This is a genomic window from Pseudomonas sp. Pseusp11, assembly GCF_047304405.1.
GTDB lineage: Bacteria > Pseudomonadota > Gammaproteobacteria > Pseudomonadales > Pseudomonadaceae > Aquipseudomonas.
The window spans coordinates 1-56,130 of the sequence record NZ_JBGLZF010000033.1; the positions used below are offsets into that span (position 1 = coordinate 1).

Genomic DNA, 56,130 nt, shown 5'->3' on the forward strand with positions numbered 1-56,130 from the left:
CTGACTTCCAGACACCGAAGTATGGAAGAGGACAGGAACGGACAACCTATATCGAGAGGCCGAGTGGAGGTTCTGCGCAGTGGGCAACCCGGCATGGATGCCGGGTTAGCCGCCCCCGGCCATGGATGGCCGATGGCGGCGGGCCCACGGAGCAGGACCGGAGCGAGGGCATGCCGAGCCAAGGCGAGGCACCGAACGAAAGGGGCAAGAGCGCTTTGGTTACTTTCGCGCTTTTCGAAAGTGACTCGCTGTAAGAGCGAAACCATAAGCCGCCGTTACCGAAGAAATGGATATATACACAACCAAAGAGCACAAACAAAAACGGCCTCTATCTACATAGAGGCCGTTCTCGGTGCAACTTAAGACGTTATCGCAAGACAGGTCTTATTTGCGGTCTTCAAGCGGGGTGATGTCACGCGACTCGTAACCGGTGTACAGCTGGCGCGGACGGCCGATCTTGTACGGGCTGGAGAGCATTTCTTTCCAGTGGGAGATCCAGCCGACGGTCCGCGCCAGGGCGAAGATCACGGTGAACATACTGGTTGGAATGCCGATCGCCTTGAGGATGATCCCCGAGTAGAAGTCGACGTTCGGGTACAGCGAGCGTTCGATGAAGTACGGGTCGGTCAGGGCGATCTCTTCCAGGCGCATGGCCAGTTCGAGTTGCGGATCGTTGGTGATGCCCAGTTCCTTCAACACTTCGTCGCAGGTCTGCTTCATGACGGTAGCGCGTGGGTCGCGGTTTTTGTAAACCCGGTGACCGAAGCCCATCAGTTTGAACGGATCGTTCTTGTCTTTGGCCTTGGCGATGTACTTGTCGATGTTCGAGACATCGCCAATTTCATCGAGCATGGTCAACACGGCTTCGTTCGCACCGCCGTGGGCAGGGCCCCACAGTGCAGCGATACCGGCGGCGATACAGGCGAACGGGTTGGCACCCGAGGAACCTGCCAGGCGTACGGTGGAGGTCGATGCGTTCTGCTCGTGGTCGGCATGGAGGATGAAGATCCGGTCCATGGCCTTGGCGAGTACCGGGCTGATCGGTTTGATCTCGCACGGGGTGTTGAACATCATGTGCAGGAAGTTTTCCGCGTACGACAGGTCGTTGCGCGGGTACATCATGGGTTGGCCCATGGAGTACTTGTAAACCATTGCAGCCAGGGTCGGCATCTTGGCAACCAGGCGGATCGCGGAGATTTCGCGATGCTGCGGGTTATTGATGTCGAGGGAGTCGTGGTAGAACGCCGAGAGGGCGCCAACTACACCGCACATGACGGCCATCGGGTGGGCGTCGCGACGGAAGCCGTTGAAGAAGGTCTTCAACTGCTCGTGGACCATGGTGTGGTTCTTCACGGTGCCGACGAACTGGGCCTTCTGTTCTGCGGTCGGCAGCTCGCCGTTGAGCAGCAGGTAGCAGGTTTCCAGGTAGTCCGACTTTTCAGCCAGCTGTTCGATCGGGTAGCCGCGGTGCAGCAGAATACCGTTGTCGCCGTCGATGTAGGTGATCTTCGACTCGCAGGAGGCGGTCGACATGAAACCAGGGTCAAAGGTGAAACGGCCCGTGGCCGTCAGGCCCCGAACGTCGATAACATCGGGACCAACGGTGCCGGTTAAAATGGGCAGCTCGACGGGGGCTGCGCCCTCGATGATCAACTGCGCTTTTTTGTCAGCCATGTGGCCTCCTATTTATGCTTGAAATCATCAGACAGACCCCCCACGCAGGGCCCGCACCACTATAGTGAGATAAATTCGAATGTCAATTTGCCTAAAGTCTTGCTCCAGAAGGCTTTAACCGGACTTTTTTCTCGAAATTGCCTGCCGTTTACGCCTTTTATATCACTTGTGCAATCCGCTATTAGGGGAAGGTGAACGCGTTGTCATTAGTAGCCTAACTGTCTATACTCGGCCACCGACCGCCAGGGGCTTTTGGGCCTGCTTTATTGGGGGTCGCATCCCTGGGTGGTGGTTACCTGACCAGTGCACTCCCCAACAACTTTGCCCTGATTGTTAGGGGCTCTTCAGTGTGAAAAAAAAGCCGTGAAAAGCCAACGACCTGTAAACCTAGACCTAAGGACCATCAAACTCCCCATCACCGGCGTTACGTCGTTTCTTCACCGTGTTTCCGGCATCATCCTCTTCCTGGGCCTTGGCTTCATGCTTTATGCATTGGGCAAGTCTCTGGGTTCCGAGGAAGGTTTTGCCGAGGTGAAGGCATGCTTGACCAGCCCGCTGGCCAAGTTCGTAGCATGGGGCCTCCTGTCCGCTCTTCTGTATCACCTGGTAGCCGGTGTGCGCCACTTGATCATGGACATGGGCATCGGTGAGACGCTGGAAGGCGGCCGCCTGGGCTCGAAAATTATCATCGCCGTTTCCGTGGTGTTGATCGTTCTGGCAGGAGTTTGGATATGGTAACCAGCGTTACGAACCTTTCGCGTTCGGGCCTCTATGACTGGATGGCGCAACGTGTGTCTGCGGTTGTTCTCGCGGCTTATTTTATTTTCCTGATCGGATACCTCGCTGCGAATCCTGGCATTGGCTACGCCCAATGGCATGGCCTGTTCGCCCACAACGGAATGCGTATCTTCAGTCTGCTGGCCCTTGTGGCCCTGGGCGCTCACGCCTGGGTCGGCATGTGGACCATCGCGACCGACTACCTGACGCCGATGGCGCTGGGCAAGTCCGCGACTGCAGTACGTTTCCTTTTCCAGGCAGTATGCGGCGTTGCGATGTTCGCTTACTTCGTCTGGGGTGTGCAGATTCTCTGGGGTATCTGATCCATGGCTAACATTCCAACGATTTCTTTCGACGCCATCATTATTGGTGGTGGCGGTGCCGGCATGCGCGCTGCGCTGCAATTGGCACAAGGCGGTCACAAGACTGCCGTGATCACCAAGGTTTTCCCGACTCGTTCGCACACCGTATCGGCCCAGGGTGGCATCACCTGCGCCATCGCGTCTGCCGACCCGAACGATGACTGGCGCTGGCACATGTACGATACCGTCAAGGGTTCCGACTACATCGGTGACCAGGACGCTATCGAATATATGTGTCAGGAAGGCCCGGCTGCCGTTTACGAGCTGGACCACATGGGTATGCCGTTCTCGCGTACCGAGCAAGGTCGTATCTACCAGCGTCCGTTCGGCGGTCAGTCGAAGGATTACGGTAAAGGCGGGCAGGCTGCCCGTACTTGCGCCGCTTCCGACCGTACCGGTCACGCGCTGCTGCACACCCTTTATCAGGGCAACCTGAAAGCCGGTACCGTGTTCCTTAACGAGTACTACGCTGTCGATCTGGTGAAGAACGGCGAAGGCGAGTTCGTCGGTGTGATTGCCATCTGCATCGAAACCGGTGAAACCACCTACATCCGCGCCAAGGCCACCGTACTGGCCACCGGCGGTGCAGGTCGTATCTACGCTTCGACCACCAACGCCCTGATCAACACCGGTGACGGCGTTGGCATGGCGCTGCGTGCCGGCGTACCGGTACAAGACATCGAAATGTGGCAGTTCCACCCGACCGGCATCGCCGGCGCCGGTGTACTGGTTACCGAAGGTTGCCGTGGTGAAGGTGGTTACCTGATCAACAAGCACGGCGAGCGTTTCATGGAACGTTATGCTCCGAACGCCAAAGACCTTGCCGGTCGTGACGTGGTTGCCCGTTCGATGGTTAAAGAAATCATCGCCGGCAACGGTTGCGGTCCGAATGGCGACCACGTAATGCTCAAGCTCGACCACTTGGGCGAGGAAGTGCTGCACAGCCGTCTGCCAGGCATCTGCGAACTGTCGAAGACTTTCGCGCACGTTGACCCGGTCGTCGCTCCGGTTCCGGTTGTTCCGACCTGCCACTATATGATGGGCGGCGTTGCCACCAACATTCATGGCCAGGCGATCACTCAGGACGCCGACGGCAAAGACACCATCATTCCGGGCCTGTTCGCGGTCGGTGAAGTGGCTTGCGTATCGGTTCACGGTGCCAACCGTCTGGGCGGCAACTCGTTGCTCGACCTGGTGGTCTTCGGTCGTGCGGCCGGTCTGCACCTGGAAAAAGCGCTGACCGACGGTATCGAATACGACGACGCCACCGACGCCGACATCAATGCGGCCCTTTCGCGTCTGTCCGCTCTGAACGAGCGTACCGATGGTGAAGACGTGGCAACCCTGCGTCGCGAGCTGCAAAGCTGCATGCAGAACTACTTCGGTGTATTCCGTACTGGCGAATACATGCAGAAGGGTATTGCTCAACTGGCTGATCTGCGTGGCCGTATCGCCAACGTCAAGATCAACGACAAGAGCCAGGCGTTCAACACCGCGCGTATCGAAGCGCTGGAACTGCAGAACCTGCTGGAAGTGGCCGAAGCTACTGCCATCGCTGCAGAAGTGCGTAAAGAGTCCCGCGGTGCTCACGCCCGTGAAGACTTCGAAGATCGTGACGATGAAAACTGGCTGTGCCACACCCTGTACTTCCCGGGTGAGAAGCGCGTTGCCAAGCGTGCAGTGAACTTCTCGCCGAAGACTGTTCCGACTTTTGAACCTAAGATTCGGACTTATTAAGGGTGGCCGCCATGTTGAAAGTCAGTGTTTATCGTTACAACCCTGATCAGGACGCTGCGCCGTTCATGCAGGAATTCCAGGTTGATACCGGTGGTAAAGACCTGATGGTGCTGGACGTGCTGGCCCTGATCAAAGAGCAGGACGAAGGTTTCTCCTATCGTCGCTCTTGCCGTGAAGGTGTTTGCGGTTCCGACGGCATGAACATCAACGGCAAAAACGGTCTGGCGTGCATCACGCCGCTGTCTGCCGTCGTAAAAGGTAACAAGCTGATCGTTCGTCCTCTGCCAGGTTTGCCGGTTATCCGTGACCTGGTCGTCGATATGAGCATCTTCTACAAGCAATACGAAAAGGTTAAGCCATACCTGCAGAACGACACGCCGGCTCCGGCCATCGAGCGTCTGCAGTCCCCTGAAGAGCGTGAAAAGCTCGACGGTCTGTACGAGTGCATCCTGTGCGCTTGCTGCTCGACTTCGTGCCCGTCCTTCTGGTGGAACCCGGACAAGTTCCTGGGCCCGGCTGCCCTGCTGCAAGCGTACCGCTTCCTGGCAGACAGCCGCGACACCAAGACGTCCGAGCGTCTGGCTTCGCTGGATGACCCGTTCAGCGTATTCCGCTGCCGGGGCATCATGAACTGCGTCAACGTTTGTCCGAAAGGCCTGAACCCGACTAAGGCCATCGGTCACATCCGTAACATGCTGCTGCAAAGCGGCGTGTGATTCAGCTGCTGTACCCGTAGAACCGCTGTACCCGTAGATGCTGCGGCGCAGGCTTCAACCGGCGCCGTAGTTTTAACCTGAGCAGCAGCCCATAAGGCTGCGGCTCTTATTTTGAAGAAATGAGACAAGCAGGGGCATCCGGGCTGGTACCCGGACTATCAGCGTGATCCTAAGTGGCTTGTTTTAGTCGCTGCATTCGGACTTCTGCAAGTTTGCTCGGTGTCGACGCCGGTGGTGTTCCCCTAACCGAGGGTGACCAAGCATGCAAGAAAGCGTGATGCAGCGCATGTGGAACAGCGCCTACCTTTCCGGTAGTAACGCTGCCTATGTGGAAGAGCTCTACGAGCTCTACCTGCACGACCCTAACGCTGTGCCAGAAGAGTGGCGCACCTACTTCCAGAAGTTGCCTGCTGATGGCAACACTGCCACCGATGTTTCGCACTCCACAATTCGCGATCATTTCGTCTTGCTGGCAAAGAACCAGCGCCGCGCCCAACCGGTTTCCGCCGGTAGCGTGAGCAGTGAGCACGAGAAGAAGCAAGTTGAAGTGCTGCGATTGATCCAGGCCTACCGTATGCGTGGCCACCAGGCAGCCCAGCTTGACCCGCTGGGGCTGTGGCAGCGTCCTGCACCTGCAGACCTGTCAATCAATCATTACGGCTTGACCAATGCCGATCTTGATACGACCTTCCGTGCCGGCGACCTGTTCATCGGCAAAGAGGAGGCGAGCCTACGCGAAATTCACGAAGCGTTGCAGCAGACATATTGCCGCACCATCGGCGCTGAATTTACGCACATCACCGATTCCGAGCAGCGCCAGTGGTTCCAGCAGCGTCTGGAAAGCGTGCGCGGCCGTCCGACGTACTCCGCCGACATCAAGAGTCACCTGCTCGAGCGCGTCACTGCCGGCGAGGGTCTTGAAAAATACCTCGGGACCAAGTATCCGGGTACCAAGCGTTTCGGTCTGGAAGGCGGCGAGAGCCTGATTCCGATGCTCGATGAACTGATCCAGCGTTCCGGCTCCTACGGCACCAAGGAAATCGTCATCGGCATGGCCCACCGTGGTCGTCTGAACGTGCTGGTCAACACCTTTGGCAAGAACCCGCGCGAGTTGTTCGACGAGTTCGAAGGCAAGAAGAAGGTCGAGCTGGGTTCCGGTGACGTTAAATATCACCAGGGCTTCTCGTCCAACGTCATGACCACCGGCGGTGAAGTTCACCTGGCCATGGCTTTCAACCCGTCTCACCTGGAAATCGTTTCTCCAGTGGTCGAGGGTTCGGTCCGTGCCCGTCAGGATCGTCGTAACGATCCTACCGGTGAAAAGGTTCTGCCGATCTCCATCCACGGTGACGCGGCATTCGCCGGTCAAGGTGTGGTCATGGAAACCTTCCAGATGTCGCAGACCCGCGGTTTCAAGACCGGCGGCACCGTGCACATCGTGATCAACAACCAGGTCGGCTTCACCATCAGCAACCCGCTGGACTCGCGCTCCACCGAGTACGCGACCGACGTTGCGAAGATGATCCAGGCGCCGATCCTCCATGTGAATGGTGATGATCCGGAAGCCGTGTTGTTCGTGACCCAGTTGGCCATCGACTACCGCATGCAGTTCAAGCGTGACGTGGTGATCGATCTGGTCTGCTACCGTCGTCGCGGCCACAACGAGGCTGACGAGCCAAGCGGTACCCAGCCTCTGATGTATCAGCAGATCACCAAGCAGCGCACCACCCGTGAGCTGTATGCCGATCGTCTGACCCAGAGTGGTGTACTGGACGCAGAGCGTGTTCAGGCGAAAGTCGACGAATACCGCAATGCGCTGGACAACGGTCTGCATGTTGTAAAAAGCCTGGTCAAAGAGCCGAACAAAGAGTTGTTCGTGGACTGGCGTCCGTATCTGGGCCACGCCTGGACCGCGCGTCACGACACTCGCTTCGATCTGAAAACCTTGCAGGAACTGTCTGCCAAGCTGCTGGAAATTCCGGAAGGCTTCGTGGTGCAGCGCCAGGTCTCGAAAATCTACGAAGACCGTCAGAAGATGCAAGCCGGCGGCCTGCCGATCAACTGGGGTTACGCCGAAACCATGGCGTACGCGACCCTGGCGTTCGAAGGTCACCCGATTCGCATGACGGGTCAGGACATCGGTCGCGGTACGTTCTCGCACCGTCACGCTGTCTTGCACAACCAGAAAGACGCGGGTACCTATATCCCGTTGCAAAACCTCTACAAGGGGCAGCCACGTTTCGACCTGTACGATTCGTTCCTGTCTGAAGAGGCGGTTCTGGCGTTCGAATACGGTTATTCGACCACCGAGCCAAACGCTCTGGTTATCTGGGAAGCCCAGTTCGGCGACTTCGCCAACGGTGCCCAAGTGGTTATCGACCAGTTCATCACCAGTGGCGAGCACAAGTGGGGCCGTCTCTGCGGTCTGACCATGCTGCTGCCGCACGGTTATGAAGGTCAGGGTCCTGAGCACTCCTCGGCTCGTCTGGAGCGTTACCTGCAGCTGTGCGCCGAGCACAACATTCAGGTAGCCGTGCCGACTACGCCGGCCCAGATCTACCACTTGCTGCGTCGTCAGGTGATTCGCCCGCTGCGCAAACCATTGGTAGTCCTGACTCCGAAGTCGTTGCTGCGTCACAAGCTGGCCATCTCGACCCTGGAAGATCTGGCCGAAGGTTCGTTCCAGACCGTGATCCCGGAAATCGATGCGCTTGATCCGAAAAAGGTCACTCGCATGATCCTGTGCAGCGGCAAGGTCTACTATGACCTGCTGGAAAAACGCCGTGCCGAAGGTCGTGAAGACATCGCCATCGTGCGTATCGAGCAGCTGTATCCGTTCCCTGAGGACGACCTGATGGAGGCGCTCGCCCCTTACACCAACCTCGAAAACGTGGTTTGGTGCCAGGAAGAGCCGATGAACCAGGGCGCCTGGTACAGCAGCCAGCATCACATGCGTCGCAGCCTGACCAACCATAAACAAGGCCTGGTCCTGGAATACGCTGGTCGTGAGGCGTCTGCCGCACCTGCTTGCGGTTACGCTTCGATGCACGCCGAGCAGCAGGAACAACTGCTGCAAGATGCTTTCACTGTTTAACGCCTTCGCGCACCTGAAACCGAATTTAAGGACCCACAGATAATGGCTATCGAAATCAAAGCCCCCACTTTCCCGGAATCGGTTGCCGATGGCACCGTTGCCACCTGGCATAAAAAACCGGGCGACGCCGTCAAGCGTGACGAACTGATCGTCGACATCGAAACCGACAAAGTCGTACTGGAAGTTCTGGCCACCGCTGATGGCGTGCTGGGCGCGATCGTCAAGAACGAAGGCGACACCGTTCTGTCCGACGAAGTTCTGGGCTCGATCGGTGAGGGCGGTGCTGCCGCCGCTCCAGCCGCCGCTGCTGCACCTGCCGCTGCTGCCGCTGCTCCTGCCGAAGCGGGCGAAGACGATCCTGTAGCTGCACCGGCTGCTCGCAAGCTGGCTGAAGAAAACGGCATCAACATCGCTTCCGTTGCCGGCACCGGCAAAGGCGGTCGTGTGACCAAGGAAGACGTGGTAGCCGCTGTTGCCGCCAAGAAAGCCGCTCCGGCTGCCGCGCCTGCCAAGGCTGCCGCACCTGCTGCCGCTGCTCCGGTATTCGCTGCTGGCGACCGCGTAGAAAAACGCGTTCCGATGACCCGTCTGCGCGCCAAGGTTGCCGAGCGTCTGGTTGAAGCTCAATCGAACATGGCGATGTTGACCACTTTCAACGAAGTCGACATGACCGAAGTCATGGCCCTGCGTTCGAAGTACAAGGACCTGTTCGAGAAGTCCCACAACGGTGTACGCCTGGGCTTCATGTCGTTCTTCGTGAAAGCGGCCACCGAAGCGCTGAAACGCTTCCCGGCTGTCAACGCGTCGATCGACGGTGCCGACATCGTTTACCACGGCTACGCCGACGTTGGTGTGGCTGTTTCCAGCGACCGCGGTCTGGTTGTACCGGTTCTGCGTAACGCCGAACTGATGAGCCTGGCTGAAATCGAAGGCGGCATCGCTACCTTCGGCAAGAAAGCCCGTGACGGCAAACTGTCGATGGAAGAAATGACCGGCGGCACGTTCACCATCACCAACGGCGGTACTTTCGGTTCGATGATGTCGACTCCGATCGTCAACCCGCCACAGGCTGCGATTCTGGGTATGCACAACATCATCCAGCGTCCTATGGCGATCAACGGTCAGGTAGTTATCCGTCCGATGATGTACCTGGCGCTGTCCTACGATCACCGTCTGATCGATGGCAAAGAAGCTGTGACTTTCCTGGTGACCATCAAGAACCTGCTGGAAGACCCGGCTCGTTTGCTGCTGGATATCTGATTTCGTTGCACGGGCCGTTCAATGATGGACGGCCCTTCTGTAATGACCAGCTTCGTCCCACGACGGTCCTCAAAAGGGGCCGTCCGGTTTGATTCGAGAAGGAATGACACATGACTCAGAAATTCGACGTGGTAGTGATTGGTGCGGGCCCTGGCGGCTACGTGGCTGCCATTAAAGCAGCGCAACTGGGCCTCACCACTGCCTGCATCGAGAAATACACCGACAAGGAAGGCAAACTGGCCCTCGGCGGTACTTGCCTGAACGTCGGCTGCATTCCATCCAAGGCGCTGCTGGACAGCTCCTGGAAGTTTCACGAAGCGCAAGACGGCTTCGCGATCCACGGTATCAACCACGCTGGCGTGACCATGGACGTGCCAGCAATGGTCGGCCGTAAAGCCAACATCGTCAAAGGCCTGACCTCCGGCGTTGCAACGCTGTTCAAGGCTAACGGCGTCACTTCGATCCAGGGCCACGGCAAACTGCTGGCTGGCAAGAAAGTCGAAGTCACCAAGCCTGACGGTTCGGTTGAAGTCATCGAAGCCGAAAACGTCATCCTGGCTCCGGGCTCGCGTCCGATCGACATTCCACCGGCTCCGGTCGACCAGAATGTGATCGTCGATTCGACTGGCGCTCTGGAATTCCAATCCGTACCAAAACGCCTGGGTGTAATCGGCGCTGGTGTTATCGGTCTGGAACTGGGTTCGGTATGGTCCCGTCTGGGCGCTGAAGTCACCGTTCTCGAAGCACTGGATACCTTCCTGATGGCAGCGGACACCGCTGTTTCCAAGGAAGCGCTGAAAACCCTGACCAAACAGGGTCTGGACATCAAGCTGGGCGCTCGCGTGACCGGTTCCAAAGTGAACGGCGACGAAGTCGTTGTGAACTACACCGATGCCAACGGCGAACAGAACATCACTTTCGACAAGCTGATCGTAGCCGTTGGTCGCCGTCCGGTGACCACTGATCTGCTGGCTGCCGATTGCGGCGTGACCCTGGACGAGCGCGGTTTCGTGCACGTTGACGATCACTGCGCCACCACCGTACCGGGCGTTTACGCCATCGGTGACGTGGTTCGCGGCATGATGCTGGCTCACAAAGCCTCGGAAGAGGGCATCATGGTTGTCGAGCGCATCAAGGGCCATAAAGCCCAGATGAACTATGACCTGATCCCTTCGGTTATTTATACTCACCCGGAAATCGCGTGGGTCGGTAAAACCGAGCAGGCCTTGAAAGCTGAAGGCGTAGAAGTTAACGTCGGCACCTTCCCGTTCGCAGCCTCTGGCCGTGCCATGGCCGCCAACGATACCGGTGGTTTCGTCAAGGTCATCGCTGATGCCAAGACTGACCGCGTATTGGGCGTCCACGTGATTGGCCCGAGCGCCGCAGAACTGGTTCAGCAGGGCGCGATCGGCATGGAATTCGGCACCAGCGCTGAAGACCTGGGCATGATGGTTTTCTCCCATCCGACCCTGTCTGAAGCCTTGCACGAAGCAGCGTTGGCAGTGAATGGCGGCGCCATCCACATCGCCAACCGCAAGAAACGCTAAGCGGATAATAAGAAACCACGGCGGTACGGCCCGTCGTGAGCCTTGCGAGCAAGACTCACCGCGGAATGTCCGCTGGACGCAGTCTTGCGTAGCTGCACCGGGTACCCGGAAAGGTTACGCAAGCAGCAGTCACAGGTGGTGCGGCACTTGAATGAGTGCAGCACCGAATGCGCAGTACCTAACGAAGACGGTAATAAGCATGAATCTTCACGAGTATCAGGGTAAGCAGCTGTTCGCTGAGTACGGCCTGCCAGTATCCACCGGTTACGCGGTAGACACCCCGGAAGCAGCAGCAGAAGCTTGCGACAAAATCGGCGGCAGCGAATGGGTTGTCAAAGCCCAGGTTCACGCCGGTGGTCGCGGTAAAGCGGGCGGCGTAAAGCTGGTTCGCAGCAAAGAAGACGCTAAGGCATTCGCACAGCAGTGGCTGGGCAAGCGTCTGGTGACTTACCAGACTGACGCCAATGGTCAGCCAGTCACCAAGATCCTGGTTGAATCGTGCACTGATATCGCTAAAGAGCTGTACCTGGGCGCTGTCGTTGACCGTTCGAGCCGTCGCATCGTGTTCATGGCTTCCACCGAAGGTGGCGTGGACATCGAGAAAATCGCTCACGACACTCCAGAAAAAATTCTGAAAGCCACTATCGATCCACTGGTTGGCGCTCAGCCATTCCAGGGTCGCGAGCTGGCATTCCAGCTGGGTCTGGAAGGCAAGCAAGTTGCTCAGTTCGCCAAGATCTTCGTAGGTCTGGCCAAGCTGTTCAAGGATCACGACCTGGCTCTGCTGGAAGTGAACCCGCTGGTGATCAAGGCTGACGGCGATCTGCACTGCCTCGATGCCAAGATCAACATCGACGCCAACGCCATGTACCGTCAGCCTAAGCTGAAGACTTTCCACGATCCGTCGCAAGACGATCCGCGCGAAGCGCACGCTGCCAAGTTCGAACTGAACTACGTAGCACTGGAAGGCAACATCGGTTGCATGGTCAACGGTGCTGGCCTGGCCATGGGTACCATGGACATCGTCAACCTGCATGGCGGCAAACCAGCCAACTTCCTCGACGTGGGCGGCGGTGCTACCAAAGAACGCGTTACCGAAGCGTTCAAGATCATCCTGTCCGACACTAACGTCGCTGCAGTACTGGTCAACATCTTCGGCGGCATCGTTCGTTGCGACATGATTGCCGAAGGCATCATCGGCGCTGTGAAAGAAGTCGGCGTGAAAATCCCGGTTGTTGTTCGCCTTGAAGGCAACAACGCTGAGCTGGGCGCTAAAGTACTGGCAGAAAGCGGTTTGAACATCATCGCTGCTACCAGCCTGACCGACGCTGCTCAACAAGTTGTCAAAGCTGCGGAGGGCAAATAATGAGCGTCCTGATCAATAAAGACACCAAAGTTATCTGCCAGGGCATTACCGGTTCGCAAGGTAGTTTCCACACCCAGCAAGCCATCGAATACGGCACCAAGATGGTTGGCGGCGTAACTCCGGGCAAAGGCGGCACCGAGCACCTGGGTCTGCCAGTGTTCAACACCGTGAAAGACGCTGTAGCTGCCACTGGCGCCACCGCCAGCGTGATCTACGTTCCAGCTCCTTTCTGCAAAGACTCCATCCTGGAAGCAGCCTTCGGCGGCATCAAGCTGATCGTTTGCATCACTGAAGGCATTCCTACCCTGGACATGCTGGATGCCAAGGTCAAGTGCGACGAGCTGGGCGTAGTCCTGATCGGTCCTAACTGCCCAGGCGTGATCACTCCAGGCGAATGCAAGATCGGCATCATGCCAGGTCACATTCACTTGCCAGGCAAGGTCGGTATCGTTTCCCGTTCCGGCACCCTGACCTACGAAGCTGTGAAGCAGACTACTGACGCCGGTTTCGGTCAGTCGACTTGCGTCGGCATCGGTGGTGACCCGATCCCGGGTTCGAACTTCATCGACATCCTGAAGCTGTTCCAGGAAGACCCGAAGACCGAAGCGATCGTGATGATCGGCGAGATCGGCGGTTCGGCTGAAGAAGAAGCGGCTGCCTACATCAAGGCACACGTGACCAAGCCGGTTGTTTCCTACATCGCTGGTGTGACTGCTCCTCCGGGCAAGCGCATGGGCCATGCTGGCGCAATCATCTCTGGCGGCAAAGGCACTGCAGACGAGAAATTCGCTGCTCTGCAAGACGCAGGCGTTAAAACCGTGCGTTCGCTGGCAGACATCGGCAAGGCCCTGGCCGAGCTGACCGGTTGGGCCGTCAAGTAAGCCTCGCGCTTAACTGACGCTCCACCAAACAAAGGCCACCTTCGGGTGGCCTTTGTCATTTCCGGGGTTTGAGATATTCGTAGCGCTTTTTGTGGCGAGGGAGGTTGTGAAAATTAGATATGTAAACACGACACTGAAATGTCGCGTATCGGATAGTTCGCCCTGTAATAGTGCGTTTGGCGGGCAAATTCGGTAGGCTAGCCGCCATTTTTGCGTTTGCGGCCCACAAGGCTGCCGCGCGCTAAACGGGTCAGTCCTATACGGATCGACAGCATTTCCCTCACCCATAAGGGAAATCCCTCTCTAAATTCCGATTCAGTAGTGTGGTATTTCCTTAATGAAAGTGTTGAAAGGCCAGGACATCCTGGCACTGGGCTTCATGACATTTGCCCTGTTCGTCGGGGCTGGCAACATCATCTTCCCGCCTATCGTCGGTTTGCAGTCCGGGCCTAATGTCTGGATGGCGGCGCTGGGCTTTCTGATCACCGCAGTCGGTCTGCCGGTGATCACCGTGGTCGCCCTGGCCAAGGTCGGTGGTGCAATGGATGCCTTGAGCAGCCCGATCGGTAAAATCGCCGGGGGGCTGCTGGCAGCCGCGTGCTACCTCGCTGTCGGCCCATTGTTCGCGACACCGCGCACCGCGACCGTGTCGTTCGAAGTGGGTCTGGCGCCGCTGACCGGCGAGAGCCCGCTGGCGCTGTTTCTCTATAGCTCGGTGTACTTCCTGCTGGTGTTCTTCATCTCGCTCTATCCGGGCCGTCTGCTGGACACCGTAGGACGGTTCCTCGCACCGCTGAAGATCATCGCCCTGGCCGTTCTCGGCATCGCAGCGTTCGCGTTGCCGGCCGGTAACATTGGCGTGGCTACCCCTGAATATGTGGCGGCACCGTTCTCCCAGGGCTTCATCAATGGTTACCTGACCATGGATACCCTGGGTGCGCTGGTATTCGGCATTGTCATCGTCAATGCGATCCGCTCCCGTGGCGTGGAATCGCCGGTGTTGATCACCCGTTACGCGATCATCGCCGGGCTGATTGCCGGTGTAGGTCTGGCGCTGGTTTACGTCAGCCTGTTCCGTCTCGGCTCGGGCAGCCATGAAGTGGCCGCCGGTGCCACCAACGGCGCGGCGGTATTGCACGCCTACGTGCAGCACACCTTCGGTTCGCTCGGCAGCGGTTTCCTCGCGGTGCTGATCTCCCTGGCCTGCCTGGTGACTGCGGTCGGTCTGACCTGCGCCTGTGCCGAATACTTCAGCCGTGTGCTGCCACTGTCCTACAAGACGCTGGTGATTATCCTGGCCGCGTTCTCCCTGCTGGTGTCCAACCTGGGCCTCACCAAGCTGATTGCGTTCTCGATTCCGGTACTGACCGCCATCTACCCGCCGTGCATCGCCCTGGTGGCCCTGAGCTTCTGCAAGGACTTCTGGCATGAGCAGGGTCGCATCGTCGGTCCGGTGATGCTGGTGTCGTTCATCTTCGGCATGATCGACGCGCTCAAAGGCGCCGGCCTGGCCGACTGGATGCCGGCTCAACTGGCTCACCTGCCGCTGAGCGAGCAGGGCCTGGCTTGGCTGGTGCCGTCGGTCATGACCCTGGCGGTTGCCGTGGTTTGCGACCGTCTGCTGGGCAAGCGCGAAGAAGCGCTGGCTTAAGTTGCTTCATGGCCCGCCACAAGCGGGTTTGAGCTACAAATGGAAATGCCCCGTATCAATCGATACGGGGCATTTTTTATGGATGCGGTGCAGTGTCTTTTTCCTTGGGCTAACGTCGAAGCACTATCCGAAGGTTTCATCATTGTCTACACATCACAAGGAACTGCATGTCGTTCATCCACGCCAATCTGATCCACATCCTCGCCGCGCTCTGGTTTGTCGTCTGCTGGGGTGGCTACACCCGTTACGCGACATGGAAGGGCCGTGACACCGCATGCCTGGCCAGTGTTCTGCACCTGTACCGCGAAGACTGGATGCGCCGCATGCTGTTACGCGACAACCGCATCGCCGATGCCAGCGTGATCGGTAACCTGGAGCGCAACGCCTCGTTCTTCGCTTCCAGCACGTTGATTATCCTGGCCGGTATTCTCACGGTGTTGGGGGCGTCCGAAAGAGCCGTGTCGTTGCTTGCGGATATCCCGATGGTGCAACAGGCTTCCCAAGGCATGTCGGAGATCAAGTTGTTGTGCCTGGCGCTGGTGTTTGTCTATGCGTTCTTTACGTTCAGCTGGTGCATGCGTCAGTACAATTTTGCGGCCATTCTCGTGGGTTCGGCACCGATGATCGGTGAGCGGCATGTGTCCGAACAAGAGCGTAACGCCTTTGCTTCCCGAGCCGCCCGTGTCATCTCCCTGGCGGCCAACCAGTTCAACTTCGGTCTGCGTTCCTATTACTTCGGCATGAGCATGCTGGCGTGGTTTGTCAGCCCCTGGTTGTTCATGTTGATGAGCGCCGGTGTCGTGTTTGTGTTGTATCGCCGCGAGTTTCACTCCGACGTTCTTGACGTGATGGTCTATACACCTACAGAGGCGCCATTGCCTGAGCTGAACAAAGAGGCGGCTTGATGAGTATTTGCCTGGCAGCGCAGTCTGGTGTGGTTTCTGGATTTAGTGTGTTCGTTGTTGCTGATGATTAGTCCGACTTTTAGAACCGTTTTGCTCTAATGCACCAAGTAACAGGCAAAAGAAAACCCGCACATGGCGGGTTTTCTTTTATCACGCTAAAAACTGTTTTAGTTTTTAGGTGCTTCTGTAGGCGCTGCCGGAGCGGCTGCGTTCGATTCGGCCTGAGCTTTGGCAGCATCAGCGTTTTCTTTTGCTGCTTCGTTCACTTTATCCTGAGCTTCGCTCATTTTTTCCTGAACTTGCTCGGTTTGTTTGGTGGCATCTTGAGCTTTGTCCTCGGGTTTTTTACCGCAGGCGGCGAGACCGAGGGAAGCGGTCAACATCAAGGCAATAGCTAAAGTCTTACGCATGGGGTGTTTCTCCTGATGGAAAATATCTACTGGCCTTTCGAGCACCGTTATCAGGGTTAAGTTCCTCAATTCACACAGATATATATGTTTGTTTTGCAACGGAACTTTTGCCCGCTAGCCTGCTACTTTGTCCGGACACTAAGAAGAGTTTTATCAGATGGCCGAAAACCCCGTTTTTGAGCGTGCGACGCGATTCCTGTCGGCGTTGCGCCATTGTCAGGTACTCGGCATGCGCGTTCACAGCGCCAGCAGCGAAGGGCTGACGGTGATTCTGCCGTACAGCCCGCGGATCGTCGGTAACCCGCAAACGGGGGTGATTCATGGCGGTGCGCTGACCTCGCTGATGGACACTGCCTGCGGCATGGCCACCCTCTGCGTGCTGCCTGAGTTCGAAGTCTGCCCGACGCTCGATCTGCGCATCGACTACATGCATGCCGCCGAGCCACACAAGGACGTTTACGGCTTCGCCCAATGCTACCGAGTGACTACCGATGTGATTTTTGCGCGCGGTTTTGCCTATCAGGATGACCCCGAACAGCCCATCGCCCACGTGGTGGGCACCTTCATGCGCATGGGTAAGGGCATCAAAGGTACTAAAAACTTTGGCGGTGTCATTGCCGGTGCCATTGTTGGAGTTGCGAAATGACCGACACGTTCAAGGAACAGCTTCAACAGGCCCATGCTCAGGGGGACTACGCCGCGCTGCTGCAGCTGATTCCTTACGCCGAGCTGATCGGCGTCGAATGTTCGCGGGTAGGGGATGAGCTGCTGTTTCGTCTGCCGGCCAACAAGGACAACATTGGTAACCCTTTGCTGCCGGCGATTCATGGTGGGGTGATTGCCGGGTTCATGGAGCTCTCGGCAGCGCTGCACCTGTTGATTTTCACCGGCTCGCCCGGTGTGCCGAAGATTATCGACTTTTCCCTCGACTACCTGCGCGCAGGGCAGTTTCGCGATACCTGGGCCCGATGCCAGGTTTGTCGCCAGGGGCGGCGGGTAGCAAATGTGGCGATTACCGCCTGGCAAAGCACTGAAGCCGAGCCCATTGCCACGGCCCGGGCCCACTTCAAAATCGAAGAGCCCTTGAAATCCTGATCTCAGCCCCCAACTCTGAGGACAACCCGCCGCCGACCCTCAAGGTCGCGGCCACTGCCATCTGATTGGAGTTTGATGACCATGAGTGTGGAAACTCAAAAGGAAACCCTGGGCTTCCAGACCGAGGTGAAGCAGCTGCTGCACCTCATGATCCATTCGCTGTATTCCAACAAGGAAATCTTCCTTCGCGAATTGATCTCGAACGCCTCTGACGCTGTCGATAAATTACGTTTTGAAGCGCTGGCCAAGCCTGAATTGCTGGAAGGCGGCGCTGAACTGAAAATCCGTGTGAGCTTCGACAAGGACGCTAAAACCGTCACCCTCGAAGACAACGGCATCGGCATGAGCCGTGAAGATGCGATCACCCACCTGGGTACCATCGCCAAATCCGGCACTGCCGATTTCATGAAACATCTCTCCGGCGATCAGAAAAAAGACTCGCACCTGATCGGTCAATTCGGCGTGGGTTTCTACTCTGCATTCATCGTCGCCGATAAAGTTGACGTATTCAGCCGTCGTGCCGGTGCTGCTGCCAGCGAAGGCGTGCACTGGTCGTCCAAGGGCGAAGGCGATTTTGAAGTTGCCACCGTTGATAAAGCCGAGCGCGGCACTCGCATCGTTCTGCACCTGAAGTCCGGTGAAGACGAGTTCGCCGATGGCTGGCGCCTGCGCAACATCATCAAGAAGTACTCCGACCACATCGCTCTGCCGATCGAGTTGCCGAAAGAAGTGGCAGCCGTTGAAGGCGAAGAGAAGCCTGCCGTTGAGTGGGAAACCGTCAACCGTGCCAGCGCCCTGTGGACTCGCCCTCGCACTGAAGTGAAGGACGAGGAATACCAGGAGTTCTACAAGCACGTCGCTCACGATTTCGAAAACCCGCTGAGCTGGAGCCACAACAAGGTCGAAGGCAAGCTCGAGTACACCTCGCTGCTTTATGTGCCGACCCGTGCTCCGTTCGATCTGTACCAGCGTGAAGCGCCGAAAGGCCTGAAGCTGTACGTGCAGCGCGTGTTCGTCATGGATCAGGCCGAGTCGTTCCTGCCGCTGTACCTGCGCTTCATCAAAGGCGTGGTCGACTCCAACGACCTGTCGCTGAACGTGTCGCGGGAAATCCTGCAGAAAGACCCGATCATCGACTCCATGAAGTCGGCGCTGACCAAGCGCGTTCTGGACATGCTGGAAAAACTGGCGAAGAACGAGCCTGAGCAATACAAAGGTTTCTGGAAGAACTTCGGTCAGGTCATGAAAGAAGGCCCGGCAGAAGACTTCGCCAATAAAGAAAAAATTGCCGGTCTGCTGCGTTTCGCGTCCACTCAGGGCGACGACGGCGAGCAGGTTGTAGGTCTGGCCGACTACCTGGCCCGTGCCAAGGAAGGTCAGGACAAGATCTACTACCTGACCGGCGAAACCTACGCGCAAGTCAAAAACAGCCCGCACCTGGAAGTCTTCCGCAAGAAAGGCATCGAAGTGCTGCTGCTGACCGACCGTATCGACGAGTGGCTGATGAGCTACCTCAACGACTTCGACGGCAAGAGCTTTGTCGACGTGGCGCGCGGTGACCTGGACCTCGGCAACCTGGATTCGGAAGAAGACAAGAAAGCCGCGGAAGAAGTCGCCAAGTCCAAAGAAGGTCTGGTTGAGCGTCTCAAGACCGCTTTGGGTGAGTCCGTTGCTGAAGTACGGGTTTCCCACCGCCTGACCGATTCCCCGGCGATTCTGGCCATCGGCGAGCAGGACCTGGGCCTGCAAATGCGTCAGATCCTGGAAGCCAGCGGTCAGAAGGTTCCGGATTCGAAACCGATCTTCGAATTCAACCCGGCTCACCCGCTGATCGAGAAACTCGACAACGAGCAGAGCGACGAGCGCTTCGGCGACCTGTCGCACATTCTGTTCGATCAGGCGGCCCTGGCGGCCGGCGACAGCTTGAAAGACCCGGCCGCTTATGTGCGTCGTCTGAACAAGCTGCTGGTTGAACTGTCGGTTTAACCACGTTGTATAAAAACCCGCTTCGGCGGGTTTTTTCATTCTGGTGCTTTTTTACTGGGAGTCAGTCATGAGCCAAATCACTGTTCGATCCGTCGCCTATCAGATCGACGGCCAATCGTATGAAAGCCGTCTGGCCTTCGATGCCGACCATAAAGGCCCGCGTCCGGGTCTGTTGATGGCGCCGAACTGGATGGGCGTCAGCGCCGGCGCCGAGGAGATTGCCAAATCGGTGGCGTCCAAGGGTTATGTGGTGCTGATCGCGGATCTGTACGGGCAATCGGTTCGTCCGCAGAACGGCGACGAGGCGGGCGCGGCGATGATGCCGTTGAAGAATGATCGCGCCTTACTGCGCAAACGCATGCAGGCAGCCTTCGAACAACTGCAAGGGCAGGGCGAGGCGGCGGTCGATACCTCGAAACTGGCGACCTTTGGTTTCTGCTTCGGTGGTTGCTGCGCGCTGGAATTGGCGCGTAGCGGTGCGCCGGTGAGAGCGGCGGTGTCGTTCCACGGCACACTGGATACGCCGAACGTGAACGATGCGAAAAGCATCAAGGGTTCGGTGCTGGTGCTGCATGGCGCTGCCGATCCGTTGGTGCCGAAAGAGCAACTGCCAGCGTTTGAAGCTGAGATGAATGCCGCCGGTGTGGATTGGCAATTGCTGAGCTATGGTGGCGCGGTGCATTCGTTCACCGACCCGCATGCCAACGTGCCGGGCACGATGATGTATGACGCGAAAACCGCGGCTCGCGCGTTCACGTCGATGCATAACTTGCTGGATGAAGTGTTCAAGGGCTGATTGCCCCTCGGATCAAAAGATCGCAGCCTCGTTTCACTCGACAGCTCCTACAGGGGGCGCGTACCTCTGTAGGAGCTGCCGAAGGCTGCGATCTTTTGATGTTTACGCGCTACGGCAACTCAATCCGCTCACTTTCCCCCGGCACCGTCGGCCAATCCCCGGCCGCCCAGCGCCGACGTGCTTCATCAATCAATGCCGGATCGCTGGCCACGAAGTTCCAGTTGATCCGTCGTGGCCCGTCCAGTGGCGCTCCGCCAAACAGCACGGCATGGCAGTCACTCTCGGCGAACAGCGTCATCTCTTCCCCGGCCGGCAGCACTACTAGCGTGTAGGGCTCCAGCAGCTCGCCATCAAGCTGCGCCTCGCCGCTCAACACATACAGCGCCCGTTCTTCATGCTCGGTGGGAATCAGCAGCGTGGTTGCCGTTTGCAGGTTCAATTCGGCATATAGCGTAGGCGAAAGCACCGGGACCGGCGATTCGAGGCAAAAGCCCGTCCCGGCGATCATCCGTATCTTCACTCCAAGGTTTTCGCTGACGGGCAGCGTGGCTGCTGGATGGTGGCTGTAGTGTCCTGGGCCGTGTTCACGGTCCTTGGGCGACGCCAGCCAGATCTGTAAGCCGTGCATCGTCCCGCCGCTGTCCCTCAATGCTTCGGGCGTGCGTTCGACGTGGGCAATCCCACTGCCGGCGGTCATCCAGCTGACATCGCCGGCATTCACCACCTGATCGGAACCGAGGCTGTCCTTGTGCTGGATTTGCCCTTCGAACAGGTAGGTGAGGGTGGACAGGCCGATGTGCGGGTGCTGACGGATGTTCATGCCTTTGCCCGGTGGATAACGGGTTTCGAGCATGTGGTCGAAAAACACGAAAGGCCCGACGTTGCGGCATTTGGCTGACGGCAAAGGGCGAAGGATCGGCTGGCCTTCGACATCTTCGGCGCGGGGACGGATCACGAGCGGAGTGTTCATGGTGCATTCCAGGCTGAGCGGGTGACGCAGGGAGCATAACCCGCTTGCGCAGCCGTTGCCGCTATTGGCTGAAGGCGCCTTCGGACAGATGAGTCTCGATGCTGACTTCAGAGGTGGTCATCAGCTTGTGTACCGGGCAGCGGTCGGCCACGCGGTGCAGTTCGTCGCGCTGGGCGTCGGTGAGTACGCCCTTGAGCGTGAGTTTGACGTGCAGGGCATATTTGCCTTTCAGCTCTTCACTGTTGTCGCGCTTGACCTCGACCCCGACGCCGGTCAGTGGAATGCCCTTCTTCTTAGCATACAGTTTCAAGGTCAGGGCCTTGCAGGCACCGAGGGCCGCGTCGAAATAGTCATGGGGTTCAGGCGCCGTGCCTTCGCCCCCGCTGGATTTGGGGACATCGGCAAACAGTTCATGGTCATCGATCTGGACGCTGTGACGAAAGCCTTCGGCGGAGACAGTATTGACGGTAACGGTCATGGGAAACCTCGCAGGGATCAGGAAAAGTCATTCGATCAAAAAAGACCCTGAATTTATAGAGTATTCCTTCACGTTCGCGTTCCTATTTTTTGCCGGACGATTTGGCCACAGCTCAAAGTTGTCATTGTCCTGTCCCCCCCCCCCGCTTAACGCCAGACGAAAAAAAGCCCCGCGTTTGCGGGGCTTTCATGTCGGTCCGGATCAGCTGCCTTTGACCGTCTTGCCGTTGACCGTACCGTCGAGGAGCATGATGTTGTACTCCTTGCCGTCGGTTTCGACCTGTTGCAGACGGACCAGCAGGTAATCCCAATCCTTGGCGAACCACAGCACGGTGATGCGCTTGCTTTGTGTCGGATCGCGCACGCGCTCGACCTTGACCGCATCGATCTGGCCTGCCTTGGTGTCGACTTTCTCCGAGCCCAGCACGCGGAAGTCATAGGTATCGACTTCGCCGGCATCGACGACCTGATAGCTCATGCTTTTCTTGCCGGAGGCCACGTCATGCTGCAGCGCCAGCTGATAGGTGGACTTGTCGACCATGCCGCGGTTGAGCGGGAGCTTGACGGCGTCACCGCGATCGGTGCCGGTGACCATCTTGTTGGTCCAGTCGAAATCCAGATCAGCCTTCTTGGCTTTGCCCAGGCCACCGCGTTCGAAGTGGTAGGACTGCGGCAGCAGCGTGTCCTTGTCCAGGGTCAGGGTGCTTTCTTCGGTCAGGCTGGCGATCATCATCGACGCCTTGAAGCTGAGTTTCCAGACGCCGTTGGCTTCCTTGGTCAGGCTGCGTTCGGCGGTGCCGCTCATGGGCAGTTGCTTCCAGTCGGCGGTGTAGCTGGCGGAGAAGGGTTGAAGGTCCGCGGCCTGCGCAAACGGCAGGGCGAGCAGAGCGCAAGCGAAGAGCAGGGCACGACGCATAAAATCTCCTAGGTTCGAATCAAGTGGCCGCTGGCCGCGAGTAACTGTCCGTCCAGTAAAGCACCTTGTTCGCCGAGTGATAAACGGCCTTCGGCAAACCAGCGTACGGCCAACGGGTAGATCAGGTGTTCCTGGGTATGGACTCGCTGCGCCAGACTCTGCGGCGAATCGTGCAACTCTACCGGTATTACTGCCTGTACGACCAGTGGTCCGCCATCGAGTTCCTCGGTGACGAAGTGCACGGAGCAGCCGTGTTCCGTATCGCCGGCCTCCAGCGCGCGCTGATGAGTGTGTAACCCTTTGTATTTGGGCAGCAGCGAGGGATGGATATTGAGCAGGCGACCCTGGTAATGGCGCACGAAGCCAGCGCTGAGAATGCGCATGAAGCCGGCCAGTACCACGAGTTTGGGGTTGAAGGCGTCGATCAGTTCGATCAGCGCGGCATCGAAGGCCTCGCGGCCTTCGAAAGCCTTGTGATCCAGGGTGCGGGTGTCGATACCCGCGTCCCTGGCGCGTTGCAGGCCGTAGGCGTCGGCGCGGTTGGAAATCACCGCAGCAATGCGGGCCGGGCTGTCGCCGGTCCGCGTGCTGTCGATCAAGGCCTGCAAGTTACTGCCGGTGCCGGACAGCAGCACCACCACATCACAGGTCTGGGACATTAATGAGCCTTGAGGTTCTTCAGTTCGACCTGGGCCGCGCCTTCGGCAGCGGTGGCGATCTGACCGATGACCCATGGCTGCTCGCCAGCTTCACGCAGGACATTCAGCGCGGTTTCAACGTGTTCTTGAGCCACGCAGATAACCATGCCGACGCCGCAGTTCAGCACGCGGTGCATTTCGGTTTCGTCAACGTTGCCTTTCTCTTGCAGCCAGTCGAACACCGCAGGGCGGGTCCAGCTCGCGACGTCGACCACCGCTTGAGCGCCTTTTGGCAGTACGCGCGGGATGTTGTCCAGCAGGCCGCCGCCGGTGATGTGGGCCATGGCCTTGACGGCGCCGGTGTCCTTGATCAGCTTGAGCAGCGGCTTCACGTAGATACGGGTCGGAGCCATCAGCAGGTCGGTCAGCGGTTTGCCGTCGAGCTGGATGTTCTCGATGTCGGAACCCGACACTTCGATGATCTTGCGGATCAGCGAGTAGCCGTTGGAGTGCGGGCCGGAAGACGGCAGGGCGAGCAGGGCATCGCCGGCAGCGACTTTCGAACCGTCGATGATTTCGGATTTTTCCACGACGCCGACGCAGAAGCCGGCCAGGTCGTAGTCTTCGCCTTCATACATGCCAGGCATTTCAGCGGTTTCGCCGCCGACCAGGGAGCAGCCGGACAGTTCACAGCCGGCGCCGATGCCGGTTACAACCTGAGCAGCGGTGTCGACGTTCAGTTTGCCAGTGGCGTAGTAGTCGAGGAAGAACAGCGGCTCAGCGCCGCAGACCACCAGGTCGTTCACGCACATGGCCACCAGGTCGATGCCGATGCTGTCGTGCTTGTTCAGGTTCAGCGCCAGGCGCAGCTTGGTGCCGACGCCGTCAGTGCCCGATACCAGCACCGGTTGTTTGTAACCGGCCGGGATTTCGCAGAGGGCGCCGAAACCGCCCAGGCCGCCCATGACTTCCGGGCGCGCAGTGCGCTTGGCGACGCTCTTGATGCGTTCGACCAATGCTTCACCGGCGTCGATGTCTACACCGGCGTCCTTGTAGCTCAGGGAGGGTTGCTTGCTCATGATCCAGGCCTTTAGGGGGGATTCAGGGGTAACGACCGAGTCCAGCGGGCCTGTCGAAATTGATGAGGCAATTGCCTCACGCGCTATTTCGACACTACCCGGCTGTAGCCGGTCTGCGAAGGCGCGCGATTTTATCAGGCTTGAGGGGCAGCGGCCATCCTCGTGCCGACGGGCAGGGGCATATCGCGTTAAAAAAACTGATATTGCCCGTGTTGGCGGCGTCCCACATGGCTGTATAAGGTACGACGTTAACCGTCTATCGTTATGACAGTGCGAAAACTTACCGCGATCGTGTGAATGTTTTGCTTGGGCGTGTGGTCACAGCCCTGGCTCAATCGTCTTCATGCGGTCTGTTCCAGCCGCTCTTGTCGTCAGGAATCTTTCATGCGTTTTCTTAAATTCTTGTTCGTGGGCTGTTTATCCGTGGTCAGCCTGGCCAGCCATGCCGAAACCGTCAAAGGCCTCTATCAAGTGCGCCAACCGGTCACCGGCCAGACACCGGAGGAGCGCGATCAGGCGACTCAGCAGGCGCTGGAAACGCTGGTGTTGCGCTTGACCGGCGATCCCAAGGCGGCGCAAAGCCCAGGGCTTGCGGCCGTGCGCAAAGACCCTCAGCAGATCATCAGTCAGTTCGGCTACGACGCCGGGCCACCGCAAGTGCTGAAAGTCGATTTCGATCCGGCCACCACCGAGCAGGCCTTGCGTCGTGCCGGGTTGGCTGTGTGGGGGGCCAATCGGCCGTCGATCCTCGGCTGGTGGTTGAACGATTCCACCGAAGGTTCGAGCCTGGTCGGTGATGGTCAGGCCAGCGCTGCGCCCCTGCGTCGGGCGGCTCAGCACCGTGGCCTGCCGCTGCGTTTGCCGCTGGCTGACCTGAATGAACAGATCGTCGCTACGGCACCGAATCTGGAAGGCGCCGACCCTGCGCCATTGCGCAGTGCCTCCGATCGTTACAATGCCGATGCCTTGCTGGCGGTGCATGCCCGTGAAGAAGGGGGGCAATGGCAAGCCAAGTGGCGACTGTGGCTGGGCGATCAGAAAGAGGCCGGTAGCGTGCAGGGCGCCGATACCGCCGCCGTGGCCGATGCGGTGATGCTGGCGGTCAGCGAGCGTCTGGCGTCGCGTTTCGTCGCCAAGCCAGGTGCGTCGGGTGAGCAATTGTTGGAAGTGCAGGGCATGAATCTGGAGCGTTATGCGACGCTTGGGCGTTTGTTGGAGCCTTTTGGCGCGCGTCTGCAAAGTGTCGATGGCGACCGCGTGCTTTATCGCGTCAACGGCAGCGCCGATCAGCTGCGAGCTCAGTTGTCCCTGGCGCAATTGCAGGAAGTTCCGGCCAGTCAGGCGCCGGCACCTGTTCAGCCGGTGACTGCGGGTTCGGCGCCGGCCGCAGCGCCAGCGCCTGCCCCGACGCCGGAGTTGCATTTCCGTTGGTGAGTTTTTTCTTTATATAGAAGCAGGAGTGGTACATGGCCGATACGCGGCGTTGGTTCTGGCTCGGTGGGGTGGCCCTGCTTTGCGCGTTTGTTTACCTGTTGCATCCGATCCTGACGCCGTTCCTGGTGGCGCTGTTGCTGGCCTATCTGTTCGACCCGCTGGTGGATCGGCTGGAGAAGCTCGGCTTGTCCCGGACATGGGGCGTGGTGGCGGTGTTCGCGTTGTTCACGATGGTCCTCACCACGCTGTTGTTGGTGTTGGTGCCGATGCTCGCCAAGCAGCTGTTTCGCTTGTATGAACTGGCGCCGCAGATGCTCGACTGGTTGCAGCACACCGCGTTGCCGTGGGCGCAATCGAAGTTGGGTTTGTCGGAGGGCTTCTGGAAGTTCGACAAGCTCAAGGCGGCGATCAGCGAGCACATGGGCCAGACCACCGACATTGTCGGCGTGGTGCTGAGTCAGGCGACGGCTTCAGGCCTTGCGCTGATTGGCTGGTTGGCCAATCTGGTGTTGATCCCGGTGGTGAGTTTTTATCTGCTGCGCGACTGGGACCTGATGATGGCCAAGATCCGCAGCCTGCTGCCGCGTGATCGTGAAGAGCGGGTCATGTCCCTGGCCGGGGAATGCCATGAAGTGCTTGGGGCGTTCGTGCGCGGGCAGTTGCTGGTGATGCTGGCGCTGGGTGTGATCTACGCCGCTGGCTTGATGATCGTCGGGCTGGAGTTGGGGCTGTTGATCGGTCTGATTGCCGGCCTGGCGGCGATCGTGCCGTACATGGGGTTTGTCATCGGGATTGGCGCGGCGTTGATTGCCGGCCTGTTCCAGTTCGGTGGCGATCTGTATCCCATGATCGGTATCGTCGCGGTGTTCATGGTCGGCCAGGCGCTGGAAGGCATGGTTCTGACGCCGTTGCTGGTGGGCGACCGGATCGGCCTGCACCCGGTGGCGGTGATCTTTGCGATTCTGGCCGGCGGCGAGCTGTTCGGTTTTACCGGTGTGCTACTGGCATTGCCGGTGGCGGCGGTGATCATGGTCCTGGTGCGCCATGTGCATGATTTGTATAAAGATTCGGATATCTACGGTGGTGTCGACGAGTCTGAGAAGTAAGGCTTCTTGATCGCTCGTCGCGGGCAGCCTGGTTTCACACCGGGTTTGCCCGTATCCCTCGCGCGGCTGTCACATGCACCGCCAAAGAAACTGTCATAAAACCAGCATGTTAACGCAAACCTTTGATTTTGCTTGTGGTCTGTCGCATTGTGCCGTCAGCTTCACGGGTATAAACTTCGCAAACTTTACACAGAGGCCACTAACGGTTCCTTTGGAACTGTTCAGTCAGCATGAAACCGATTCAGCTGCCCCTAGGTGTGCGTCTGCGTGATGACGCCACCTTTATCAATTACTACCCAGGCGCCAATGCCGCTGCACTCGGCTATGTCGAGCGGCTGTGCGAAGCCGACGCCGGCTGGACGGAAAGCCTGATTTACCTCTGGGGCAAGCACGGGGTAGGGCGCACGCATTTGTTGCAGGCGGCTTGTCTGCGTTTCGAGCAGATGGGTGAACCGGCGGTGTATCTGCCGCTGGCCGAGTTGATGGACCGCGGCATCGAAATCCTCGACAACCTCGAACAATACGAACTGGTTTGCCTGGATGATTTGCAGGCGGTCGCCGGCAAAGCGGATTGGGAAGAGGCGTTGTTCCATCTGTTCAATCGTTTGCGTGACAGCGGTCGGCGTCTGCTGATCGCCGCCTCGACATCCCCGCGCGAACTACCGGTGAAGCTGGCGGACCTCAAGTCTCGGCTGACACTGGCACTCATCTTCCAGATGCGTCCGCTCTCTGACGAAGACAAGTTGCGTGCCTTGCAGTTGCGCGCCTCCCGTCGTGGCCTGCACCTGACTGACGAAGTCGGTCATTTTATTTTGACTCGCGGTACCCGCAGCATGAGTGCGCTTTTCGAGCTGCTTGAACGCCTCGATCAGGCCTCTCTTCAAGCTCAGCGCAAGCTGACAATCCCGTTCCTGAAAGAGACGTTGGGCTGGTAAAGGCCAGGTTTTTCGCGGGTTCCGGCATATTCCAGGCGTCAACAAATCCGCTTTCCTGCAGGGGGCAGGCTGCGCAAAGGTTCAAAATGGGCTTAAGCGCTTAGATGGAAACGAGAAACCGATAAGTCACATAAAGATCGATTGAATTTGCAAATGAGATCGATAGCGGGCATAGTCTCGGCTTCTTTACAACTATCAGCCACGGTCGTGCCCATGCTAAATCGCTTCGCACCCCTCGTGCCTCTCGCACTCGTCACCCTGTTGTTCGGTTGCGCTGCTCACTCTCCAGTGTCCCAGCAAGAGCCACAGCATCAGGTTTCAAATTCAGTTACCGCACAGTCTTCTTCCGTTCTTTTCCAGGAAGAGCTGGCAACCAATAAAGAACTGGCAGACTTCGCCGGCGGCAAGTCGTACCAGCTTCCGGTTCTGGCTGACAGCATCCTCGAGCGTGGCATGTCCCTGATCGGTACCCGTTACCGTTTCGGCGGCACCTCCGAGGCAGGCTTCGACTGCAGCGGCTTCATCGGTTATCTGTTTCGTGAAGAGGCTGGCATGAACCTGCCGCGCTCCACTCGCGAAATGATCAACGTTGACGCTCCGCTGGTGGCTCGCAGTGCCCTCAAGCCGGGTGACCTGCTGTTCTTCGCCACCAATGGCCGTCGCGGTCGTGTCAGTCACGCCGGGATCTACGTGGGTGACAACCAGTTCATCCACTCCAGCAGCCGCAAAAGCGGTGGTGTCCGGGTCGATAGCCTGGGCGACAGCTACTGGAGCAAGACCTTCATCGAAGCCAAGCGTGCACTCGCAATGGCACCGGCTGCAGCGCCTATCGTCACTGCGCGCAAATAAGCGGACAGTTTACAAGGCGAACTTAAAGTCTTACTTGAAGTTTGCCGCGTAGCCGCTAGAATCCTGATCTATTATTGATGGCAAACCGCCTGCGTTCTGCGCAGGCGGTTTTCTTTTCTGTCTTTGTGGCAGAAAAAAGCCGCAGCCAGATCAGGATGTTCTGTTTATGACGATGTCGGCCCGCCTCGCACTCATGTTCTTCGCAGCGCTGCTCAGCGCCTGCGCCAGCCGCACACCGCCACCTGCGCCGGTGGTTCGTGCACCGATTGTTTTCGGTTCTCCCCAAGCCTTTTCCCCTGCGGCAGAAGACGTGCTGTTTCGCGCGCTCGGTCTGGTGGGGACGCCTTATCGTTGGGGCGGAAACACGCCGGATTCCGGGTTCGATTGCAGCGGTTTGATTGGTTACGTCTATCGCGATGTCGCAGGCATTTCCTTGCCGCGGTCCACACGCGAGATGATCGGCATGCAGGCTCCCAACGTCGGCAAGGAAGGCCTGCAAACCGGCGACCTGATTTTCTTCGCCACCAATGGTGGTTCCCAGGTCAGCCATGCCGGGATCTATGTCGGCGAAGGGCGCTTTGTCCATGCGCCAGCCACGGGCGGCACGGTCAAGCTGGACAGCTTGTCCAAGGCTTACTGGCAGAAAGCCTACCTGAGCGCCAAGCGCGTCCTGCAGCCCGAGCACTTGGCACATAATCCATAGCGTAGGCGCCTGTTGAAAAAAGATCGCAGCCTTCGGCAGCTCCTACATTGGATGACGTACACCCTGTAGGAGCTGCCGAAGGCTGCGATCTTTTGACGTTTATTTAGCCGCGGAAACGCGCCACACCTTGTTCCCCACATCATCCGCCACCAACAAGCCGCCCTGCTGATCGATCACCACGCCCACCGGCCGCCCCATGGTTTTTCCCTCGTCGTTGAGGAAGCCGGTAAGCACATCCAGCGGCTGCCCGCTCGGTTTGCCGGCGCTGAATGGCACGAAAATCACTTTGTAGCCGCTGTGCGGTTTGCGGTTCCACGAGCCATGCTGGCCGATGAAGGCGCCTTGGGTGAACGGAGCGGGCAACTTGCTGCCTTCGGCGAACGTCAGGCCCAGCGATGCGGTATGGGGGCCCACTGCGTAGTCCGGTGCAATGGCCTTGGCGACCAGATCAGGGTTTTGTGGCTCGACGCGAACATCGACATGTTGCCCGTAATAGCTGTAAGGCCAGCCATAGAACCCGCCGTCCTTCACTGAAGTGATGTAGTCCGGCACCAGGTCGCTGCCGATTTCGTCACGCTCGTTGACTGCGGTCCACAGAGCACCGCTTTGCGGCTCCCAGGCCAGGCCGTTCGGGTTACGAATCCCCGAGGCGAAGATTCGATGGTTGCCGGTGGCGCGATCGACTTCCCAGATCGCCGCGCGGCCTTCCTCCTGATCCATGCCGTTTTCGCCGACGTTGCTGTTCGAGCCCACGGTGACGTACAGCTTGCTGCCGTCCTTGCTGGAGATGACATTTTTGGTCCAGTGGTGATTTCGCGTGCCGCCCGGCAAATCGACCACTTTGATTGGCTGTGACTTGATCGCTGTCTCGCCGTTTTCATAGTGAAAACGCAGCAAGCGGTCGGTGTCGGCGACATACAGGTCTTTGCCAACCAGGGTCATGCCGAAAGGCGAGTTGAGGTTTTCCAGGAACACCGTGCGGGTTTCGGCGACGCCATCGTGGTCCTTGTCCCGCAGCAGAGTGATGCGGTTCGGGCTGGGGACGCCGGCCCCGGCGCGACCCATGACTTTGCCCATGATCCAGCCGCGAACGCCGTTGCTGTCATCGGATTTGGACGGTGCGTTGGTTTCGGCCACCAGTACGTCGCCGTTGGGCAGCACGTAGAGCCAGCGCGGGTGTTCGAGGTTTTCGGCAAACGCTACTACTTGAGTGCCTGCGGCGGCGACGGGTTTTTTACCTTGAGGCCAGCCGATCGCCGGGGCGATGTTCACCGTCGGGATCAGGGTTTTGTTCGGTTCCGGCAGCTTGGGCGACGGTCCGGTGCCGTCCGAAACTTGCAGGCTGGAGGTTTCACCACAGGCGGCGAGCCCTCCGGCGAGCGCGATGATGAAAACGAGCTGAGGTTTGTGCATTACTGATCTTCCCTATGAATGCATTGACGTAATCATAGAGAAGCGTAAACACCCGATGGTTCAACCGGTCAGCCGCGGGCTTCCTTGAACAGTACGGCGATCCCCGGATGGTAATTGCCGGCTTCATTGCGCAACTTGCGGTAGGCGTAAGGGAAATACCAGGCCACGGCGCAGGTGTGTTCCTTTTGCAGGTCGTCGAGCATGTCCTGGAGTTCTTCCGGGGTGGCGCTGTGCTGGGCTTTTTGTGGGGCGACAAACAGGCAGCCGAGTTTCAGGTCGCTGGCGTAGCTGATGCGTTTCGCGTCGCTGGTGATGTCTGCCAGTGCCTGGGTCAGGTTCAAGCTATTGACTCGTGGCCAGCGCTGGGTGGCCTGCAGGTACGCGCGTTCTTCGCTGGTAGCGATAAACAGATCGGCGCGGGCGTTGCGTTCGCCTTCTTCGGTCTGTTTGCGCGACGGTGTTTGCTGCAGCGTGACCATTTCCGCCATCCAGGCTGCGGCAGAGAGCAGGCCGAGGTTGGCGTTTTCGTCGTACCAGTAAGGCGTATCGTTATCGCCGCGCACGGCGTTGTAGCGGTCGATACAGTCAAACCAGCGTTCCAGCACCGGGCGCAGGAATTCCAGCTTCGGATTGCTGATGATCATGCCTTGCATGTGGCTCACCCTTGTTATTGTGTTATGAGGCTGTGGCTCTTTGATATCACTGCTGGCAGTGTGGCACAAGATTGGCGTCAGATAATTGATCGGCGGCAGTTATTCGCCGGAAGGCGTCCCGTCTTTAATTGACGCTCCACCCCCAACCCTCTAACCTTCGCGGCTTGTTTCAGGTGCTCTGTGGCCTTGGTCGACAGAGTGAAACAGGGAAGCCGGTGAGTGGATTTCTTCCAGCGAAGAATGATCACGATCCCGGCGCTGCCCCCGCAACGGTAAATGAGTGAAGACTGCGCCTGATGCCACTGTGTCGATGAACGATGCGGGAAGGCGCGCAGTTGGCCCCGAGCCGCTCATGAGCCCGGAGACCGGCCTGATCCATTCAGCGGCATCACGGTGGGCGATGCCAGGCTTCTTGCCGTCTATTCTTGTGCCTGCCCGCCGTTATCCAGCCTCAACGGAGAGCTCCCCCATGACTGATACCCCTGATCGTGACGAACGCCATCTGGCGCGCATGCTGCGCAAAAAAGCCGTGATCGACGAACGCATCGCCAATTCGCCGAATGAATGCGGCCTGCTGCTGGTGCTGAGCGGCAACGGTAAAGGCAAAAGCAGTTCGGCGTTCGGCATGCTTGCGCGCTCCATGGGCCACGGCATGCAATGCGGCGTGGTGCAGTTCATCAAAGGGCGCAGCAGCACCGGCGAGGAGCTGTTCTTCCGGCGTTTCCCGGAGCAGGTGCGTTTTCATGTGATGGGCGAGGGCTTCACTTGGGAAACCCAGGACCGCCAGCGTGACATCGCCGCCGCCGAAGCTGCGTGGGCGGTGTCCCGCGAACTGTTGAGCGATCCGTCGATCGGCCTGGTGGTACTTGATGAGTTGAACATCGCCCTCAAGCACGGTTACCTCGATCTCGATCAGGTGCTCAGCGACTTGCAGGCCCGTCCGCCGATGCAGCATGTGGTGGTCACTGGCCGTGGCGCCAAACCGGAGATGATCGAACTGGCTGACACCGTCACCGAAATGGGCATGATCAAGCACGCCTTCCAGGCCGGGATCAAAGCGCAAAAAGGCGTCGAGTTGTGATTCAACCACATCATTGCCCGGCGGTACTGATTGCCGCGCCGGCTTCCGGTCAGGGCAAGACCACCGTCACCGCCGCGCTCGCCCGTTTGCATCGCAATCAGGGGCGCAAGGTGCGCGTGTTCAAATGCGGCCCGGACTTTCTCGACCCGATGATTCTCGAGCGCGCCAGCGGTGCGCCGGTTTATCAACTGGACATGTGGATGGTCGGCGAGCAGGAAAGTCGTCGGCTGTTGTGGGAAGCCGCTGGCGAAGCCGATCTGATTCTCATCGAAGGCGTCATGGGGCTGTTTGACGGTACGCCGTCCAGCGCTGACCTGGCGCGGCACTTCGGTGTGCCGGTGCTCGGCGTGATCGACGGCACCGCGATGGCGCAGACCTTTGGCGCGCTGGCGTTGGGCTTGGCGCGCTATCAGCCCGATTTGCCGTTTGCCGGCGTGTTGGCCAATCGGGTCGGCACCCTGCGTCATGCACAATTGCTCGAAGGCAGCCTGACGGAAGGCTTGCGTTGGTACGGCGCGTTGTCCCGGGAGACCGGCATCGAATTGCCGAGTCGGCACCTCGGCCTGGTACAGGCCAGCGAATTGAATGATCTCGATCTGCGCCTCGATGCAGCCGCCGCCTCGCTGGCCAGCAGTTGCGACGTGGCTTTACCGCCTGCCGTGGAATTCGCCGCGCCTGAAGTGATCGCCGCCGAACCATTGCTGGCCGGTGTGCGGATTGCCGTGGCCCGGGACGAAGCCTTCGCGTTTACCTACGGCGCGAGCCTGGATCTGCTGCGGGCGATGGGCGCCGATTTGTCTTTCTTCTCGCCGATCCGCGACCGCGAGTTGCCGGAGGCAGACAGCCTTTATCTGCCGGGCGGTTACCCTGAATTGCACCATGTGGCGTTGTCACAAAACACGCCAATGCTGACCGCCATTCGCGATCACCACGCAGCGGGCAAACCGTTGCTGGCCGAGTGTGGCGGCATGTTGTACCTGCTGGATTCGTTGACCGACGTCGAGGGTACTCGCGCTGAACTGGTTGGCTTGCTGGCCGGTGATGCGGTGATGCAGAAGCGTTTGGCGGCGTTGGCCTTGCAGGCGGTGGAACTGCCTGAAGGTTTGTTGCGTGGACACACTTATCACCACTCGCTGACCAGCACCGAGCTTGAGCCGATTGCGCGTGGCCTGAGCCCCAATGGCGGGCGAGGGGCAGAGGCGGTTTATCGTGAGGGGCGGATGACGGCCTCTTATGTGCACTTTTATTTTCCGTCCAATCCGGCGGCGATTGCTGCGTTGTTGGCGCCCGATCGTGAACCCGCCATCGCGAGCAGGCCATGACGGACAACGCCTTTTCCGAAGCTGAGCGCGATGCGGTCTACCGAGCCATCGGCGAACGCCGTGACATGCGCCACTTCAGTGGCGGCACGGTCGAGCCCGAGTTACTGAGGCGCCTGCTCGAAGCCGCGCACCAGGCGCCGAGCGTCGGCCTGATGCAGCCCTGGCGGTTCATCCGCATCAGCGACCGGGCGCTGCGCGGCAAGATCCAGCAACTGGTGGAGGAAGAACGCGTCCGCACCGCCGAAGCCCTCGGCGAGCGCTCCGACGAATTCATGAAGCTCAAGGTCGAAGGCATCCAAGACTGCGCCGAAGTGCTGGTCGCTGCGCTGATGGACGATCGCGAACGGCATATCTTCGGCCGTCGTACGTTGCCGGAAATGGACATGGCCTCGCTGTCCTGTGCCATCCAGAACCTGTGGCTGGCGTCCCGCGCCGAAGGCCTGGGCATGGGCTGGGTGTCGCTGTTCGAGCCGCAAGCCTTGGCGAAACTGTTGGGTTTACCGACCGGGGCCAAGCCTTTGGCCGTTCTTTGCCTGGGGCCGGTCAAGGAATTCTATCCAGCGCCGATGCTGGTACTCGAAGGCTGGGCGCAGGCGCGTCCGCTCAACGAGTTGCTGTATGAAAATTATTGGGGAGTGAGTCAATGAGTGTGGCGTTGTTGAGTGTCGCCGCGGTCGCGTTGGATGCGCTGCTGGGTGAACCCAAGCGCTGGCATCCGCTGGTGGCGTTCGGTCGTTTTGCCGATCGCATCGAACAACGTTTCAACTCCGCTGGCCGCGGCTGGCGCAGTCACGGGGTGACGGCCTGGGTGATGGCGGTCGTGCCGCTGACCTTGCTGGTCACCGCGCTGTCCTGGGCACCTTATGTTGGCTGGATCGTCGAGATTCTTGCGCTCTATTGCGCGCTTGGCATGCGCAGCCTCGGCGAGCATGTCGAGCCGGTGGCCAAGGCCCTGCGCAGCGATGATCTGGTTGAGGCGCGCACACGTGTCGGTTATCTGGTCAGCCGCCAGACCAGCGAGCTGGACAAAACCGAAGTCGCCCGCGCCGCCACCGAATCGGTTTTGGAGAACGGCAGCGATGCAGTGTTCGCCGCGCTGTTCTGGTTTGCCGTGGCGGGTGCGCCCGGTGTGGTGCTCTATCGTCTGAGCAACACCCTGGATGCGATGTGGGGTTATCGCAACGAGCGCTTCGAGCGTTTCGGCTGGGCTGCCGCAAAGATCGACGATGTCCTGAACTACATTCCTGCACGCCTGGTGGCGTTGACCTACGCGCTGCTGGGTAAAACCCGGCTGGCGCTGAAATGCTGGCGCACCCAGGGGCCGACCTGGGACAGCCCGAATGCCGGGCCGGTGATGGCGGCTGGTGCCGGTGCGTTGGGTGTCGAGTTGGGCGGGGCGGCGATTTATCACGGCGAACTGCATCAGCGTCCGCAGTTGGGCGAAGGCGTGCCGGCGGATGCCGATTCCATCGACCGTGGCTGGCAATTGGTCCAGCGCGGGGTATGGTTATGGCTGCTGATTCTCTGCGTGGGGGCTGAATTCTATGCTTGAACACGGTGGCCGGTTGCGCAAGGCAGCACTTGAATACGGTATCGCCGAAGCCGATTGGCTCGACCTGTCCAGTGGTCTTGCGCCCTGGCCATTCCCGGTTCCGGATATCCCGCTACGGGCCTGGGCACGCCTGCCGGAAACCGATGACGGTCTGGAGCAAGCCGCCTGCGACTATTACGGTGCGGCCCAGGTGTTGCCCGTGGCCGGTTCGCAAATGGCGATTCAGTTGCTGCCGCGTTTGCGCCGGGCCGGCAAGGTCGGTGTGCTGTCGCCGTGTTACGCCGAGCACGCCGAAGCCTGGCGTCGCAACGGTTATGTCGTGCGTGAAGTCCTGGAGTCGGAAGTCGATTTCTTTCTCGACAACCTTGATGTGCTGGTGGTGGTCAATCCGAACAATCCCACGGGTCTGAGCCTGACCCCGGCCCGCCTGCTGGATTGGCATGCGCGGCTGGCCCAGCGCGGTGGCTGGCTGGTGGTGGACGAGGCGTTCATGGACAACACACCGCATTTGAGTCTGGCGCCGTTCACCAACCAGATCGGCTTGATCGTGCTGCGTTCCTTCGGTAAGTTTTTCGGCCTGGCCGGTGTGCGGTTGGGGTTTGTGCTGGCCGAGCGCAAGTTGCTCAAACTGCTGGCCGAGCAAGTCGGGCCCTGGGCGGTCAGTGGGCCGACCCGCGTATTGGGCCAGGCTTGCCTGACGGATACGGACGGGCACACCCGACAGCGCATTCGCACTGACGAAGCCGGCGAGCGTCTGGCGCTGCTGCTTGAACAGTATGGTTTCAAGCCTCAGGGCGGTTGCGCGTTGTTCCAGTGGCTGATCACCGATCGCGCCGAAGCGCTGCATGAATTCATGGCCCGGCGCGGCATTCTGCTGCGGTTGTTCACCCACAACAGCAGCCTGCGCTTTGGTTTGCCGGCCGATGAAACGGACTGGTCGCGCCTCGAACAAGCCCTGCAAACCTATGCCAAGGAAAACCCATGACAACGTTGATGGTGCAAGGCACCACATCTGACGCCGGTAAAAGCACACTGGTGACGGCGTTGTGTCGTTGGGTCACGCGCCAAGGCGTGAGCGTGGTGCCGTTCAAACCGCAGAACATGGCCCTCAACAGTGCGGTGACCGCCGACGGTGGCGAGATCGGTCGCGCTCAGGCGGTGCAGGCGCAAGCCGCCAACCTCGAACCGCACACCGACATGAACCCGGTGCTGCTCAAACCCAACAGCGACACCGGTGCCCAGGTGATCATTCATGGTCGCGCCGTCACCACCATGAATGCTGTGGCGTATCACGACTACAAAGCCATCGCCATGCAGGCGGTGCTGGCCTCCCATGAACGGCTGAGCGCGGCGTATCCGCTGGTGATGGTTGAAGGGGCGGGCTCGCCGGCCGAGATCAACCTGCGCGCCGGCGACATCGCCAACATGGGGTTTGCCGAGGCGGTGGACTGCCCGGTGGTGCTGATTGCCGACATCAATCGCGGCGGGGTTTTCGCGCATTTGGTCGGTACGCTGGAGCTGCTGTCGCCGAGCGAACAGGCGCGGGTCAAAGGCTTCATCATCAACCGCTTTCGCGGCGACATCGCCTTGCTGCAACCGGGGCTGGACTGGCTGGAGGCGCGCACCGGCAAACCGGTGATCGGCGTGTTGCCTTATGTGATGGACCTGCACCTGGAGGCCGAGGACGGCCTCGATCAACGTCAAACCGATAAGGTCGAGCAAGTGCTCAACGTGGTGGTGCCGGTACTGCCGCGCATCAGCAACCACACCGATTTCGATCCACTGCGCCTGCATCCGCAAGTGGACCTGCAATTCATCGGCCCCGGCCAGGCGATTCCATCGGCCGACCTGATAATTCTCCCTGGCTCGAAAAGCGTGCGCAGCGACCTCGCGTACCTGCGGAGCAATGGCTGGGACTCGGCGATCGCACGGCACTTGCGCTACGGCGGCAAAGTGCTGGGAATCTGCGGTGGTCTGCAAATGCTCGGCGAGCAGGTGCATGACCCGCTGGGCCTCGAAGGCGCGCCGGGTTCCAGTGCCGGTTTGGGTTTGCTGGCGTTCGAAACGCAGCTCGAAGAAGAGAAGCAGCTGCGCAACGTACGTGGGCGTCTGGCGCTGGAAGATGCGCAGGTCAGCGGCTATGAAATTCATGCCGGCGTGACCACCGGACCGGCGCTGGAAAATGCCGCTGTGCAGCTGGACGATGGTCGCTGCGATGGTGCGCAAAGTGCCGATGGGCAGATTTTCGGTACGTACCTGCATGGCCTGTTCGAGTCACCGGCGGCGTGCAGTGCGCTGTTGCGCTGGGCTGGTTTGCAGGAGGTGCAGGAGGTGGATTACCACGGGTTGCGCGAGCGCGATATCGAGCGGTTGGCGGATCTGGTGGAGATGCATCTGGATACCGGGTTGCTGCGGGAACTCTGTGGGTTTTGAGGTGGCTGCACTGGCCCGCGAAGAGGCCCGTCGTTACATCGAAGATTTTAAGGAATGAACCATGCTGCAACTGATCCTCGGCGGCGCCCGTTCCGGTAAAAGTCGCCTGGCTGAAAAATTGGCGACAGACACTCAGCTCCACGTCACTTACATCGCCACCAGCCAACCCCTGGACGGTGAAATGAACGAGCGGGTGGCCCATCACCGTGCCCGTCGTCCGGCCGAATGGGCGTTGATCGAGGAACCGCTGGAGCTGGCTCGCGTACTGCGCGAAAGCGCCGGCGTCGACCGCTGCCTGCTGGTGGATTGCCTGACGCTGTGGCTGACCAATCTGCTGATGCTCGACGACGCCGAGCGCCTGTCGGCCGAGCGCGAAGCCCTGCTGGACTGCCTGGCGTCGTTGCCGGGTGAAATCATTTTTGTCAGCAACGAGACCGGAATGGGTGTCGTGCCGCTGGGCGAATTGACTCGCCGCTATGTCGATGAAGCCGGTTGGCTGCATCAAGCCTTGGCCGAGCGCTGCCAACGTGTCGTCCTGACCGTCGCCGGCCTGCCCCTGACTTTGAAAGGAACTGCGTTATGACTCACACCTGGTGGCTGAACCCGTGCAAGCCAATCGATACGCAAGTGGTCGAACAGGCGCAGGCACGTCAGCAGCAATTGACCAAGCCCGCCGGTTCCCTCGGCCAGCTCGAAGCGGTGGCGGTGCAACTGGCCGGGTTGCAGGGGCAGGTCAAGCCGACCCTCGATCAGCTGTGGATCGCGATTTTTGCCGGTGACCATGGCGTGGTCGCCGAAGGGGTGTCGGCGTTTCCGCAGGAAGTCACCGGGCAGATGCTGCACAACTTCGTCAGCGGCGGCGCGGCGATCAGCGTGTTGGCGCGGCAGTTGGGGGCGTCCCTTGAAGTGGTCGACCTCGGCACCGTTACGCCGTCGTTGAATCTGCCGGGTGTGCGTCACCTGAACATCGGCCCGGGCACGGCGAATTTCGTCCAAGGCCCGGCGATGACTCAGGCCCAGGGCGAACTCGCCTTGCAGGCTGGTCGCGACAGTGTGCAGCGCGCCATTGCAGCAGGCGCGCAGTTGTTCATCGGCGGCGAAATGGGCATCGGCAACACCACGGCGGCCAGCGCCTTGGCTTGTGCTTTGCTCGATTGCCCGGTGGTGCACCTGGCCGGGCCGGGCACCGGCCTGAACGCTGCAGGTGTCAGCCATAAAGCCCAGGTCATCGAACGCGCCTTGGCGTTGCATGGCGCTCAACGTGGCGATGCGCTGCAAACCTTGTTCAACCTCGGCGGTTTCGAAATCGCTGCGCTGGTTGGCGCGTACCTGGCTTGTGCTCAGGAAGGTGTCGCGGTGTTGGTCGACGGGTTTATTTGCAGCGTCGCCGCGCTGGTGGCGGTGCGTCTGAATCCGGCCTGTCGTGAGTGGTTGCTGTTCGGTCATCGTGGTGCCGAGCCAGGTCATCGCCATGTGCTGGAAACCCTGAACGCCGAACCGTTGCTGGACCTCGGTCTGCGGTTGGGCGAGGGCAGTGGTGCGGCGTTGGCCGTGCCATTGCTGCGCCTGGCCTGCGACCTGCACGGGCAGATGGCAACATTCGCCGAAGCCGCAGTGGCGGATCGCCCGGCATGACCTTGCACCTGGACCTGTTGCGTCATGGCGAAACCGAGCTCGGCGGCGGCCTGCGCGGCAGTCTCGACGACGCGCTGACCGGCAAGGGCTGGGAGCAGATGCGCGCTGCGGTGGTTGAGCAGGGCCCTTGGGATCGCTTGGTCAGCTCGCCGTTGCAGCGTTGTGCACGCTTTGCCGAAGAACTTGGAGTGCAGCTGGGGCTGCCGGTGCAGCTGGAAAAGGATCTGCAAGAACTGCACTTCGGCGCCTGGGAAGGGCAGAGCGCTGCGGCGCTGATGGAGACCAGTGCCGAGGCATTGGGCTTGTTCTGGGCCGATCCCTATTCGTTCACGCCGCCTGATGGTGAGCCGGTTGCCGACTTTTCGACTCGGGTGTTGGCGGCCATTGAGCGGTTGCACGCGGCCTATGCGGGTGAGCGGGTCCTGCTGATCAGCCATGGCGGTGTCATGCGATTGTTGCTGGCGCAAGCGCGCGGATTGCCGCGTGAGCAATTGCTCAACGTTGAGGTCGGCCATGGCGCGTTGTTCTCGTTGACGGTTGAATCCGGCGCCTTGTTAAGGGAAGCGATCTGATCATGTTGCCGTTCTGGATCGCCCTGCAATTTCTCAGCAGCCTGCCGATTCGCCTGCCGGGCATGCCAACGCCCGAGGAATTGGGCCGGTCGCTGCTGTTTTATCCGCTGGTCGGCGTGCTGTTCGGTGCCATTCTGTGGGCTTTGAACGGGCTGTTGCAGGGCGCGCCATTGTTGCTTCACGCGGCGTTGCTGCTGACCGTGTGGGTGTTGCTCAGTGGCGCATTGCACCTGGATGGCCTGGCTGATAGCGCCGATGCGTGGCTCGGCGGTTATGGCGACCGTGAGCGCACTCTCACGATCATGAAAGACCCGCGCAGCGGGCCGATCGCGGTGGTGACGCTGGTGCTGGTGTTGCTGCTCAAGTTCGCCGCGTTGCTGGCGTTGATCGAGCAGCAGCACAGTGTAGTGCTGATCATCGTTCCACTGATTGCTCGTAGCGCGCTGTTGGGGTTATTCCTGACCACACCTTACGTGCGTCGTGGTGGATTGGGGCAGGCGCTGGCCGATCATCTGCCGCGTTTGGCCGGGAAACAGGTGTTGGTGATCAGTGCGGTGGCCTGTGTGTTGATCGCGGGCCTCAGCGGTGTGTGGGCGCTTGCGCTGGCCGCTGTGGTGTTTGTCTGGTTGCGGCAAGTCATGATGCGGCGATTGGGCGGGACGACTGGCGACACTGCCGGGGCGTTGCTGGAATTGCTGGAAGTGGCGCTGCTGGTGGGGTTGGCGCTGCTCTGAGTCCCCGTCGAGAAAATGTGTCGAAATATTTGCTTTCATTTAACCGCGGGTATATACACGCACCATGCTTCCTTCTCAATGTTTGTGCACTAACCTGCGTCGCGCCGCTCGTGGCGTCAGCAGGCATTACGACGGCGCGCTCGACGGCTTCGGGATCAACGTTGCCCAGTATTCTCTGCTGTGCAACCTGCAGCGTCTGGATCAGCCGAGCATCTCGACACTGGCCGAGGCCATGGGCCTGGATCGCAGCACCCTGGGGCGCAATCTACGGGTGCTGGAAGGTGAAGGTCTGGTGACGCTGGTCGAGGGCGAAGACATGCGCAATCGCATCGTCCTGCTCACCGAGACAGGGCGCGAACGTCTGGCAGCTGCCTTGCCGGCCTGGGAAGCGGCGCAGCAGCGGTTGATCGACCGCCTGGGTGCCGAGAAGCGTGAAACCTTGCTGAAACTGCTGGACGAACTGGCTTGAGGCCAGTTTGTTCGATCTTAAGCGGGTATATACCCGCTACCGGAGAACAAGAATGACATCGATGTGGCGTACGTGCGGTTGGGTGCTGTTGGGCAGTGCGCTGATTCTGGCGTTGTCCCTTGGGGTGCGACACGGCTTCGGGTTGTTTCTGGCGCCGATGAGTGCCGAATTCGGCTGGGGCCGCGAAGTGTTTGCCTTCGCCATTGCCCTGCAGAACCTGATCTGGGGCCTGGCGCAGCCATTCACTGGCGCATTGGCCGACCGCTTTGGCGCCGCAAAGGTGGTGTTGATCGGTGGTGTTCTGTACGCCCTGGGTCTGGTGTTCATGGGGTTGTCCGATTCGGCGGTGACCTTGTCCTTGAGCGCCGGGTTGTTGATCGGTATCGGTCTGTCCGGCACCTCGTTCTCGGTGATTCTCGGCGTGGTCGGCCGTGCCGTACCACCGGAAAAACGCAGCATGGGCATGGGGATCGCCAGTGCTGCCGGTTCCTTCGGTCAATTCGCCATGTTGCCTGGCACGCTGGGGCTGATCGGCTGGCTGGGCTGGTCTGCGGCATTGCTGGTGCTGGGCCTGCTGGTGGCGCTGATCGTGCCGCTGGTGAGCATGCTTAAAGACAAGCCGTTGCCGGTGCTCGGGCATGAGCAAACCCTCTCTGAAGCGCTACACGAAGCCTGCTCCCATTCAGGGTTCTGGTTGTTGGCGTTCGGCTTTTTTGTCTGCGGTTTTCAAGTGGTGTTCATCGGTGTGCACTTGCCGGCGTATCTGGTGGATCAACACCTGCCAGCCTCCGTCGGCACCACGGTGCTGGCGCTGATCGGGCTGTTCAATATCTTCGGTACTTACACGGCGGGCTGGCTTGGCGGGCGGATGTCCAAGCCGCGCTTGCTCACCGGTCTGTATCTGTTGCGGGCGGTGGTGATTGCACTGTTCCTCTGGGCACCCGTCACTCAGGTCACGGCCTATTTGTTCGGCATGGCCATGGGTTTCCTCTGGCTGTCGACGGTGCCCTTGACCAACGGCACGGTGGCAACCTTGTTTGGTGTCCGAAATCTGTCCATGCTGGGTGGGATTGTTTTCCTGTTCCATCAGCTGGGCTCGTTCCTCGGCGGCTGGTTGGGCGGGGTGGTGTATGACCGAACCGGGAGCTACGACTTGATCTGGCAGGTGGCGATTCTCTTGAGTCTGATGGCCGCAGCCTTGAACTGGCCAGTGCGCGAGCAGCCGGTGGCGCGCCTGCAAACCCAGGTGAGTGCCGCATGAACAGTCTTTGGCCGCGGATGGCAGCCATCGCCGTCGGCGTATTGCTGCTGGCCCTGGTTTGGTGGGGCTGGCATCAGGGTGGGCTGGCATTGATGCAGCTGGGCATGGGGGCTTGCTAGCGAGCTGCTTGCTAGCGAGCGGCGAAGGCGAGTAGTTTCGCGTTCTGACGATTGCTCAAGGATGCACCGACATGCCGATGCGCTGGCTTGCAGTTCCTGCGTTGCTGATGGTTTTTTCCGGGCTGGTTCAGGCAGCGGAATGCCCGGAGCTGTTGCAAGGCTCATTGCCGAAGCTGCGCGCCAAGGAGTCCATCGATCTGTGCCAGCGCTTCGCCGGCAAGCCGTTGGTGGTGGTCAATACTGCGAGTTTCTGTGGCTTCGCCCCGCAGTTCAAAGGCCTTGAGGCGCTGTATCAGCGTTACAAGGATCAAGGGCTTGAAGTGGTCGGTGTTCCGTCCAATGACTTCAGGCAAGAGTCCAAGGATGGCGCAGAGACTGCCAAGGTCTGTTACGTGAATTACGGCGTGACCTTCACCATGACCGAACCGCAGAAAGTCCGCGGCGATGATGTCACGCATTTGTTCAAGGTCCTTGCCGAGCAAAGCAGTTCGCCGAAGTGGAATTTCTACAAATACGTGGTCGATCGCCAAGGCAACGTGATCGCCAATTTTTCCAGCCTGACCAAGCCCGACAATCCCGAGTTCATTGAGGCGGTGGAGAAAGCCCTGGCCTCGAAACCCTGATCGACGCGCACTAAAAAGCCCCGCCTCTGTACAAGAGTGCGGGGCTTTTTCAATTCAGGCGGCGAGGGGTTCAGGTTCGCCGTGAATGATCAGAAACGGTAGGTCGCGCCTACACCGAAACCGTTCGCCCAGTTTTCATACTTGGCGTTGTAGCTCTGGCGGCCGTTGCTGTTGTTGACCTTGACCGACTCTTCGCGCAGGTACGAGTACGCTACGTCGATGGTCAGGTCGTCGGTTGGACTCCAGCCCGCGCCCAGGCTGAAAATCTTGCGATCGCCAGTCGGAATGCGCGGGGAGCGGTTTTCGTTGTTGGTTGGTGCCTGGTCGACGGACAGACCGGTACGCAGAACCCATTGTTTGTTCAGCTGGTACGAAGCACCGATGGCGTGAGCCCAGGTGTCATGCCAGTTCTGTTCTTCGGTGATGGTACCAAAACGGCCGTTCAGGGCAGCAGGAACGCCACTGTTCTCAACGGAGATTTCTTTCAGGCGGCTCCAGCGAGTCCAAGTGCTGCCCGCGTAGAGGGTCCACTTGTCATCCAGTTGATGAGTGAGCGAGATATCAACCGATTCAGGAGTCGTTATGTCCAGGGATGCATCGTACTTCTGGTTAGGGTTCTGACCCAGAGCCCCGAGGAGGCTGTAGTTGACCTTGGTGTCACCTTCGAGCTTGTACTTCACTTTCGAGTGATAGGTCAGGCCAACGCGAGTGCTGTCGGTCGCTTGTACCAAGATGCCGATGTTGTACCCCAGCGCGGTGTCGTCACCCTTGATCTTGACGTTACCGTCCGCTGCGCGCGGGTTTAGCGACAGGTTCGATTCCAGGGTGCCGTCAATGCGGTTGATGGTCGGACCGAAACCGATCGACACCTTGTCGTTGAAGGCATAGCTGATGGTTGGCTGGAGAGTCACGATTTTGACTTCGCTTTTACTGCCGAAGTAACGGCCGGCGAAGCCGTTCTCGTAGTCGGTCACCAGACCGAATGGAGCATAGACGCCGAAACCGACTGCCCACTGGTCATCGAGTGGCTTTACGTAGTAGCCCATGGGCACGCCCATGAAAGGGACCATGTCACCTTTGTTGGTACCACCATTCGGGCGGGAGCTGGCATCACTGATGTCAGCGTGCGCGTCGATAAATGCAACACCGCCGGTCACTTGTTCGCGCTTGAGGCGAGACATGCCGGCAGGGTTACCAAAAACAGTGGATGCGTCGTCGGCAGAAGAAGATCGCCCGGCAAAACCTGTCCCCATCCCGCTGATGCTTTGTTCGTTGAGGGCAAAGCCACTGGCGAAGATCTGGGTGGATGCCAAGGCAACGGCGAGGCTAAGGGTGGTTTTGAGCATTACTTTTTTCATTATTAGAACTCCTGGTGATCACCGGAGCGAAAATTACCAACATTTTCGTCCGGGCGCCATAGCCCGTATCGCTTGATTTAGAGCGGTTTTGTAGGACAATCCGACCAAAATCGCGACCTGTTGGGCGATCTTCGGAAATGGGTGGATCAGCAGGCGACCTGATTCAACGATGAAACACAGGTTTGCCAGGCGTAGGTGAAGTCTCGCAAACGACCTTGGGGCTGGAAGGTCTGGCGCCAGATTCGGGCCATTCCCAGCAAGTCATCGGAGGCGGGGAGGGGAGTGTTCTGTTCTTCTACCAGCAGCCAGGCGATGGCGGTGGCGTAACGCAGGTTGACGGTCAATTCCAGGTGCGGTCCGCTGAGAAAAGCATGCTGGCTGGCCAAGCCGCGAACCAGGCTCGCCCGCTCCGGGTCCAGGGCCAGGTAGTGATCCCAGAGGGCCTGGTGGCGGGGTTCGGCGATTCGGTACAAGCCGTGTCCACGGCGGTCATGCAGGGCTGAACCAAGGGCTGACTGGCTGGCGGCGATGCCCAGCAGCAGGGATTCGGCAGTCGCGCTATGGCGTCCGAGGTAGATCAATGTCGGACGGATCACATAACGGCACAGTTCGCTGGCAGCGATACCCATAACGCCCTCGAAACATGAAGTGGTCGGCGATACCTGAAGGGGGCCTTGGCAGCTGTGGATCGAATCAGGCTCGCCGGAAGCGGATCAAGCCGCTTGAGTTGAAGTGTAGTGTCATTATTTTGCTGTAAAGGACTGTTTTTAAAATATTTCTGGCTTCGAGTTATAACCGTTATATCGGTTGGTGCTTAGGCAATGGCGGCTAAAAGAGAAATATCGGGCGATAAAAACCCCGCTTTTCAGGGTAATGCTGTTCACCTAAGCGGAGCCGCCTTACGGTCCATTGGAAACCGGGTCTTTGATATTTTCACCGTCCTTGGCCTTGAAGGCCTTGGGCGGTGCAGACGCGACCCACTCTATGGGGATGTTTTGGATGAGGGTGCTCAGGAGTCGGCGTACGCGGCTACGAAGCCCTGGAAGGAGTTGTCCTTGCTCTTCATGTTGACATTGCAAAAGCAAACAGCGACGACACCAGAATCAGCGACACGGTCAGCAGCAGGGTGTAGTCCGGCAACTTGACCGGGCATTCATAGGGTTTGTTGATTTACGCGCCTTTTCATGAATATTTTTTTTCTTGGATAAATTGCAGGTGCTTCATTTGACATTTGGGATCCAATGTCTAGAATCGATCGCATGAGCCCCTCGGATGGGCCAGAAAGAATAAAAGTAAAAAGGAAGATACAATGCATGGAAGCTATCCGTATCAGCGTATTGCAGTCTGCAATACCTTCAAATTGCACATCGCAAAAATCATCACTGAATTTCCCGCCTCGTCGCATTGTGCTGTGAATTATTTTGCTCGCGCACGGTTTTAATTAATTTCGACCTTCATGCATCTAACAGTTTGGATTGTTGATATCCAAAACTTATGGTGCCTGGCTTGCTGTGGGCCGTTATTGGCAGGTTCGCACTTTCGATATTAAATAATCGAAGTGGACGTTCGTCCCAAAAAGAGTTGGCTGATCAAATGGAATTCCGATTCTCGCTAAAGGAGTGGCTTGGCCATGTTTAAAAGACGCAAGCGCACCGCGCTGGATGATCCCAGTCTGGAACGTGTGAAGTTAACACCCCAGATGCTCACCTACGATCAATTCGCCAGTCGCAGTCGTTCCCAGTACTTACCTTATGTGATGGGTTTCAATGCCGCCGATTACCGTTCGGAAGCGATCAATACCGATCGGCTCGGATTTCGCCTGGCCTATGATGCGCAAGGCCGGCCGGTCAGTGTCGGCTCCCTCGAGGCCAGCGCGCTATCAGAGGTGAATTTACTGGTCGGGGCCTCGTCAGCCTTGGGTTACGGGGCTTCCAGTGATGCCGCCTCGGTAGCGAGCCGCCTGTCCACGCATGATCCCGACGCTACGCCATGGCTGAATTTTGCGGGGCATACCTTTAATGCGACCCAGGAATTGATGCTGTTCGTGCTGCATGCTCATCGACTGCCCAAAGTGCGACGCATCGTGATCATGGGCGGCTTCAATACTCTGGTCATGGCGCGTCTTCCTGAGTTCATTCGAGGTGATCTGCCACCGTTCTACTTCTGCGGTGACTATTACGAAAAGTTTGATGAAATTGCTGAGGAAAATGGTGCAGAACTGCCGCCTGGCAAACTTCCAAAATGGCCGAACGAAACGACTGAGGTTCCGCCTGTTTCGCAAACTCTGGTACGCGCTCTGCAAGACACCATGAATTGTCTGACTACCTGGAAACGCCTCGCGGATTCTTTGGGTGCAGAACTTACGTTTGTTCTCCAACCCTTGGCGACTTGGGTAAGAACGCCGTGTGCCGAAGAGCAGAAGCTGTTCAATGAGCTTGATCGGATTTCCCGGTTTGGTACCTGGCAGCATTTATATGGCGACATATCCGCTCCCACTGTCGCGGAATATTACGCCGATAGTCTGGCCAACAGTTGTCATGACTTGGGTATTCGATTTGCCAGTTTGATCGATGATTTTAGAGAGCGTCCGGATGATGAATGGTTATACGTTGATCGCGCGCACTTTACCGACCTTGGTAGTGATGTCGTAGCACGCGCCATTCATCGATACCTGCAATGAAAATTTAGGGGGCTCTATGTTAAAGCGAATTCGCAAGGCACTTGGTTCTTTGTTCAAGAAAAAGAAAAAAGCCAAGAAGAAAAACAATTCCTCCATATATCCAATGCACTGATGAAAACTAATAGGCAAATCTTTTCCAGCTTCCTCGGGGCAGAAACCGGGGGAGAGGCCAGGCGCATGTTCACGCCGGTCAACCTGCGCACTTGCCTGGGTGCGGTGCATGGGACGGACTTGGTGGACGTTGACTTCACCAGCCCGGCGGCTTTGGCGGGGCTGGCGAGCGGTGCATGCGAGCGGCTTGGGCCGTTGCGGGACGGATTCCGAAGGTTGGCACAGACAATCGAGGGGAGCGAAGCGAATGCCCAGGCGTTGCGTGCCAAGGCGGCGTTGGAGTCGGCTCCCTTTCTGATCGGCAGTCAGCACCTGATTCATGGGGTGTGCGGCAGCTGGAATAATGAAGCGCGCCATGCCATGGCAGCGCTGAGTATCCATGCGGCGGATGTGGGTGCCGGTCAGCCAGGGGCCAGTCGTATCCAGCGCTACCTGGAATTGCTGCGTCAGCACGCGCTGGCAGATGCTGGCGAAGATCTCTTGCGGGCAGTGGCCGACCCAAGGATCTCGGACGGAGCCTTCAACTTTGCCTCGACCCTGCTCGTATTGGGACATTTTCCGGAGTCGCTGACGGCCCAGATCCTGGGGATCAACCTTTACCTGCGTCATTGCGGGCTGTTGCCCTCGTTTGAGTTCATCGCCCATAACGAGCCGTCTGCCCGCCAATTTCTCGATCTGCGTCGCGATCCCGCTGGTAGTGCCGATGATCTTGCCGTGCTCGCCGAAACGGCAGTCCGGGAATTTCTCGTGCAAATGGGCGCTGCCGGAAACGATGGGGTACGCCAAGGCTACCTGTGGGCGCGCCGGCAGGCCGAGGAGATGAACGAAGCGCTGCTCGATGTGCTTGAGCGCTGGCTCGATCCGAGAGAGGCGGCGCGCCACCTGATCAGCCGACGTCGGCTGGATGCTTGTCAATACCATGACAAGACTCAGTTGAATAAGGTGCCGATGAAGCCCTTGCTCGCAGTCGACGACTCCTTGAAGTTTCTCGACCATCTTGCCGCCAGCGCCTACGTGCGGGCGGGCAGGCCGGAATCGAGTCCACTGCTCACCAGCCTGATTTCGCCGCGGGGCAAGATGTTCCGAATCTTCAGTCGCGACGATATTGCCATTCTTCACCGCTGGATCTGCGGCTTGCCTTACTCCGATGCGCCCAGGCAGACCCCGGCTTTCCAGGTATGGAAAGACGACGGCAAACTCGCCGAGGCTCTTCGCGAGGTCGCTGAAACCCAAGCGTTGGTCGCCAGATTCAGCCCGCGACAGGCCTACCCGCGCCTGTTGCGAATGGAGCTCACGCCGTCAGAGGAATCCTATGCCGGTCACTACGTGAAGAGCTGGCTGGCCAGGGCCGCCCGTGGCGTCACCAAGGGGCATTGCTCGTTGCCGGAGCGTTGGGCTCCCGGTGTCCTGCAGCGGTGGTTGCAGGGCCAGCATGAAGCTTCCAACCAGGCACTGGAGCAGGACGAAGAGCTGCCGTCTCGCGATGAGGTGGTCGCCGATATCCTGTCCCTGGCGCCGCTGACAATGATCGACGGGGCCTGGCTGGCCGGGTTCGCCCACCCGGCGGTAGCCTCCACGGCGTACGGCAGCAGACTGTTCGAAACGCTTTTCGATGAGTTGGGCAACGGAATCGAGGCGCAGAACCATCCCGTCATCTACCGCCATCTGCTCAAGGCAGTACATGGCGAGTTGCCGGCCACCGCTGACCCCGGATACGCCAACGCCGCTTGCTTCAACGACGAGAACTTCGAGCTGCCCGTGTTCTGGTTGTCTATCGGGCGATATCCCCAAACCTACTGCCCGGAGATTCTCGGGCTGAACCTGGCGATGGAGCTGTCCGGAGTAGGGGGCGGTTATCGGCGTACCCACAAGGCGTTGGTTGCCTACGGCTATCCGACGATGTTCGTCGATCTGCACAACTCCATCGACAACATCTCCACCGGGCATACGGCATGGGCTGCCGCGAGTCTGGATACCTACCTTTGTGCTTTTTCTCGTAGTGACCGTGATGAACTCTGGGCGCGCGTCCGTAATGGATTCGTCGCGCTCAATCCACCCAGGGAGCAAACAATGCTGGATAAGTTTCGCGAAAAAGTGAGGTCGCTGCTATGACGATTACGCTTGGCATCTCTGCCTTTTATCATGACAGCGCGGCCACTCTGGTAGTGGACGGCAAGATCGTTGCCGCGGCCCAGGAAGAGCGTTTCAGCCGGATACGGCATGACCCGGGTTTTCCACGCAAGGCCATCGAGTACGTCTTGAGGAACGCAGGTATAAACCTGGCCGATGTCGACCATGTCGCCTATTACGAAGACCCGGCACTGAAGTTCCGTCGGGTACTCTCGACGGCCGCCGTGGCCGGGTTTTCGGCAGCGCGCACCTACGCACCGGTGCTTGGCGAATGGCTATCAACCAAGCGCCGGATGGACCGTGAGGTCGTGCGTCATCTCAGAGCGATGGGAGATCGGGACGGTCGCCGAATCGAAGTGCATGGTCACCACGAGTCCCACGCCGCATCGGCATTCTTCCCCAGTCCTTTCGAGAGCGCCGCGATCCTGTGTATCGACAGTGTCGGCGAATGGGCGACGACCACCATCTGGCACGGCAGGCCAGAAGGTATCAAGCTGGTTGCCGAGTTGTCCTTTCCCCATTCGCTGGGCCTGCTCTATTCGGCCTTCACCTATTTCTGTGGCTTCAAGGTGGACTCCGGCGAATACAAACTCATGGGACTTGCGCCATATGGCAAGCCTCATTACGTCGACACGATCCTCTCGCATCTGATCGATGTGAAGCCCGATGGCAGCTTCAGGCTCGACTGGACCAAGTTTGAGTTCATCAAAGGCCAGGTCATGACGGGCGATGCCTTTGAGCAGCTGTTCGGTGGCCCCCGGCGCCTGCCCGAGGCCCCCCTTACCGATCGCGAGTTCGATTTGGCCGCATCGGTGCAGAAAGTCACGGAGATCGTCGTTTCGCGCCTGGCCAAGACCGCCCGTGAGCTCACTGGCGAGACCGCGTTGTGCATGGCCGGGGGCGTTGCCCTTAACTGCGTAGCCAACGGCGTGATCTCGCGTGAGCGGATATTCGACCGTCTGTGGGTGCAACCGGCGGCTGGCGATGCGGGTGGCTCGCTGGGCGCCGCGCTGCTGACTGACCGCAAGCATCGCAGGGTGGCAAGCCGCGAACTGCCTGCTGGCGTGCGTGATGGCATGAGCGGAGCATTGCTTGGGCCGGAGTACAGCGAAGAGCAGATCAGGGACGAGCTGGAAGCCTGCGGCGCTGTTTTTCACAGGCTTTCGCCGGAAGAGCTCGACCAGCGGGTGAGCACCAGCATCGAGGACGGCGGGGTCATCGGCTGGTTCCAGGGGCGAATGGAGTTCGGTCCGCGATCGCTTGGCAGCCGTTCGATCCTGGGTGATCCGCGCCGCTCGGACACCCAGTCAAACATGAACCTGCGCATCAAGTTCCGCGAGTCCTTCCGCCCCTTCGCTCCCGTGGTGCTTGAGGAAAAAGCGGCAGACTACTTCGACATCGTCGAGGAAAGCCCCTACATGCTGGTGGTCTCGCCAATTGCAACGGGCATTCGCAAGGCGATCCCACAGGAGAGTGCGCGGCTTGCCGGGATCGACTTGCTCAAATTGGTGCGTAGCGAGCTGCCGGCAATCACCCACGTGGACTTCTCGGCAAGGGTGCAGACCGTGGACCGGGAGCGCAACCCGCGGTTCCGGGCGCTGCTTGAACACTTCTATCAGCGTTCAGGGTGTCCTGTATTGGTCAACACCTCGTTCAACGTGCGCGGTGAGCCGATTGTGAACACGCCGTTCGAAGCTTATCGCTGCTTTATGCGTACCAACATGGATGTGCTGGCGATTGGCGACTTCTACCTCGATAAATCGGAGCAGCCTCAGTTCGAGGAGGCGGTCGACTGGCGCGAGACAGTACCGCTGGATTAACTCTTTCATACACTAGGGAAGGTGCACTATGGATTATGTTCTGCTCTACCTGATCCTGCCGTTGGGGATGTTTATCCGACGAACCAAGGCGTTCGCCCATCAGCCAGACCCCAAGGTCACCTCATACCTGAACCGCAAATCATGAGCGTCATGGCCATGGATGTTCAGGAGGCTTCATTGGTACAGGTGGTGGTCGTCAATGATCCCGACCTGACCGGGCTGGAGGGCTGTCGCGTGAGGCTGGCCGAAACGCCGCACTGCGCTGAGAGTGTGGGAGCAGTCGGCGGGGATTGGCTCGGCACAGTGTTGGGCCGGGACATCGTCGAGGCAATTCGCGCATTTCCTGACAGCCCGCACAAAGCGCTGCTCATCAGAGGCATTTCGCTCTCTACGGACGTCGCGACGCCGCGCAATGGTTTCCTGCCCAACGCCGAGTGTGTTCTTGACTTCGATCTGCTGCACTTTGGCATGTTGTGGCTGCTGGGTGTCAGGCCGCATGCAGTCGAGTATGAGAACTTCGGCAAGCTGGTCAGAAACGTCGTTCCGGTTCCGGAGGCCGCGGGCACCACCAGCTCTTGGGGCGCGGATGTGGAGTTTTTCTGGCACACCGACAATCCCAACTGGCCCTTCGCCGATCAAAGCCGAAATGTCGCGACCGCCGTGCCGAACTTCTTGGCCTTTACCGCCGTGCGCAACTTTGAAGGCGCCTCCACCGACATTGTTTGTGTGGATCATGTCCTTTCAAAGCTGCCCGGCTGGGCGATCGCCCAGTTGCAGAAGTCTGCCTACACCTTTGGTGCCCCTGCCTCCAACGAGGGCTTCGATGGCCAGCCGAGGGTGCTGCCGGTGCTGGAGCACGATGAGGGCGGTTATCGCCTGCGCTTTGACGATGGCATCGTGGCCGCCCTCGACCTGGACAGCGAAAAGGCACTTGGGCTCCTGCGCCAGTGCCTGCGCGATGCCCAGGGTATAGAGGTGGTGTTGCAACCAGGCGACTTCTTCATTTTCAAAAATGCCCGCGTGCTGCACCGCCGCAAGGCGTTCCAGCCTCTGCTCAACGGCAAGGCGCGCTGGCTGCGCCGGGTGTACGGCAGTTGAGCCTTTGCTTCAAGAACCATCACACAACAAACATCACAGTAGACAGGGAGTTCATGCATGAATAAGCGTATCGCAGTAGTCGGTGGTCGTCCCTCGCCCATTCATGGTGCCAAGGAGCTGGGCATCGACGTAGTGCTGGTGCATCAGGAGGGTGACTACGAGCAGGAAATCCTCGCCCATTGCGAACAGGTGGTGCATGCCAGGATTGACGACGCCGAGGCCATCATCAAGGTCCTCGAGCCCCTGCACCGCGACCGTCCGTTCGATCGCATCATGACCACTACCGAAGTGGCCGGCGAGTCAACGGGCAAAGTGGTCGATCACTTCGGCCTCACCGGGGTTTCCTATAAGACTGCGCGCCTGCTCAAGGACAAAGTGGCCATGCGCGAGTTGCTGGTCGAGCACAACCTGAGCCCGGTTGCCTATCGCCATGTCACCCGTGCGCAGGATGCCGTCGCGTTCGTCAAAGAGCATGGCAAGTCGGTTCTCAAGCCCGCCGAAGGCGTGGCCAGCCTGCATATCCATCCCTGCGATGACGCAGCCTCTGCTTCCAAGGCCTGGCAGGCGCTTCAGGATGCCGACGTCAAGCACATTATCATCGAGGAGTACCTGGAGGGGCCGGTTGTCAGCGTCGACTCCTTCTCGTTCAAGGGGCGCCACCTTCCCATTGGTTACTCCCAGTACCGCATGAACGACAAATATGTTGAGTGGGAAGTCAGCACGCCGAGCACCGAGGCCAGGAAATGGCTGAGCGAGCTGAAGGAAATGACTTGCCGCCTGCTCGACGCCGTAGAACTGGAGGAAGGCCCTTCCCACAGCGAGTTCGTGCTGACCCCGAAAGGTCCGCGTGTACTCGAATCCCACGCTCGTCTCGCGGGCTCCGGTGCTCCGGAACTGGTACGGCGTGCGTTCGGCCTGGACCTGAACCGCATGTTCCTGACTGTGCCGCTGGGTATCGACACTCTGCCGGATGTGTCGCCCGAGCCGAGAGCGGGTGCCGCGATCCAGTTCTTCGTACCGACACCTGGCAAGGTCAGAAAGGTCGAGCTCGATCTCAAGCCTGACGTCGATGTGCGCCATACCAAGTCAGGCGAGACTCCACGGGTGTTCTTGCCGTTCCTGTTCGAACTGGGCGCCGCCGAGCGTGCCGTAGTCATCCAGAAGCATGAGGGCGATACGATTCCACCGCTCGACACCGTTGCCGACTGCGTTTCAGGGTATGTCCTGGCAACTGGCACCTCGCGCGAGGATGCCGTGCGTATCGGTGACGAACTGGTAGCGGCGGTCAACTTCATCGTGGATCCCACGGCATGAAATATGTCCTCTGCTTGCACCGTTGGGTCGGTAGCCAAGCGCTATACGACCGATACGAACTGCCGGCAGGAATGCAGATTCGGGCGATCTGTACGCCCGAATCCTGCGCGTCCCTGCCAAGCGAGCGCCTGGCGTCAAGCTCGGTGCTCGTCTCCCTGGACGATGCTGAGGCGGTCATGGCTGAGGCCGAGCGTCTGGTCGAGCAACATGGGGTTCCAGCGCTGGTGGTTGCCCTCAATGAGGGCGACCTGCTCAATGCGGCTTCTATCCGTGAGCGATGGCAGGTACCGGGAGATCTTGTCGCGTGGACCGAGCGGTTCCGCGACAAGCTCACCATGCTGGAGGTCGCAGGCCGGCAATCGTCGATCGGCGTGCTGCCCGCGTCGCCTGCCGATTCCCGCGAAGCGGTGGAGCGACTGGCCGCTGAACACGGCTATCCGCTGGTGCTCAAGCCGCGTTACGGCACGGCGAGTCGCGGCGTAAAGTTTCTTCGCGGCCCAAGGGATCTTGATCAGATCAGACAGGCCACGGAGCCGATGATGGTCCAGGCTTGCTGCGCGGCCCCCATCCTGCACGTTGACGGCTGGTGGGATGGGCAACGGATTGTGGTAGTCACGGCGTCGCGTTATGTGAACAGCTGTGCCGATTTCGGTCCGGATAGCCCGCTGGGCAGTATCGAACTCGAGGAGGGCGACGACGAACGACGGATTGCGGGGCGCGTCGAACAACTGCTGGCAGTCTTCGCGCCTGAGCGAGAAATCGTCTTCCACCTCGAACTGTTCGACCTGGATGACAAATTGCTGTTCCTGGAAATCGGTGCCCGGGTCGGTGGCGCCGAAATCCCGTTCCTCTGGCGAGAGGTGAGGGATATCGACCTGCTGGGGATCGCTTGGGAAATCCAGACCGGGGCGTCTACCCGCTACCGGGACCTTGCGCGCAGCCTTAGCAAGGAGGGCAGGCCATTGCATCGCGAGCGGGGGGCATGGGTGATCGCCCGCCGCAACAGCTCGCCGCGTGAAGGCTTGGGTACCCTGTACTGGGCTCAACCGCAGAACCTGGATCGCTTCGCCAGCGGTGTTTATGAGGGCGCTGGCACGCGCCTTCGTCTGCGCAGCTTCGATCGCCCCGCGCTGGTACGTGACGTGGGGAAGATCTTCGAACAGTTATCCGAATCATGGGGAGCTCAATCTTGAAAACAGCAGTTGTTACCGGTGCAAGCAGTGGCATTGGCGAGGCATGCGCTCGTACCTTGGCCAGTCGTGGTTGGCGGGTATTCCTTGTGGCGCGCAGGGGGGATCGGCTCGAGCAGATTGCTGGCGAAACCGGCGGGCGCGCCATTGTGCTGGATGTGACACAAGCGCGAGAGGAGGACTTGGTGCAGGTTTCCGAGTGCGATCTTCTGGTGAACTGTGCGGGCGGGGCGATCGGCCTGGATGGGGTAGACGCGGCCAGTGCCGAGGACTGGACGAACATGTTCAACAGTAACGTCCTTGGGACTTTGCGGATGACCCAACTGCTATTGCCTAGGCTCATCGCGTCCCAAGGGTGCATCATCAATATCACCTCAACGGCTGCGCTAGCCGGTTATGAGGGGGGAGGCGGCTATTGCGCGGCCAAGAGTGCCCAGCGCGCACTGACCCATTCCTTGCGACTGGAGATGAAGGGTATACCGGTGCGCATCACCGAAGTGCTCCCCGGCATGGTGCATACGCCAGAGTTTTCCTTGAATCGTTTTCGCGGCGACGCCGAACGGGTCAGTGCCCTCTACAAGGATGTCGACCGGCCTTTGAGCGCGGACGATGTCGCCCAGGTCGTGGCTTGGGTTGCCGATCAGCCCGCACATGTCAATGTCGATGAAATCGTGGTTCGGCCAGTGGCACAGCGTGCTCAGCATGCGCTGTTCCGCGGCAGTCTCGGCTGGTTCGAGCCGCAGCGGGCCGACACATCCCCTTTGAACGATGGAGCACGCCAATGATGGCGCTGGAAAGCCTGGCCGGTGTGGCCATCATCTCCTTGGGCATGGTGCTGACACCGGGTCCCAACATGGTCTACCTGACCTCGCGGGCGATTTCCCAGGGGCGGCTGGCCGGGATGATTTCGCTGGCGGGTGTGGCGCTAGGCTTCGTGTGCTACTTGTTGGCGGCGGGACTGGGACTGGCCGCTTTGTTCAAGGCAGTGCCAGTCGCCTACGATGTCGTCAGGATCGCAGGCGCATTTTACCTGGGCTATCTGGCCTGGAACATGCTGAAGCCCAGGGGGAGTTCCCCCTTCGAGGCGCGGGAGCTGCCACCTCACTCGCGGAGACGGCTGTTCACCATGGGGCTTGTGACGAACCTGCTGAATCCGAAGATTGCGCTGATGTATTCCGCGCTGATCCCGCAGTTCATC

Annotated in this window: 53 protein-coding genes, 2 pseudogenes and 1 riboswitch (1 of these 56 only partly in view); of the genes and pseudogenes, 43 read left to right on the plus strand and 12 right to left on the minus strand. The window is 59.4% G+C overall.

The features are described from left to right. Positions 1-384: 384 nt before the first annotated feature. On the minus strand, positions 385-1,674 hold the full coding sequence (gltA, locus tag ACCC96_RS22710; RefSeq protein WP_018925105.1) for a citrate synthase: 1,290 nt from the start codon (positions 1,672-1,674) through the stop codon (positions 385-387). Between the two features lie 363 nt (positions 1,675-2,037). Here gltA and sdhC point away from each other — a divergent pair, with 363 nt between their 5' ends. From sdhC to ACCC96_RS22770, 12 genes and pseudogenes are all read left to right on the plus strand, one after another. After that, positions 2,038-2,412 carry a succinate dehydrogenase, cytochrome b556 subunit gene (sdhC, locus tag ACCC96_RS22715; RefSeq protein ID WP_015096190.1) on the plus strand — a complete coding sequence of 125 codons (375 nt, stop codon included), beginning with the start codon at positions 2,038-2,040 and terminating at the stop codon, positions 2,410-2,412. Continuing rightward, positions 2,406-2,774 carry a succinate dehydrogenase, hydrophobic membrane anchor protein gene (gene sdhD, locus ACCC96_RS22720; RefSeq protein WP_003210573.1) on the plus strand — a complete coding sequence of 123 codons (369 nt, stop codon included), beginning with the start codon at positions 2,406-2,408 and terminating at the stop codon, positions 2,772-2,774. The genes sdhC and sdhD overlap by 7 nt, the downstream gene beginning before the upstream one ends. A 3-nt stretch (positions 2,775-2,777) precedes the next feature. After that, positions 2,778-4,550 (plus strand): succinate dehydrogenase flavoprotein subunit, encoded by a 1,773-nt coding sequence (sdhA, locus tag ACCC96_RS22725; protein WP_007936038.1) that lies wholly within the window; start codon positions 2,778-2,780, stop codon positions 4,548-4,550. An 11-nt stretch (positions 4,551-4,561) separates the two neighbouring features. Continuing rightward, positions 4,562-5,266 carry a succinate dehydrogenase iron-sulfur subunit gene (locus ACCC96_RS22730; RefSeq protein ID WP_007936040.1) on the plus strand — a complete coding sequence of 235 codons (705 nt, stop codon included), beginning with the start codon at positions 4,562-4,564 and terminating at the stop codon, positions 5,264-5,266. Positions 5,267-5,528: 262 nt separating this feature from the next. Beyond that, entirely contained in the window at positions 5,529-8,360 is a 2,832-nt protein-coding gene (locus ACCC96_RS22735; protein ID WP_018925108.1) for a 2-oxoglutarate dehydrogenase E1 component, read from the plus strand. A gap of 42 nt (positions 8,361-8,402) precedes the next feature. Further along, positions 8,403-9,620 carry a 2-oxoglutarate dehydrogenase complex dihydrolipoyllysine-residue succinyltransferase gene (odhB, locus tag ACCC96_RS22740; RefSeq protein WP_413696967.1) on the plus strand — a complete coding sequence of 406 codons (1,218 nt, stop codon included), beginning with the start codon at positions 8,403-8,405 and terminating at the stop codon, positions 9,618-9,620. Between the two features lie 110 nt (positions 9,621-9,730). Beyond that, complete coding sequence (lpdA, locus tag ACCC96_RS22745; protein ID WP_018925110.1) at positions 9,731-11,167, plus strand: dihydrolipoyl dehydrogenase; 1,437 nt, start codon at positions 9,731-9,733, stop codon at positions 11,165-11,167. A gap of 199 nt (positions 11,168-11,366) precedes the next feature. Continuing rightward, positions 11,367-12,533 carry an ADP-forming succinate--CoA ligase subunit beta gene (gene sucC / locus ACCC96_RS22750; RefSeq protein ID WP_007919879.1) on the plus strand — a complete coding sequence of 389 codons (1,167 nt, stop codon included), beginning with the start codon at positions 11,367-11,369 and terminating at the stop codon, positions 12,531-12,533. After that, entirely contained in the window at positions 12,533-13,414 is an 882-nt protein-coding gene (sucD, locus tag ACCC96_RS22755; RefSeq protein ID WP_007919877.1) for a succinate--CoA ligase subunit alpha, read from the plus strand. Before sucC ends, sucD begins: the two co-directional genes overlap by 1 nt. A gap of 337 nt (positions 13,415-13,751) precedes the next feature. Next, positions 13,752-15,065 (plus strand): branched-chain amino acid transport system II carrier protein, encoded by a 1,314-nt coding sequence (brnQ, locus tag ACCC96_RS22760; RefSeq protein WP_019648153.1) that lies wholly within the window; start codon positions 13,752-13,754, stop codon positions 15,063-15,065. 167 nt (positions 15,066-15,232) lie between these two features. Next, positions 15,233-15,970: a DUF599 domain-containing protein gene (locus ACCC96_RS22765; protein ID WP_019648154.1), complete on the plus strand. Its 738-nt coding sequence runs from the start codon at positions 15,233-15,235 to the stop codon at positions 15,968-15,970. Positions 15,971-15,979: 9 nt separating this feature from the next. After that, positions 15,980-16,069: pseudogene (locus tag ACCC96_RS22770) on the plus strand (MAPEG family protein); the annotation flags it as partial. Positions 16,070-16,137: 68 nt separating this feature from the next. Here the strand turns inward: ACCC96_RS22770 and ACCC96_RS22775 are convergent. Beyond that, positions 16,138-16,380: a hypothetical protein gene (locus tag ACCC96_RS22775; RefSeq protein WP_413696968.1), complete on the minus strand. Its 243-nt coding sequence runs from the start codon at positions 16,378-16,380 to the stop codon at positions 16,138-16,140. Positions 16,381-16,537: 157 nt separating this feature from the next. Here ACCC96_RS22775 and ACCC96_RS22780 point away from each other — a divergent pair, with 157 nt between their 5' ends. The 4 genes from ACCC96_RS22780 (at position 16,538) to ACCC96_RS22795 (ending at position 20,257) form a co-directional block, all read left to right on the plus strand. Next, positions 16,538-17,026 carry a PaaI family thioesterase gene (locus tag ACCC96_RS22780; protein WP_258670452.1) on the plus strand — a complete coding sequence of 163 codons (489 nt, stop codon included), beginning with the start codon at positions 16,538-16,540 and terminating at the stop codon, positions 17,024-17,026. Beyond that, on the plus strand, positions 17,023-17,475 hold the full coding sequence (locus ACCC96_RS22785; RefSeq protein ID WP_019579626.1) for a PaaI family thioesterase: 453 nt from the start codon (positions 17,023-17,025) through the stop codon (positions 17,473-17,475). Before ACCC96_RS22780 ends, ACCC96_RS22785 begins: the two co-directional genes overlap by 4 nt. An 81-nt stretch (positions 17,476-17,556) precedes the next feature. Then, on the plus strand, positions 17,557-19,461 hold the full coding sequence (htpG, locus tag ACCC96_RS22790) for a molecular chaperone HtpG (RefSeq protein ID WP_413696969.1): 1,905 nt from the start codon (positions 17,557-17,559) through the stop codon (positions 19,459-19,461). Between the two features lie 67 nt (positions 19,462-19,528). After that, positions 19,529-20,257 carry a dienelactone hydrolase family protein gene (locus ACCC96_RS22795; protein ID WP_413696970.1) on the plus strand — a complete coding sequence of 243 codons (729 nt, stop codon included), beginning with the start codon at positions 19,529-19,531 and terminating at the stop codon, positions 20,255-20,257. 109 nt (positions 20,258-20,366) lie between these two features. Here the strand turns inward: ACCC96_RS22795 and ACCC96_RS22800 are convergent, their stop codons facing one another. The 5 genes from ACCC96_RS22800 to purM all read right to left on the minus strand — a co-directional run bounded on the left by ACCC96_RS22800 (position 20,367) and on the right by purM (position 24,337). After that, positions 20,367-21,227 carry a pirin family protein gene (locus ACCC96_RS22800; protein WP_258670446.1) on the minus strand — a complete coding sequence of 287 codons (861 nt, stop codon included), beginning with the start codon at positions 21,225-21,227 and terminating at the stop codon, positions 20,367-20,369. Between the two features lie 61 nt (positions 21,228-21,288). After that, entirely contained in the window at positions 21,289-21,705 is a 417-nt protein-coding gene (locus tag ACCC96_RS22805; protein WP_413696971.1) for an OsmC family protein, read from the minus strand. A gap of 201 nt (positions 21,706-21,906) precedes the next feature. After that, positions 21,907-22,620, minus strand: coding sequence for a DUF3108 domain-containing protein (locus tag ACCC96_RS22810; RefSeq protein WP_258670441.1), 714 nt, complete (start codon positions 22,618-22,620; stop codon positions 21,907-21,909). An 8-nt stretch (positions 22,621-22,628) separates the two neighbouring features. Then, entirely contained in the window at positions 22,629-23,279 is a 651-nt protein-coding gene (gene purN / locus ACCC96_RS22815; RefSeq protein ID WP_413696972.1) for a phosphoribosylglycinamide formyltransferase, read from the minus strand. Then, positions 23,279-24,337 (minus strand): phosphoribosylformylglycinamidine cyclo-ligase, encoded by a 1,059-nt coding sequence (gene purM / locus ACCC96_RS22820; RefSeq protein WP_007936066.1) that lies wholly within the window; start codon positions 24,335-24,337, stop codon positions 23,279-23,281. The genes purN and purM overlap by 1 nt, the downstream gene beginning before the upstream one ends. 384 nt (positions 24,338-24,721) lie before the next feature. Between purM and ACCC96_RS22825 the strand changes: the two genes are divergently transcribed. From ACCC96_RS22825 to ACCC96_RS22845, 5 genes are all read left to right on the plus strand, one after another. Further along, positions 24,722-25,771, plus strand: a complete 1,050-nt coding sequence (locus ACCC96_RS22825) for a DUF2066 domain-containing protein (RefSeq protein ID WP_413696973.1) — start codon at positions 24,722-24,724, stop codon at positions 25,769-25,771. 32 nt (positions 25,772-25,803) lie between these two features. After that, positions 25,804-26,877 carry an AI-2E family transporter gene (locus tag ACCC96_RS22830; protein ID WP_413696974.1) on the plus strand — a complete coding sequence of 358 codons (1,074 nt, stop codon included), beginning with the start codon at positions 25,804-25,806 and terminating at the stop codon, positions 26,875-26,877. A 230-nt stretch (positions 26,878-27,107) separates the two neighbouring features. After that, complete coding sequence (gene hda, locus ACCC96_RS22835; protein WP_007936072.1) at positions 27,108-27,812, plus strand: DnaA regulatory inactivator Hda; 705 nt, start codon at positions 27,108-27,110, stop codon at positions 27,810-27,812. A 213-nt stretch (positions 27,813-28,025) separates the two neighbouring features. Further along, positions 28,026-28,661 (plus strand): C40 family peptidase, encoded by a 636-nt coding sequence (locus tag ACCC96_RS22840; protein WP_019579634.1) that lies wholly within the window; start codon positions 28,026-28,028, stop codon positions 28,659-28,661. Positions 28,662-28,827: 166 nt separating this feature from the next. Next, entirely contained in the window at positions 28,828-29,364 is a 537-nt protein-coding gene (locus tag ACCC96_RS22845; RefSeq protein ID WP_019579635.1) for a C40 family peptidase, read from the plus strand. Between the two features lie 99 nt (positions 29,365-29,463). Here the strand turns inward: ACCC96_RS22845 and ACCC96_RS22850 are convergent, their stop codons facing one another. Both ACCC96_RS22850 and ACCC96_RS22855 read right to left on the minus strand, forming a co-directional pair. Next, entirely contained in the window at positions 29,464-30,777 is a 1,314-nt protein-coding gene (locus ACCC96_RS22850; protein ID WP_413696975.1) for a PQQ-dependent sugar dehydrogenase, read from the minus strand. Between the two features lie 68 nt (positions 30,778-30,845). Next, positions 30,846-31,430: a hypothetical protein gene (locus tag ACCC96_RS22855; RefSeq protein ID WP_019579637.1), complete on the minus strand. Its 585-nt coding sequence runs from the start codon at positions 31,428-31,430 to the stop codon at positions 30,846-30,848. Positions 31,431-31,584: 154 nt separating this feature from the next. Then, positions 31,585-31,819: riboswitch (cobalamin riboswitch) on the plus strand. Positions 31,820-31,899: 80 nt separating this feature from the next. On the opposite strand from ACCC96_RS22855, the gene cobO reads away from it, so the two are divergent. The 14 genes from cobO (at position 31,900) to ACCC96_RS22925 (ending at position 43,231) form a co-directional block, all read left to right on the plus strand. Continuing rightward, positions 31,900-32,511, plus strand: a complete 612-nt coding sequence (gene cobO, locus ACCC96_RS22860) for a cob(I)yrinic acid a,c-diamide adenosyltransferase (RefSeq protein WP_007936078.1) — start codon at positions 31,900-31,902, stop codon at positions 32,509-32,511. Beyond that, positions 32,508-33,833, plus strand: coding sequence for a cobyrinate a,c-diamide synthase (locus ACCC96_RS22865; protein WP_413696976.1), 1,326 nt, complete (start codon positions 32,508-32,510; stop codon positions 33,831-33,833). Before cobO ends, ACCC96_RS22865 begins: the two co-directional genes overlap by 4 nt. Continuing rightward, positions 33,830-34,480 carry a 5,6-dimethylbenzimidazole synthase gene (gene bluB, locus ACCC96_RS22870; protein ID WP_413696977.1) on the plus strand — a complete coding sequence of 217 codons (651 nt, stop codon included), beginning with the start codon at positions 33,830-33,832 and terminating at the stop codon, positions 34,478-34,480. Before ACCC96_RS22865 ends, bluB begins: the two co-directional genes overlap by 4 nt. Next, complete coding sequence (gene cbiB / locus ACCC96_RS22875; RefSeq protein WP_018925130.1) at positions 34,477-35,385, plus strand: adenosylcobinamide-phosphate synthase CbiB; 909 nt, start codon at positions 34,477-34,479, stop codon at positions 35,383-35,385. Before bluB ends, cbiB begins: the two co-directional genes overlap by 4 nt. Next, entirely contained in the window at positions 35,378-36,370 is a 993-nt protein-coding gene (gene cobD, locus ACCC96_RS22880; protein ID WP_413696978.1) for a threonine-phosphate decarboxylase CobD, read from the plus strand. The genes cbiB and cobD overlap by 8 nt, the downstream gene beginning before the upstream one ends. Then, complete coding sequence (locus ACCC96_RS22885) at positions 36,367-37,818, plus strand: cobyric acid synthase (RefSeq protein WP_413696979.1); 1,452 nt, start codon at positions 36,367-36,369, stop codon at positions 37,816-37,818. The genes cobD and ACCC96_RS22885 overlap by 4 nt, the downstream gene beginning before the upstream one ends. Before the next feature lie 61 nt (positions 37,819-37,879). Beyond that, positions 37,880-38,401: a bifunctional adenosylcobinamide kinase/adenosylcobinamide-phosphate guanylyltransferase gene (cobU, locus tag ACCC96_RS22890; RefSeq protein ID WP_413696980.1), complete on the plus strand. Its 522-nt coding sequence runs from the start codon at positions 37,880-37,882 to the stop codon at positions 38,399-38,401. Further along, positions 38,398-39,453, plus strand: coding sequence for a nicotinate-nucleotide--dimethylbenzimidazole phosphoribosyltransferase (cobT, locus tag ACCC96_RS22895; RefSeq protein ID WP_019648167.1), 1,056 nt, complete (start codon positions 38,398-38,400; stop codon positions 39,451-39,453). The genes cobU and cobT overlap by 4 nt, the downstream gene beginning before the upstream one ends. Next, a complete protein-coding gene (gene cobC / locus ACCC96_RS22900; RefSeq protein ID WP_413696981.1) occupies positions 39,450-40,025 on the plus strand; it encodes an alpha-ribazole phosphatase family protein in 576 nt (191 codons plus the stop codon). Before cobT ends, cobC begins: the two co-directional genes overlap by 4 nt. A gap of 2 nt (positions 40,026-40,027) precedes the next feature. After that, positions 40,028-40,759 carry an adenosylcobinamide-GDP ribazoletransferase gene (locus ACCC96_RS22905; protein ID WP_413696982.1) on the plus strand — a complete coding sequence of 244 codons (732 nt, stop codon included), beginning with the start codon at positions 40,028-40,030 and terminating at the stop codon, positions 40,757-40,759. A gap of 64 nt (positions 40,760-40,823) precedes the next feature. Further along, positions 40,824-41,228 carry a MarR family winged helix-turn-helix transcriptional regulator gene (locus tag ACCC96_RS22910; RefSeq protein ID WP_007898923.1) on the plus strand — a complete coding sequence of 135 codons (405 nt, stop codon included), beginning with the start codon at positions 40,824-40,826 and terminating at the stop codon, positions 41,226-41,228. A gap of 52 nt (positions 41,229-41,280) precedes the next feature. Continuing rightward, complete coding sequence (locus ACCC96_RS22915) at positions 41,281-42,489, plus strand: MFS transporter (RefSeq protein WP_019648170.1); 1,209 nt, start codon at positions 41,281-41,283, stop codon at positions 42,487-42,489. Continuing rightward, positions 42,486-42,608 (plus strand): hypothetical protein, encoded by a 123-nt coding sequence (locus ACCC96_RS22920; protein WP_007936107.1) that lies wholly within the window; start codon positions 42,486-42,488, stop codon positions 42,606-42,608. Before ACCC96_RS22915 ends, ACCC96_RS22920 begins: the two co-directional genes overlap by 4 nt. A gap of 71 nt (positions 42,609-42,679) precedes the next feature. Further along, on the plus strand, positions 42,680-43,231 hold the full coding sequence (locus ACCC96_RS22925) for a glutathione peroxidase (protein WP_413696983.1): 552 nt from the start codon (positions 42,680-42,682) through the stop codon (positions 43,229-43,231). Between the two features lie 89 nt (positions 43,232-43,320). On the opposite strand, the gene ACCC96_RS22930 is transcribed toward ACCC96_RS22925, so the two are convergent. The 3 genes and pseudogenes from ACCC96_RS22930 to ACCC96_RS22940 form a co-directional block, all read right to left on the minus strand. Then, positions 43,321-44,589: an OmpP1/FadL family transporter gene (locus ACCC96_RS22930; protein WP_019648172.1), complete on the minus strand. Its 1,269-nt coding sequence runs from the start codon at positions 44,587-44,589 to the stop codon at positions 43,321-43,323. 146 nt (positions 44,590-44,735) lie between these two features. Next, positions 44,736-45,218, minus strand: coding sequence for a hypothetical protein (locus ACCC96_RS22935; RefSeq protein ID WP_007936111.1), 483 nt, complete (start codon positions 45,216-45,218; stop codon positions 44,736-44,738). Positions 45,219-45,610: 392 nt separating this feature from the next. Next, positions 45,611-45,735 (minus strand): annotated as a pseudogene (locus ACCC96_RS22940) (phosphatidylcholine/phosphatidylserine synthase); the annotation flags it as partial. A gap of 484 nt (positions 45,736-46,219) precedes the next feature. Between ACCC96_RS22940 and ACCC96_RS22945 the strand changes: the two are divergent. From ACCC96_RS22945 to ACCC96_RS22980, 8 genes are all read left to right on the plus strand, one after another. Further along, positions 46,220-47,269 (plus strand): hypothetical protein, encoded by a 1,050-nt coding sequence (locus ACCC96_RS22945; RefSeq protein WP_019648173.1) that lies wholly within the window; start codon positions 46,220-46,222, stop codon positions 47,267-47,269. 177 nt (positions 47,270-47,446) lie between these two features. Continuing rightward, positions 47,447-49,492: an iron-containing redox enzyme family protein gene (locus ACCC96_RS22950; RefSeq protein ID WP_413696984.1), complete on the plus strand. Its 2,046-nt coding sequence runs from the start codon at positions 47,447-47,449 to the stop codon at positions 49,490-49,492. Next, positions 49,489-51,330: a carbamoyltransferase gene (locus ACCC96_RS22955; RefSeq protein ID WP_413696985.1), complete on the plus strand. Its 1,842-nt coding sequence runs from the start codon at positions 49,489-49,491 to the stop codon at positions 51,328-51,330. The genes ACCC96_RS22950 and ACCC96_RS22955 overlap by 4 nt, the downstream gene beginning before the upstream one ends. Positions 51,331-51,471: 141 nt before the next feature. Next, the gene (locus ACCC96_RS22960) at positions 51,472-52,428 is read left to right on the plus strand and encodes a TauD/TfdA family dioxygenase (RefSeq protein WP_018925146.1); all 957 of its coding nucleotides are present in this window, start codon (positions 51,472-51,474) and stop codon (positions 52,426-52,428) included. A 57-nt stretch (positions 52,429-52,485) separates the two neighbouring features. Next, complete coding sequence (locus tag ACCC96_RS22965) at positions 52,486-53,742, plus strand: ATP-grasp domain-containing protein (protein ID WP_413696986.1); 1,257 nt, start codon at positions 52,486-52,488, stop codon at positions 53,740-53,742. Further along, positions 53,739-54,935, plus strand: coding sequence for an ATP-grasp domain-containing protein (locus ACCC96_RS22970; protein WP_258670393.1), 1,197 nt, complete (start codon positions 53,739-53,741; stop codon positions 54,933-54,935). The genes ACCC96_RS22965 and ACCC96_RS22970 overlap by 4 nt, the downstream gene beginning before the upstream one ends. After that, entirely contained in the window at positions 54,932-55,717 is a 786-nt protein-coding gene (locus ACCC96_RS22975) for an SDR family oxidoreductase (RefSeq protein ID WP_258670390.1), read from the plus strand. The genes ACCC96_RS22970 and ACCC96_RS22975 overlap by 4 nt, the downstream gene beginning before the upstream one ends. Further along, a protein-coding gene (locus tag ACCC96_RS22980; RefSeq protein WP_018925150.1) for a LysE family translocator crosses the window boundary here: on the plus strand, positions 55,714-56,130 show its 5' portion. 219 nt of this gene lie beyond the right edge of the window; the window shows 417 of its 636 coding nt (coding positions 1-417); its start codon is at positions 55,714-55,716; its stop codon lies off the right edge, out of view. Before ACCC96_RS22975 ends, ACCC96_RS22980 begins: the two co-directional genes overlap by 4 nt.

Excerpts from the sequence above, each read along its gene's own strand:
- ACCC96_RS22945 (WP_019648173.1), top strand. The coding sequence starts at position 46,220 with ATGTTTAAAAGACGCAAGCGCACCGCGCTGGATGATCCCAGTCTGGAA.
- htpG (WP_413696969.1), top strand. The coding sequence starts at position 17,557 with ATGAGTGTGGAAACTCAAAAGGAAACCCTGGGCTTCCAGACCGAGGTG.
- ACCC96_RS22730 (WP_007936040.1), top strand. The coding sequence starts at position 4,562 with ATGTTGAAAGTCAGTGTTTATCGTTACAACCCTGATCAGGACGCTGCG.
- ACCC96_RS22950 (WP_413696984.1), top strand. The coding sequence starts at position 47,447 with ATGTTCACGCCGGTCAACCTGCGCACTTGCCTGGGTGCGGTGCATGGG.
- cobT (WP_019648167.1), top strand. The coding sequence starts at position 38,398 with ATGACTCACACCTGGTGGCTGAACCCGTGCAAGCCAATCGATACGCAA.
- cobD (WP_413696978.1), top strand. The coding sequence starts at position 35,378 with ATGCTTGAACACGGTGGCCGGTTGCGCAAGGCAGCACTTGAATACGGT.
- ACCC96_RS22850 (WP_413696975.1), bottom strand. The coding sequence starts at position 30,777 with ATGCACAAACCTCAGCTCGTTTTCATCATCGCGCTCGCCGGAGGGCTC.
- ACCC96_RS22795 (WP_413696970.1), top strand. The coding sequence starts at position 19,529 with ATGAGCCAAATCACTGTTCGATCCGTCGCCTATCAGATCGACGGCCAA.
- ACCC96_RS22830 (WP_413696974.1), top strand. The coding sequence starts at position 25,804 with ATGGCCGATACGCGGCGTTGGTTCTGGCTCGGTGGGGTGGCCCTGCTT.
- ACCC96_RS22810 (WP_258670441.1), bottom strand. The coding sequence starts at position 22,620 with ATGCGTCGTGCCCTGCTCTTCGCTTGCGCTCTGCTCGCCCTGCCGTTT.
- lpdA (WP_018925110.1), top strand. The coding sequence starts at position 9,731 with ATGACTCAGAAATTCGACGTGGTAGTGATTGGTGCGGGCCCTGGCGGC.
- sucD (WP_007919877.1), top strand. The coding sequence starts at position 12,533 with ATGAGCGTCCTGATCAATAAAGACACCAAAGTTATCTGCCAGGGCATT.
- hda (WP_007936072.1), top strand. The coding sequence starts at position 27,108 with ATGAAACCGATTCAGCTGCCCCTAGGTGTGCGTCTGCGTGATGACGCC.
- brnQ (WP_019648153.1), top strand. The coding sequence starts at position 13,752 with ATGAAAGTGTTGAAAGGCCAGGACATCCTGGCACTGGGCTTCATGACA.
- ACCC96_RS22910 (WP_007898923.1), top strand. The coding sequence starts at position 40,824 with ATGCTTCCTTCTCAATGTTTGTGCACTAACCTGCGTCGCGCCGCTCGT.
- ACCC96_RS22970 (WP_258670393.1), top strand. The coding sequence starts at position 53,739 with ATGAAATATGTCCTCTGCTTGCACCGTTGGGTCGGTAGCCAAGCGCTA.
- sdhA (WP_007936038.1), top strand. The coding sequence starts at position 2,778 with ATGGCTAACATTCCAACGATTTCTTTCGACGCCATCATTATTGGTGGT.
- ACCC96_RS22930 (WP_019648172.1), bottom strand. The coding sequence starts at position 44,589 with ATGAAAAAAGTAATGCTCAAAACCACCCTTAGCCTCGCCGTTGCCTTG.
- purN (WP_413696972.1), bottom strand. The coding sequence starts at position 23,279 with ATGTCCCAGACCTGTGATGTGGTGGTGCTGCTGTCCGGCACCGGCAGT.
- purM (WP_007936066.1), bottom strand. The coding sequence starts at position 24,337 with ATGAGCAAGCAACCCTCCCTGAGCTACAAGGACGCCGGTGTAGACATC.
- gltA (WP_018925105.1), bottom strand. The coding sequence starts at position 1,674 with ATGGCTGACAAAAAAGCGCAGTTGATCATCGAGGGCGCAGCCCCCGTC.
- ACCC96_RS22735 (WP_018925108.1), top strand. The coding sequence starts at position 5,529 with ATGCAAGAAAGCGTGATGCAGCGCATGTGGAACAGCGCCTACCTTTCC.
- sdhD (WP_003210573.1), top strand. The coding sequence starts at position 2,406 with ATGGTAACCAGCGTTACGAACCTTTCGCGTTCGGGCCTCTATGACTGG.
- ACCC96_RS22765 (WP_019648154.1), top strand. The coding sequence starts at position 15,233 with ATGTCGTTCATCCACGCCAATCTGATCCACATCCTCGCCGCGCTCTGG.
- ACCC96_RS22780 (WP_258670452.1), top strand. The coding sequence starts at position 16,538 with ATGGCCGAAAACCCCGTTTTTGAGCGTGCGACGCGATTCCTGTCGGCG.
- ACCC96_RS22885 (WP_413696979.1), top strand. The coding sequence starts at position 36,367 with ATGACAACGTTGATGGTGCAAGGCACCACATCTGACGCCGGTAAAAGC.
- ACCC96_RS22920 (WP_007936107.1), top strand. The coding sequence starts at position 42,486 with ATGAACAGTCTTTGGCCGCGGATGGCAGCCATCGCCGTCGGCGTATTG.
- ACCC96_RS22800 (WP_258670446.1), bottom strand. The coding sequence starts at position 21,227 with ATGAACACTCCGCTCGTGATCCGTCCCCGCGCCGAAGATGTCGAAGGC.
- cobO (WP_007936078.1), top strand. The coding sequence starts at position 31,900 with ATGACTGATACCCCTGATCGTGACGAACGCCATCTGGCGCGCATGCTG.
- ACCC96_RS22785 (WP_019579626.1), top strand. The coding sequence starts at position 17,023 with ATGACCGACACGTTCAAGGAACAGCTTCAACAGGCCCATGCTCAGGGG.
- sucC (WP_007919879.1), top strand. The coding sequence starts at position 11,367 with ATGAATCTTCACGAGTATCAGGGTAAGCAGCTGTTCGCTGAGTACGGC.
- cobC (WP_413696981.1), top strand. The coding sequence starts at position 39,450 with ATGACCTTGCACCTGGACCTGTTGCGTCATGGCGAAACCGAGCTCGGC.
- ACCC96_RS22965 (WP_413696986.1), top strand. The coding sequence starts at position 52,486 with ATGAATAAGCGTATCGCAGTAGTCGGTGGTCGTCCCTCGCCCATTCAT.
- ACCC96_RS22840 (WP_019579634.1), top strand. The coding sequence starts at position 28,026 with ATGCTAAATCGCTTCGCACCCCTCGTGCCTCTCGCACTCGTCACCCTG.
- ACCC96_RS22825 (WP_413696973.1), top strand. The coding sequence starts at position 24,722 with ATGCGTTTTCTTAAATTCTTGTTCGTGGGCTGTTTATCCGTGGTCAGC.
- ACCC96_RS22955 (WP_413696985.1), top strand. The coding sequence starts at position 49,489 with ATGACGATTACGCTTGGCATCTCTGCCTTTTATCATGACAGCGCGGCC.
- ACCC96_RS22855 (WP_019579637.1), bottom strand. The coding sequence starts at position 31,430 with ATGCAAGGCATGATCATCAGCAATCCGAAGCTGGAATTCCTGCGCCCG.
- ACCC96_RS22960 (WP_018925146.1), top strand. The coding sequence starts at position 51,472 with ATGAGCGTCATGGCCATGGATGTTCAGGAGGCTTCATTGGTACAGGTG.
- ACCC96_RS22805 (WP_413696971.1), bottom strand. The coding sequence starts at position 21,705 with ATGACCGTTACCGTCAATACTGTCTCCGCCGAAGGCTTTCGTCACAGC.
- cobU (WP_413696980.1), top strand. The coding sequence starts at position 37,880 with ATGCTGCAACTGATCCTCGGCGGCGCCCGTTCCGGTAAAAGTCGCCTG.
- ACCC96_RS22925 (WP_413696983.1), top strand. The coding sequence starts at position 42,680 with ATGCCGATGCGCTGGCTTGCAGTTCCTGCGTTGCTGATGGTTTTTTCC.
- ACCC96_RS22845 (WP_019579635.1), top strand. The coding sequence starts at position 28,828 with ATGACGATGTCGGCCCGCCTCGCACTCATGTTCTTCGCAGCGCTGCTC.
- odhB (WP_413696967.1), top strand. The coding sequence starts at position 8,403 with ATGGCTATCGAAATCAAAGCCCCCACTTTCCCGGAATCGGTTGCCGAT.
- ACCC96_RS22775 (WP_413696968.1), bottom strand. The coding sequence starts at position 16,380 with ATGCGTAAGACTTTAGCTATTGCCTTGATGTTGACCGCTTCCCTCGGT.
- ACCC96_RS22935 (WP_007936111.1), bottom strand. The coding sequence starts at position 45,218 with ATGGGTATCGCTGCCAGCGAACTGTGCCGTTATGTGATCCGTCCGACA.
- ACCC96_RS22905 (WP_413696982.1), top strand. The coding sequence starts at position 40,028 with ATGTTGCCGTTCTGGATCGCCCTGCAATTTCTCAGCAGCCTGCCGATT.
- ACCC96_RS22915 (WP_019648170.1), top strand. The coding sequence starts at position 41,281 with ATGACATCGATGTGGCGTACGTGCGGTTGGGTGCTGTTGGGCAGTGCG.
- cbiB (WP_018925130.1), top strand. The coding sequence starts at position 34,477 with ATGAGTGTGGCGTTGTTGAGTGTCGCCGCGGTCGCGTTGGATGCGCTG.
- bluB (WP_413696977.1), top strand. The coding sequence starts at position 33,830 with ATGACGGACAACGCCTTTTCCGAAGCTGAGCGCGATGCGGTCTACCGA.